Consider the following 57671-nt stretch of genomic DNA (forward strand, 5'->3'; position numbering starts at 1 on the left):
ACTAAAGACATCAAGTAAGCGAGGTGATGGAATGAAAACAGAAGAAAGATTAGGATTATTGTTATGGTTTCGTTTATCACGCTTTTATAACAGAAGCATTCGTGAGACAAATCAACATTTGAAAGAATGGAGTTTATCTGCTGCCCAGTTTGATGTTCTAGCCCAAATTGGTGGGCACGATCGATTAACACAGCAAGAACTCGGGCGAAAGCTATTTGTTACAAAAGGGAACATCACGCAGCTTTTAAATAAAATGGAGCAGCTTGATTGGATTAAGCGAGAACAGGAAGGTACTACGAAATACCTTTCGCTAACTGAAAAGGGCAGAGTTTTGTATGAAGAGGTTGTTCCACCGCAAGAGACGTTTCAAGCAGAACAATTTGATAAGTTAAATCGTAATGAACAAAAACAACTACTAGAATTACTTCGAAAGTTACAATAAAAAATTTTAAATAAATATCTCGAATTCGAGATAATATGAGGTGAAGGATATGTTTAAAAAAGTTGATCATAAAAATATGGGAAGAGCAAATCACGGTTGGTTAAATACACATTTTCATTTTTCATTCGCAGATTATTATAATCCAGATAATATGAGATTTGGGGCGCTTCGCGTTATTAATGATGATTTAGTAGCAGCGCAAACAGGATTTGATATGCATCCGCACCGCGATATGGAGATTATTTCTTACGTTGTAGATGGTGCATTAACACACCAAGATAGCATGGGGAACCGCGGTACAATTGAGCGTGGACATGTACAATATATGAGCGCTGGTACAGGTGTTTTTCATAGTGAACATAATTTAGGGAATGAGACATTACGCCTATTACAAATTTGGATTTTACCAGACCGCGCAGGGCACACACCAAACTACGGTGAGTTCAAGTTTGATTGGAATAAACGTGAAAACAATTGGTTCCATATGGTATCTCCAATTGATGGTGGTGCACCAATTGAAATTCATCAAGACGCAAATTTATATTCACTATCTTTAGAAGCAGGAAAAGAAATCACTTTCCCTGTTAGCGAAGATCGTCAAGTTTATCTTGTGCAAATTGAAGGAAGCGGTGTTGTAAATGGTGAGACACTTGTAATGCGCGATGCAGCAGAAGTAGTTGAAGAAGATATTCGTATTCAAGCAAAAGAGCACTCACATTATTTAGCGATTGAGATGAAAAAGCAATAAGGAATGAAGGAAAAGGGAGTGTCTAACAAGGCGCTCCCTTTTTGGATGAAATTGTAAGAGAAAAGTTTCTCAATATTTTTTGGTAGGAGATATTTTCCTTTTCTCGAAATGTATAAGAGTGTCAAAAATTTTTGGGGAATGGGGAGTGTTAGATTGAAAAAGCAAGTTGTTTCATCAGCATTAGCTTTATCCGTTATCGTTGGGGGTTTTGGGGCATTCGGAGCAACAAAAACACAAGCGGCAGAGCAACAAATTCAGTATCACCAAGAATTTAAAACACCGGCTTACATAGGTGAGGAATGGAAAGCACCGCAAGGATTAGATAAAAAAGAAACAGTATTTCAGTATTTAGAGAGTAAGAAGGATATGTTTAAATTAGCAGGAAATATTGACAAACATTTTAATATTGTAGGGGAAGAAAAGGACGCTGAATCGGGTACAACACATGTGAAGTTAGTTGAGAAACATAATAATGTTCCTGTATATGGATCAGATCAAACAGTTACGATTGATAAAGACAATAACGTAAAGGCGTTCTTCGGGCAAGTTATCCCGAATTTAGAAGATAAAAATATTCCAGCTGCAGCTAGCATTACTGATGAGAAGGCGGTAGAAGTTGCAAAGGCTGATATTGAGAAAGAAATTGGCAAAGTAGATAAATATGATGGTGTGAAAAAAGATTTATATGTGTATGAAAAAGATGGACAATACTATCTTGCATACCTTGTTAAAGCGTCTATTTCAAAACCAGCACCAGGATACTGGCATTACTTTGTTGATGCAACAAATGGAAATATCATTGAGAAATATAATGCAATCGATCATATTACTGGTTTTGGCTATGGCGTTCTAGGAAACAAGCAATCATTTGAAATTGCTCAAGATGAAAAAACAGGAGCATTTAACTTGTTTGATGGAAAACGTGGAAATGGTGTTCACACGTTTGATGCACAAAATATGGATGAGAACTGGTTTAATCTCTTCTCACAATGGCTTGGATATACAGGTGAAGAGGTAGAAAGTAAGTCGAAATTCTTCGAGGACAAAGCTGCTGTCGATGCACACGTAAATGCAGGAAAAGTATATGATTATTATAAAAAGACATTTAACCGTAATTCTTTCGATAATAAAGGTGCGAGGCTGATTTCTACTGTTCACGTAGGTGAAGGTTGGAATAACGCAGCTTGGAACGGTGTACAAATGATGTATGGAGATGGGGATGGAACAACATTCATTCCATTATCTGCAGGTCTAGATGTTATTGGACATGAATTAACGCATGCTGTAACAGAGCATACAGCAAATCTTGTATATAAAGATGAGTCTGGTGCATTGAACGAATCGCTATCGGATATTTTCGGTGCGATGGTAGACCGTGATGATTGGGAGCTTGGGGAAGATATTTATACACCGGGTAAACCAGGAGATGCGCTACGCTCCTTAAGTAACCCTGCTTCTATTAAAAACCCATTAAAACCAACTGAAGGTTATCCAGATCATTACGACAAACGTTATAAAGGAACAGCTGATAATGGCGGTGTTCATATTAACAGTAGCATCAATAATAAAGCAGCATATTTAGTGTCTGAAGGTGGCACGCATTATGGTGTGAAAGTAACTGGCGTAGGCCGTGAAGCAACAGAAAAAATTTACTACCGTGCGCTTTCAAAATATTTAACTGCAAACTCTAACTTTAAAATGATGCGCCAAGCGGCACTTCAAGCTGCGACAGACTTATATGGTCAAAACTCTAAAGAAGTACAAGCTGTAACGAAAGCTTATGACGCAGTTGGTGTGAAATAAGATGAAAAAAGACCTGACTTGGTTGTCAGGTCTTTCTTTGTCAGTTAATCACGAATGCCTAGCGCGATTTTTGCCATACGTGACATACGCTCTTTGGACCAAGGTGGATTCCAAACGACATTGACCTCGATTTCATTTACTTCAGGTACATTTGTTGATAATACTTTTTTGACATCGGATACGATCTGTCCAGCCATTGGACAACCGATAGAAGTCATTGTCATTGTAATAACAGCATTATTATTTTCATCTGCTGTTACGTCATATACTAATCCAAGATTGATAATATCAACGCCTAATTCAGGATCGATAACAGCCTCTAAATTGGCATATAATTTCTCTTCGAATTCTTGCGACATGCACAACACCCCTAATATTAATGATATCCATTCTCATTATAAAGGAAATAAGATAAAGATGCAGTGAAATAGCTCACAGTGTTTTTTTTGAATCTTCCCTATACTGATTATAAGTATGTAGGGAGGAGCGAGATTGAAAATGAATTATGATGAAAATCCTTTTATTGTGATATGGGAAGTTACACGAGCTTGTGAATTAAAATGTTTGCATTGCCGAGCTGAAGCGCAGTATAGGAGAGACCCAAGAGAATTGACTTTTCTTGAAGGGAAGAGATTAATTGATGAAATATATGAAATGGATAAGCCAATGCTAGTTTTTTCTGGTGGGGATCCGCTTATGAGAGCGGATATTTATGAGCTAGCAGATTATGCAGTGCGAAAAGGATTACGAGTTTCGATGACGCCTAGTGCGACTCCAAATGTGACCAAAGAGGCGATTCAAAAAGCAAAAGAGGTTGGACTTGCACGCTGGGCTTTTAGTGTGGATGGTGCTACAGCTGAGACACATGATCGTTTTCGCGGCGTGGCGGGGTCTTTTCAGCTTACGATGGATGCGATTCAATACTTAAATGAGTTACAGATTCCTGTTCAAATTAATACAACCATTTCTAAGTATAATATTCATGAAGTAGAGGAGATGGCAGCGCTTGTTGAACAATTGGGTGGTGTGCTATGGAGCGTATTTTTTCTTGTTCCAACTGGAAGAGGAAATATAGATGATATGATTTCGCCAGTGGAACATGAACTTGTATTTCGAAAGTTATATGAAATAGGTAAAACCGCATCGTTTGATGTAAAAACAACAGCGGCTCAGCATTACCGAAGAGTTGTTATGCAGCAAAAAAATAAGGGAGGAACAAGTAAGCAAAGAATGTGTTATGAAGATGCACTCCAAAATGTTTTAACCGGAAAAATTGATGGTTTAGGACGAGCACCGAAGGGAGTCAATGACGGTAACGGTTTTGTTTTCATTTCGCATATTGGTGATGTATATCCAAGTGGATTATTACCTATTGGAGCTGGGAATGTGAGAGAAACACGTTTACGAGACATTTACCGTCACTCACCAATTTTTCAAGCGTTACGTAATCCAGATGGCTATAAAGGAAAATGCGGGAAGTGTGAATACCGCTATATATGTGGTGGTTCTCGTTCTAGGGCATATGCGATAACCGGTGATTATTTAGAGAGCGAACCATATTGTGTATATGTACCGAAAGTTTTAAGAAGCTAGCTAATAAAAAATGTGAGATTCCTATTGTCTTTTTAGGATACATCATGTATACTTCTAATTAGTTGATAACGATTATCAATATCAACTAAAACATTGCTCTTCGTTATGTTGGTCATACCCCTTTTGACTGCGTAAGTCAGAGACAAAATGTTGAAATACCTTGTGTCCTATTCTACAGAATTATGGTAATCTCCAACCTCAACTTATATGCGTTAAGCATGCAAAAGGATCCTATCCGTGAAGGGATCCTTTTTTGCATGCTGTTGTCGCAATTAACGTGTAAAGTCCTGGGATACGCTCTTCAATTTCTTTTGGAGCAGAAGAAGGAAAGACCCAGCGTTGGTGTGGGCCATGTTCTTCAATCAGCTTTTCAATGTGTAAGTTTGCCCCCGCAATTTCTGTAATAATTTCTCCTAACGTCCAGCGACGAATCATCGTTTTTTGTAGTAGGTCTTGCTGCGTTTTATCCAGTAGAATGCCATAAGCAACGTTATCTTCAATTACTTCTTCAGAGAAATAATCCCCGTTTGCCTTGAATTTTTGATCATCTGTCGCTAATAACTTTGTATAAAGGGGATGATAGTCACGAAGTATAAAAGTACCACCGTCTTTTAGAAGCTCTGAGATTAATTTAAAAAGCGGTTTGAGATCTAAAAAGTAATGAAGTACACCGAGTTCTAACAAAACAACATCAAATGATTGAGAAGGTGTTATTTCTAGTACATCTGAAACGATGTATTCAATAGACACCTCTGCAGCATTCGCTAGCTCATTTGCATATTTGGCATTGCTTTCAGAAATATCTACAACTGTTACGTCAGCACCTAATAATGCGAATGCCACAGCTTTATTTCCTTTCGAACCAAGTAAATTTATGATGCGTTTTTCCTGTATATTCTCTATGTAAGGTAAGTAATAGGATACTTCATGGGCTGGATCTTGTAATAATTTCTTTGCATATTCCTTGGGGGTACCATGCCGATTGGTCCACGCCTCATAGGCAGCAGCGTTCCAACTTTGCTTATTAATTGTGCTTAATTGTTTTTGATTCAATGAGATCGCTCCTTTCTTTAAACATGTATATATTCGGAAGGAATTATTTATTTCCTGTTTTCTTTTATAAAAAGTTTGATTTTTCTGTATTTTAGTCGTAAAATACGTGTTATATATGAAAAGCATTGAAAAGGAAAAGTAGAATGAAACCATTCTTTCCAGAGAGCTTCGGGAGCTGAGAAGAAGCAAGAATGTTCATTTGAACAATGGCCTTTGAGCTGCGTCCTGAACTTATCAGATGATAATAGTAGGCGGCGACGAGAGTTGGTTCTCGTTATCAAAATCACAGTATAAGAGCGTAATATTGCTCCGTACTTGACGAGGTCAGTTGTGTGAATAGCTGACGAAATAAGGTGGTACCGCGACTGTTTATACAGCCCCGCCCTTATCTTTTTAGAAGATAGGGGTGGGGCTTTTTATATTTAAAAGGAGGAATAGATGATGAGTACTTTTATTGGTGGAGCTTGGCCGTATGCGAATGGCTCTTTACATCTTGGGCATGTTGCGGGTTTATTACCTGGGGATATTTTAGCTCGCTATTATAGAACGAAAGGTGAAAATGTTCTTTACGTATCAGGAAGCGATTGTAATGGAACTCCGATTGCTATTCGGGCCAAACAAGAAGGGGTTACTGCAAAAGAAATTGCAGACTATTATCATGAGGAATTTGAGCGATGTTTTAAGGAGCTTGGTTTTACGTATGATTGTTATACACGTACAGATGCACAGCATCATCATGAAACGGTACAGAAGATTTTCTTACGTTTGTTAGAAGAAGGATTTATTTATAAAAAGACAGTTGAGCAAGCATATTGCGAAACGTGTACACAATTTTTACCGGATCGCTATGTGGAGGGTGTCTGTCCACATTGCCATGAACCAGCACGCGGTGATCAATGTGATGCATGCTCAGCTATTTTAGATCCAATCGATTTATTAGAAAAGAAATGTAAGCTGTGTGGAAATACGCCAGCAGTTAAGGAAACAGAGCATTTCTATTTTGCATTGCATAAATTTCAGCAGCAGATTAATGATGCGATAGCGGTTGCAAAACGAGAAGGAGCATGGCGTGATAATGCAATCCAATTAACAGAGCGTTACTTAGAAGAAGGATTACAGGACCGGGCTGTATCACGTGATTTACCAATTGGAGTGCCAATTCCAGTTAAGGGATATGAGGATAAGAAAATTTACGTGTGGATTGAAGCTGTTGCTGGTTATTATTCAGCGAGTAAACGATGGGCTGAAGAAATGGGCGAAGATGATGGGGAGTTCTGGAGTAGCAGCGCGAAGACATACTATGTTCATGGGAAGGATAATATCCCGTTCCATTCTATTATTTGGCCAGCTGTATTACTTGGGATAGGAGAAAAGGCAATTCCGCGGCATATCGTTTCCAATGAATATTTAACTGTTGAGAAACGAAAGTTATCGACAAGCAAAAACTGGGCAGTATGGGTACCAGATATATTAGAGCGGTATGATCCAGATTCGATTCGTTATTTCTTAACGATTAATGCACCAGAAAATCGCGATACCGATTTTTCTTGGCGCGAATTTATCTATAGCCATAACAGTGAGTTGCTAGGCGCATATGGGAATTTTGTAAATCGTACATTAAAGTTTATTGAGAAATATTATGACGGTGCGGTACCAAAGGGGCATATAAATCCAGAGCTAAAAGAAAGAATAGAGGAATTATATCGCAGTGTAGGAAATGCGATTGAGCAGGCTCATTTTAAAGTAGCGTTGGAAATGATTTTTGAAACGGTACGATTTACGAACAAATATTTTGATGAGCAGGCGCCCTGGAAGCAAAGGGAGGAAGAGCCTGTTGCTTGCGAAGAGACGATTTACACCTGTGTATATTTTATTGTGAATTTTGCGCAGTTACTGGAGCCGTTTTTACCGTTTTCAAGTGAAAGGGTGCGGAATATGCTAGCGATTACGAATACGGGCTGGAAATGTGAAAATATATTGCCAGAGCGGATAAGTCATGTACAGCCTTTATTTGAAAGAATTGATATAAAACAAATTGAAAAAGAGGTAGAAAGGTTATATGGAGCATGAAAGTAAAAAGAGCACATGATGTGCTCTTTTTTTAGGCGCTATGTTCTATGCTCTTTTTCTTCTCTTTCCGTGCAGTCAAAATTTGTGGTGTGAAAATACCAAGCAATATGCAAACAATGCCGAGCCATTGCATCGGTGATACGACTTCATGAACAAGAGTGATAGAAGCAATGATTGCTGTTGGTAGTTCTGCAGCACCTAAAATGGTTCCCAATCCTATGCCGACTTTTGGTACACCGATGGAGAAGCAAATTACCGGTATAACAACACCGAAGAATCCAAGGAAGAAAGCGTACTTCCATAATCCAGCTTGCAAGGCACCATCCATTAAAAAGGTTGGTGGAAAGAATAAACACACAATAAGTGTAGCACTTGTTGTCATAAGGAAGCTTTTTGTATAGGGTGATACATTTGTAGCAACGCGGCCACTTGCAAAGACATAAAAGGAAAAAGAGATAGCGGCTAACAGTCCAAAGATAATACCCTTTGTGGAGAAGTTTTGACCAAGCCCTTCAAACACACCGCCTGCAAATAATGTTCCGGCAAATAAAATAATAATAGATATTACTTTTTCGCGGCTTGGTAATGTCTTGTTAGCGACTGCGTCAATGACTACTCCAATCCAGGTAAATTGAAAGAGTAGAACAACAGCGATGGAAGCAGGTAATTCTTCTACAGAAATCGCGTAGAAAATCCCGGTCATGCTCATTGTTGTTCCGACAGCTAATAAGGTCAATGCTTGTTTTTTCGAGACTTTATGACGCGAGAAGAAAAGAACGAGCAATAAAAGTCCCACCCAACCAAATACATATTGTCCACCTAGTAACTCATGTGCAGAAAACCCGTTCATAAAGCCAAGTTTGAAAATTGTAGAAAGTACGCCGTAGCTGCAGGCGCCAAATAAAACTAATAATGAAAACTTAAATTTCTCCATAAAAAATCCTCCTTCGACAAATAAAAAACGCCCGCTGTCCAATTAAGGACAGCGGGCGAACGAAACAGAGTGAAAACTCTACAAAATTCCGCCACTCACAATCGTGTGTGAGTTTGGGTATAAAACATTTGATAATGACTATGACTCTAGTTTATAGCAATCTCTTTTACATTTTCAATATAAAGTAGATGTAATTCTTCTCGCAAGTTTTTGTGTGTTTTTTTAGAAATCACATGTGAGAAGAGTTGCGCGTATCTTCTAAAATAAGGATAAGTGAATTTCTAAAAGTTAACTATGCGAAAATGAGAGAAAAGTGCAATTTTTTTGTATATAATAAAGGAGAAATGAAAAAATTTGAAAATATATAATAGATATTAGGAGAATTTGCATGAATATGGGGTATTTTAGTATTTCCCTTACAAAAATGTAATCTAAATGTAAGCTATTGTGATAGTTATTTCGACAATTTTTTTATACAATAATAGTAACAGTTTGAACGTGATGGATGCTGTAGATAAGAGAGAAAAGGAGAGATCGACATGGAATGGATTCATGAATTATTTCAGCAATACGGTTACTATGTAGTACTTGTAGGATTGCTGTTAGAGTATATTGCGCTTCCGTTTCCGGGAGAGCCAACACTAGCATACGCGGGTTTTTTGGCGCATCAAGGGGATTTACAATTACCCCTTTTAATTATCTTATCATGTATTGGAACGAGTGTTGGGATGACAATTCAGTACTTTTTAGGTAATAAACTTGGTATGCCGTTTGTACAGAAGTATGGGAAGTATGTGTTTTTAACGCAAAGAAAAATTGATTTAACGAGAATGTGGTTTGATAAATATGGATACTTCCTTATTTTTATCGGATTCTTTATTCCAGGTGTACGCCATTTTACTGGATACTTTGCGGGAATCATTAATTTACCATTCCGTCGCTTTGCTATAACGATTTACTCTGGTGCTCTATTCTGGGTATCTTTCTTCTTAATCGGTGGCTATTGGTTAGGTGGAAACTTACATGATATATTTGGAGTACTTGGACAACACACTGGGAAAATTATCTTTGGAGTGATTGTTATTGTAGTAATTACGTTAGGAGTTCGTTTCCGCAAACAATTAAAACGCGTATTTGTACAAAGTGCAAATTAATATGGAATCCATTCTATGTCGGAATTTGGAAAGAGCAGTGCTAATAGGCACTGCTCTTTTTTATTGAAATCCATCCCCCTCACATTCTGAGCGAGCCGCTTACGCTTTTTAGTGTATTTTCCATTTTGCTTTTATTTTACCTGTAAGGTTGTCACCAGTAACTACAATATAATATGTTCCTGTTTTAGTTGCTGAAAGTTTGATGAGAAGATAAGGAAAAATCGATTTTTCCTCCATATTTCACCTCGTATATTATGTATTTTAAATATATTATATAGTACTTCTTAATATGAATACATCATTACTAGGGAAAGAGGAAGCTGCAAAAAAAATGCAGCTTCCTCTTATTTGTTTATAAATTGTTTATTTTTACCTCCTATTCTAGAAGCAAGGAGGCGATTAAGATGAAAAAAGCGGTGCTAGAAGTAAAAAATGTAACGAAACGGGTGAAAGGGAGAAGTTTATTAAATCATCTATCTTTTTCTGTTTATAAAAATGAGATTTGTGGCTTTGTTGGCCCAAATGGTTCAGGGAAAACGACATTGATTCGGACAATTATGGGTTTGATTAAACCAAATGAAGGAGAGGTCCTAATTAACGGTGTTAGTGTACAAAAAAATCGTGAAGAAGCACTTCAGTATGTTGGCGCGATTGTAGAATCTCCAATTTTCTTTCCTTATATGTCTGGGCGGAAAAATTTACGAAACTTGGGTAGAATCACAATGAACTCTGGGGGAGAAAACTTAGAGCGAAAAGTTGAACAAGTGTTAAAAATTGTTGGGTTAGAAAATCGTGCCGATGATAAGGTAGGCACTTATTCATTAGGAATGAAACAACGATTAGGAATTGCACAGGCACTTCTTGGGGATCCAGATTTTATTATTTTGGATGAACCTTCCAACGGATTAGATCCAGTTGGGATTAAACAACTTCGAAAGATTGTGCTCGATTTACAGCGTGATAAAGGAATTACCTTTTTTATTTCAAGCCATCTCATTCGTGAACTTGAGCTTATGTGCGATTCATGGGTGATGATTCGAGAAGGAGCGCTCATTTGGCGGGGGACGACGGAAGAACTAAAAGGGAATAGTAAGGATCTAGAAGATATCTTTGTGGAGATGATGAGCTCATGATGAGGCTAGTGCGCTCTGAATGGGAGCGACTTTGGGCGAAGAAGGTGACGTGGCTTTGTTTTGCGGGAATACCGGTGATGTTATTTGCTTCAGCAAAGTATTATATCGGACATAATCAAGCTATTGCAAAAACAGCTGTAGATTATACGTATTCCAATACATTTCCCGTTATGGGTTTAGCAGAAATGCTAATTAGTGCATTTAATCTTATTTTGCTTGTTACAATGGCTCTTATGATTTCTCATGAATATCATAGCGGGCAAATGAGAATGGTATTGCAGCGTGCCTATACGTATCGGCAAATTTTACTTGGGAAAATGATTACTATGTTTCTTATGATGGCTTTGTTTTTTCTTGTGTATTTCACTTGTAGCTATGTAATTGGTTATTTATGTTTTAATTTTAATCCAAACATTTTTCTTTTTTATTATGAACAGCCAACTAGTAGCGGGATGGAAGTTTTTCTTTATACACTGAAATATTACGGTGTGGCCTATGTAATGATGGTTTGTGTAATTAGTATCTTTATGATGCTTACAGTACTTAGTAAATCTACAACGAGTGCAATTGCATTTGGTATCGGTTTTATTATTCTTTCTTTAGGGGTTCCAGAAATTATGCAGCATTTTGTGCCGACTAGGCAGGTAGTATTTGTACGTTATTCATCAATTGTAAATTTACAGTATGAGGGAATTGCATTATCGCTTATAGGAAAAGGAAATTTTATTTATCTTTGTTTAGGAGTATTAAGCGTTTATATCGCTATTTCTAATTTTATTACGTTTTACGTCGTAGGGAAGAAAGATCATTTTGTGTGAGGTGATTGGAATGAAGCAGTTAATGATAAGTGAATTTGAAAGGTTTTTTTCTCGGAAAAAGACAGTGGTAATATGTGGTGTTTTTTTTGTTTTGTTACTTATAGATTGTCTCTCTATACAACATTGGGGAGTCGCAATTTACAATCCAGATGGTGCCTCGGCACCAATAAGTCAATTGAATTTTCAAGTTGCTTTAGGGAAAGAACTATATATCATTTTATCATTATTAATCTTTCCCATTTTATTTATTGATAGTTTTAATGGAGAGCGGTCATCTGGTTCCTATCGTCTCGTTTGTATAAGACCCATTAAGAGAGGGAAATTGTTAGTGGCTAAATGGCTTACTCAAATTGTTGTTGTATTTTTACTTTTATTTCTTATGTTTGTCGTAAGTTATATATACGGTAAATTATTTGTTTCGTCAGCCGAGTATACAACATTTTTACATCAAGATATCAAATATAATGCAGCAGAAGCTCTTTTATATACATTAAAATTCTACGGGATTTTAGTATTCATTACCGCTACGAGTTTAATGCTAGCGAGTTTCGTAAGTTTATGGATGCCAAATGTAGTACTTTCTTTCTTTATGACAATTGGAATCATGTTTGGGACGCTCTATATTCATGACAGTTTTTCTTATTTTATAGCGGCGGGTCAAGAAGTAATTCGTATTTTAAGTGATAGAGATTCCATATTCTACCTTGTGAATGGTACAATTTTAGTAGTTTGTATGCTTTTAAGTTTTATAACGTGGCGGACAAAAGATTTGTATGAGTAAAGGGGAGAATGACCATGGCAGGTACAATTTTAGTTGTTGATGATGAAGAAGATATTTTAACGTTTATTGCAGATAGTCTTGCTATGGAAGGGTATCACGTGCGAACAGCTTTAGAGGGGAAGGAAGCATTAAGCCAACTAGATGATGAGGTAAGTTTAGTTTTGCTCGATGTCATGCTCCCTGATATGAATGGATTTGAAGTGTGCATGAAGATTCGAGAGCAGCAAACTTGCCCGATTCTATTTGTAAGTGCTGATAGCAGAGAGCAATCCCGTATTGAGGGATTGATGATTGGTGGGGATGATTATATTAGTAAGCCATTTAGTTTAAAGGAACTAAAAGCGCGAATCATTGCTAATTTACGCCGTGCTACAGATTTACAAGAGCCGTCTGAGAAACATGCTCTTCGTTATGGAAACATCTTAATTGATTTGCAGAGTTATGAAGTCTCAGTAGAAAATCAAACGATTCATTTTACAAAGAAGGAATTCGAGGTCGTAAAGATGCTGGCACTTCATTCTGGACAAGTGTTAACGAAGGAGCAGCTCTTTGAGAAAATTTGGGGTTACGATAATGAAAGTGATGTGTCTACTGTTGTTGAGCATATGAAGAAGATACGGACGAAACTTAGTATGTATGACCGGGAGCGTACGTATATTCAGACGGTGTGGGGAATTGGGTATAAGTGGAGTGTAAAGTTATGCTAGAAAAGCTCTCAATAAAAAAACAGTTAATTGTTGGATTCATTACTATAATAGCGGGTAGCATCCTTTTATCCATCGCAACGCTTGGGGCATTTGTATATTGGTGGCAGAAGAGTGGAGAGCAATTGATGCACCCGGCTAATTACTACGAAAAAAAGATCCCAATGATTCAAGAGTATGCAGGCAAAAAAGGAGAGCGTTTATTAGATAAAGAAGAGCAACAAGAATTGGAGAAGTTAATTCCAAGAGAAGGGATTACATATCAAGTAATTGACGTAAAAGGAAATAAGCAGTATGGAACATATACAAGACGGGTAATAAGTCAAAATAATCCACTAGCTAATAATCTAAATATAAGTTTACATGTAGAAGGCATAGATAAAAATACGACTTATTATACGCCACTTCTGAATGCTGATGGAGAGTTGAAAGGTGCATTAGGGCTTAACTATACGTTAGATGTTTCTTATGCGAATGGTTGGATTGCCTTATTTGTTATATTTGTACTTGGGTCTCCTTTTGTATATGTTAGTTTGTTATCTTATATTGTTTCTCATCGAATTGGAAAAAGATTATCCAGACCAATGAAAGAGCTAGTAGACGCTTCAAAAAGAATTGAAGCGCGTGATCTAGATTTCCGCTTGGAATATAGAGCGAAAAACGAGATAGGTGAGTTAGTTATGTCGTTTGAAAATATGCGTGCAGCATTAGCCGATAGCCTATCTCGCCAATGGGAACTAGAAGAAGAACGGAGAGAATATGTAAGAGCAATTTCTCATGATTTGAAAACACCATTAACAATTGTACAAGGGCACACAGAAGGACTGCAGAGTGGCCTATGGAAAAATGAAGAATTACTGGAGCGCTATTTACATACGATTGAGTGGAATACAAATCGGATGGCGAAGCTTCTTGGGGAGTTCAATACAGTAAATCAGCTAGAGAGTTTTTCATTTCAATTGTTATTAAATGAAGTAAACTTACAGAGTTTTTTCAGCAAGAAGATTGAAGAATATGAGTATATTGCTAAGAAGAAAGAAATAGAATGGGACGTTATGTTTGAGAATGATGATGCTATATATTCACTTGTGTTTGATCAAGAGAGAATCAGTCAAGTGATGGATAATATCGTGATGAATGGTGTGCGTTTTACGCCAGAGGAAGGCAAGATACTAGTAAAAGTAAGTGTGCAGCATGACGGATTCCAGTTTCATGTGTACGATTCAGGAACTGGTTTTCAACCTGGAGACGTACAAAAAGTATTCCGGCGCTTTTATCAGGAGGACAAATCACGATCAAGTAGTAAAGAACATTCTGGGCTGGGATTATATATTGCGAAGTCGATTGTAGAGAAGCATGGCGGAAATATATTTGCGGAAAATAGTTCAGTATGTGGGGGAGCACATGTATGGTTTCGGATTCCGAGTGCTTGAGATATTTCGAAGCGCCGATATATTGAAAAAAGAGGATAGAAGATTAATCTTCTATCCTCTTTTCTATTAAGAGTTGCTCTCGACTCCGCGTCCAGTCTCTTCTTCTGGATCTTGTAATAGGTTAAATACATCTGCTAAGCAAAATGCGATAAACCAAGTCCAAAGACCGTGGAAGAAAGCTGAGCTTAATTGTAATGGTAATGTGTAATTCGTCATTGAGAAGGAAATACATCCTCCAACGATTCCGATCATTGTTAATAACATTGTTTTTTGAGCATTTTCTTCTGGATTAAAGAGGAAGAAAATGTATCCGCCTAATATTGAAGCGCTTACAAGTGATTTGATTCCATTAAAAATGATATGTTCTCCAAGCTGAATGTTTGTCCAGAAGCAAATCATGCCACCGATAAGAGCAAACAGGACAGCTACCATGTACCGTATACGTTGATTCATATGTTCATCTCCTTATGTAATAAGAGGATTTGGAAGTCAAAAAGGTAGGTATAGTAATAGAAGTGAATTTTAGTTGTACGCATCTTTTTTAGAGTAATGAAGAATGACTAAGATAATCGGCCTTTTTCAACCGTTTCTTGTGTGATGTGAAAATGATTCGTTATTACGTAAACTTGCCTGAGATATACCCGACTTCTCGTTTCTTTTTGCTTATAAAGTAAGAGAAACTCCCAAGGCTATACATTCTTTTTTGTGAGTCTTATTGTATTATAACATATTTAGCTTAATAATAATAGAATTATCTGATTTTGTAATAAGTGTAAAATAATTTTAAAAAATATATTACATGGATTAATATTCCATTTTATTGTACAATTAATTTAATTGAATTTTTAGTTAATTTAAAAGGAGGACATTAGATGGGGTCACAAAAGCAGCATATCATAGTTACACCTACGAAAAGTATAGGGGTTTCTTTAGTATTAACGTTTTTGTTCGGTTCTTTTGGAATGTTGTATTCAACAATTATTGGTGCAATTATTATGATTATTATTGAGTTAATTGTTGGTATTGTAACATTTGGTATAGGGCTTTTTGTTACCCATTTTATTTGTATGGTTTGGGGAGCAATTGCTGCTCATAATTACAATCAAAGACTATTGAATGGAACGAATACTTATACATCGTAATTTAGCTGGCATAAGTAATTTATCCCGCATTAACGGACAGTAACACTCCCACCTCAGAATTCAGCGAAAGCAAAGAAGTTAGGTGGGAGTGTTACTGTCCGTAAAAGCCCGATTGGTGAGGGCTAATAATCAGTGGGGGATGAAGAAAACCCCCACTGATTAAAGTTTCACTTTATATGAACTAACATTCCTGTCATTGGTAATTAGATAAATAAAGACGCAAGGAATTGTAATTCCTTGCGTCTTCTTATATTCGTTTGAAACGTCCAACGATTTCAACGGTTTCTGTAATATTCATAAACGCATGATTGTCTACATGACGAATGATACGCTTGATTTCTCCTAATTCGTAACGAGTTACGACAGTGTAAATCATTTTTTTCTTATGGTTGGTATAGCCGCCGACAGCGTCTATCATCGTTACACCACGTATGCCGTGATGCAGTAGTGCGCTTTTCATTTCCTCGCCTTTTTCTGTAATTGTCATTATCGTTAATTTAATGTGTTTTGTATGCACAGCATCGATTACCTTACTAACAACAAAACGGCTAATTAACGTGTACAGTGTAATATCCCATCCGAAAATAAAGCCAGCGACAACAAGTAAGAGTAAGTTGAAGCCAAAAATAATAGCACCAATCGAAATGTCTTTATATTTCGCTACAATCAATCCAACAACATCAAAACCACCTGTTGAAGAAGCAAATCGGAATATAATCCCTGAGGCTGCACCACAGATGACTCCACCAAATACAGAAGAAAGTAAAATGTCCTCTGAAACTTGATGTACGGGAATAATGTTCATGGCTACAGATGATACTGCCACGAAGTAAGCTGTTAAGAAAGTAGTTTTCTTTCCTAAGTAAAAATGACTTAGAACAAGTAGTGGGATGTTTAATAAAAAGATAAGTGCACCGATATTATAGTGCATTAAATAACCGATAATCATCCCTACACCAGCGAAACCACCGCTAATCATATTATGCGGGATAAAAAACATATTCATTGAAATAGCATACAAAGTGGAAGCTATAAAAATAACAATCAACTGTATCATAAATTCCAAATGAAATGTTCTAGCTGCTGGGAAGGATAAAAAGGCGGTGTCGGGAACGTAATCGGCGTCTCCTAATTGACCCATAGTATGTTTCATCTCCATATTCATTTTTGATTACAAGAAGAGAATAATGCTTTTTTCAAAAACTGGCAACCGTTTTATTATAATACAAAAATTTTATAAATTTCTAAAAAATTAAACCTATTCAGTTATATGTGTGAATATACTAAAGAAAGCGAATACAATGGTTTTCTGTATCATTTTTGTGAGAAAATATGCAAAACATTTATTTGAAAATAAAAGGAAATAGAGAACGTTTGGAGAATGTGCTAAAATGAGCTTATTAAGGATGTGAAGCGATGGAATTTTTATTGCAAGATGCAATTCTATATATAACTTTTGTAACGACAGCATTCTGTTTATTAGAAGTCTATTTTCTCGCTAATGTTTCTCGCTTTGTACGCCAACAAGCATCAAGCGGTAGACAAAAAGCTTTCGCAATAGTTGATACATGTGAAGCGCGTATAGGGAATATCCTGCTTTTCTCTATCTTCTATAAATATGGAATGGTTCGTTCGGTTCGCAGACAAGAATCGAGTGGAGAGAGTGACGAGGTCGGTCCGTATACACCAATGTTTCGCTAACTAATTACGAAACATTGGAGGAATAAGCATGTTAAAATCATACCGAGCTGTGCTCGTTAGTTTATCATTATTATTTGTTTTTGTTTTATCTGGTTGTAGCAGTACGGCACCAATTGATGCACATAGTACGGGGGTTTGGGATCACTATTTTGTTTATCCAATCTCGCTTATGCTTCAATTTGTTGCTCATCATGTACCTGGCGGAAGCTTCGGTATTGCAATTATTATCATTACGCTTGTGATTCGCTCAGCGATGATTCCATTAGCTGTTGCGCAATATCGTAGTCAAATGAAAATGAAAAAAATGCAGCCACAGATACAGAAGTTGAAAGAAAAGCATGGTAATGTAAGCAAAGATATTGAAAAGCAAAAACAATATCAAAAAGAAATGTCAGAACTAATGAAAACAGGCGGTTGGAATCCACTTGCTGGGTGCTGGCCAATCTTTATACAAATGCCGATTTTCTCAGCATTGTATTATGCGATTAGTCGTACTGAAGAGATTCGTACATCTTCATTTTTATGGGTAAACTTAGGACATGCAGATCCGTATCATATTTTACCGATTATTGCAGCGCTAACCACGTTTATTCAAATGAAAATTATGCAGTCGAATGCACAGGCTGGGGAGCAGGTTCCAATGCTCAAAATGCAGCAATTTATGATGCCGGCGATGATTTTATTTATGGGATTTGCCGCACCATCAGGACTTGTCGTGTATTGGATTACAGGTAACATATTTACAATGCTACAAATGATTGTGCTTAGAAAAGTGATGGAACGCGAAGAAGGACAATTACAAAATGCATAGAAGAAAGCCGCTCAATTGAGCGGCTTTTATTGATTTGTTGAAGTTTGTCCCGCATTAACGGGCAGTAAGATCCCCACCTCAAGATTCAGAGAGAAACGAGGAAGATAGGTGAGGGATCAACTGTCCGTAAAAGCCCGATTGGTGAGGGCTGATAATCAGTGGGGATGAAGAAAACCCCCACTGATTAAAGTTTCACTTTATCTAATGGTTAAGGAAAAATTAAGAAAACCAATTTACTATGTGAATTGTATACGAAGGTGTACAAGTTTTAGAACGTTATTTGATATGAAATGAAGGAGGAATTTTCATATGAAGAAGAAAACAATTGGGTATGTAGTAGCTGCAGGAGCTTTATCACTAGGAATTATGGGAGGGGCAGGTATCCCTGCTTTTGCTGCAACTAGCACAGACAATTCTACACAAGCCACAGAACAAACTAAGAAAGGGACTTCGTATCAAAACTTGGATGAAGCAACGAAACAAAAAGTGCAAACGATCATGCAGGAATCGAAAAAGCAATTAGCAGAACTAGGTGTGAAACTTCCTGAAAAAGGGAAACGAGGAGAAATGTTTGCTAACCTGGATGATCAGGCAAAAGAAAAGGTAAAAGCAATCATGGAGCAGAAAAAGTCTGGTACATTAACACATGAACAAGTAAAAGAGAAATTGGCTGAGCTAGGTGTGAAGCTTCCTAAAAAAGGGAAACGAGAAGAGATGTTTGCTAACTTGGATGATCAGGCGAAAGAAAAAGCGAAAGCGATTATGGAGAAAGAAAAAGCAGGAACATTAACTCATGAACAAGCAAAAGAGCAATTAGCAGAATTAGGTGTAAATCTTCCTGAAAAGGGTAAGCGAGGAGAAATGTTTGCTAACCTTGATCAGGCGACGAAAGAAAAAGCGAAAGCGATTATGAAGCAGAAAAAAGCAGGAACATTAACTCATGAACAAGCAAAAGAGAAATTGGCAGAACTAGGTGTGAAGCTTCCTGAAAAAGGGAAACGAGAAGAAATGTTTGCAAACCTTGATGGTGCGACAAAGGAAAAAGCGAAAGCTATTATGAAAAAGGCAAAAGAGCAATTAGCAGAGCTTAACGTTAAATTTCCAATCAAGGATTAATGGGAGCAAGCGAATAATTGATTAAAATACAGAAGATACGAAGACTTTTAATAGAACGGTCTTTCGGATGGTGAAATGAAAGAGACTGTGTATAGGATTTATTTGAGGCCAAACTTCTCCCACTGGAGAAGTTTGGCCTTTTTCATTATGTAAATGATTTCTATACCAGAAAGAATTTATTCCGCATTGGGCAGTAGGGCACCATACGAGGAATATAGATGGGGATTATTATATTAGGATTAAAAAAGTTTTAAAATAATTATGGGATGAGCGTTTATGAAGCTTGTAGAAAATTTTAAGAAGAAAAATTGTTCATATGATAAAAAACATTCTTGATTTTTTTGAAAAATTCAATATAATGAACATTAACTACAAAATTCGACATCAAGAAGTGATGATGAGGACACGATCGATTTTTTACGATTCTCAGAGAGGGAAGTCTTTGGCTGTGAGCTTCCTAATACGGAAAAATAGATTACCACCTCTGAACTGCAGCAGTGAACGAACAATTAGTAATTGCTTGCCGGCAAACACCGTTATCTAGACTTGAGAAATTGGTGAAGTATGTTATTTTACTGATGAAACAAGGGTGGAACCACGAATACAACACTCGTCCCTTTTTTAGGGAGGAGTGTTTTTTTATTTTATTTTTGCATCACACTAGAATTGGAAGGAGGATACGCAGCATGCATCATGATGAGAAAAACAAAATTGGTTTAACTGTAGCACTATCTATCGTTGTAGGGACTATTATTGGGTCTGGTGTATTTATGAAGCCAGGAAGCGTATTAGATTACTCAGGGAGTTCGAATATGGCAATTCTCGCTTGGGTAGTAGGTGGCTTGTTAACGTTAGCTAGTGGTTTAACTGTAGCTGAAATTGGAGCGCAAATTCCGAAAAATGGTGGATTGTACACGTATTTAGAGGAGATTTATGGGAGCTTTTGGGGGTATTTATCCGGCTGGATGCAAACAATTGTATACGGCCCAGCTATTATTGGAACATTAGGTTTGTATTTTAGCTCTTTAATGATTAACTTTTTCTATTTAGATAAATTATGGAATTTACCAATTGCAATTGGAACAGTTGTGTTCCTTGGTGTTGTTAATAGTATGGGAACGAAGTATGGGGGGATTGTCCAAACAATTACGACATTCGGAAAGATGATTCCAATTATATTAATTGTTGTGTTAGGTTTTTGGAAAGGGAATAGCGATATCTTTAATGTAGTTGTACCATTATCAGAAAACCAAAGTATTGGAATGGCAATTTTAGCAACGTTATTTGCTTACGATGGCTGGATTTTACTTGCTTCTATCGGCGGTGAAATGAAGAATCCAACAAAGTTGTTACCAAAGGCGATGACAGTGGGGATTTTAATTGTAACAGCTGCTTACGTATTAATTAACTTAGCTCTACTGAAAGTATTACCAGCGGCGAAAATCGTAGATCTTGGTGAAAACGCGACAGCGACAGCAGCAAGTATGTTGCTTGGAGAATATGGTGGGAAAATCATTAGTATCGGTATTATCATTTCTATTTTTGGATGCTTAAACGGAAAGATTTTAACATTCCCGCGTATTCCAATGTCGATGGCAGAACGTGGGCAACTTCCATTTTCTAAGTTTATTGCCAAGGCGCATGAGAAATTTAAAACGCCAGCAAATGCAATCACATTTGAAATTATATTAGGGATTATTTTAATGATTATTAGCGATCCAAATAAGCTATCTGAGATTTCCGTATTTATTATTTACATTTTCTATGTGATGACATTTATTGGTGTCTTCATTTTACGGAAACGTAATAGCGGGAAAGAGCGTGCATACAGTGTACCACTGTTTCCAATCGTACCAATCATTGCAATTTTAGGATCACTATTTGTAATTGGAAGTGCGATTATTAATGATTGGAAAAGCTGTTTCTTATCAATCGGAATGGTATTTACAGGACTACCAGTGTACTGGTATTTAAATAAGAAAAAAGAAACACAGTCTTAAAGAATAGGGATAGTGAAAAGAGTGGGCATATGATATGTCTGCTTTTTTTGCTTGTGGAAAATTTCCAGGTGTATGCGGGAGAATTTATACTTGATTGCAAGTGTTATTTTGGTTACTATAGTTGTAGTAACCAAAAGCGGACGAGGGAAAGTGTGGGGAAAACTTGAATTTTCGTGTATATATTTTAGCGATTGCGGCATTCGTAGTCGGGACGGTTGAACTAATTATCGGAGGAACGCTCGATTTAGTGGCCAATGATTTAGGTGTATCTATCAGTGCAGCGGGTCAACTTATTACAATATTCTCAGTTGTATTTGCTCTTTCAGGGCCAATTTTATTAGCGGTAACAGGAAAAGTTGAGCGTAAAACATTATATATTGAGGCATTATCTATTTTCTTAATTGGTAATATCATTTCAGCATTTAGTTTGAATTACGGGATGCTCATGTTCTCAAGGGTCATTTGTGCAGCAAGTGGCTCGCTTATTATTGCATTGTCGGTAACGTTAGCTTCTAGTGTGGTAGAGCCGCATTTTCGTGCGCGTGCAATCGGAATTATTTTTATGGGGATTAGTGGCTCGCTTGTACTAGGTGTACCACTTGGGCTTGTGCTTGGGAATGCATACGGATGGCGTGCACCGTTTGTTTTAATTTCGGTATTAACAGTTATAGCAATTGCTAGTATTTCTTTATTTTTAACAAAAGTTCCACCAGTAGCTGTATTGTCTGTCAGAGAACAAATTGCTACTTTGAAAAATAAAAAGATTGTGAGTGCGCAGTTAACATCATTCTTATTTTTAACAGGACATTTAACACTATACGCATATTTAACACCGTTTTTAAAAGATGTGATGCATGTTGAAGCAAACTGGATTAGCGTATTTTACTTTATTTTCGGAATCGCAGCAGTAATCGGCGGCGGATTTGGTGGTTGGCTTGCAGATAAGTGGGGATCGAAGAAAAGTATTATCTCCATTATTATCGTCTTTGCATGTGCCATCTTTATCTTACCGATGATGACATTCTCATTCCCGTTATTTATTATCATGATGGGACTTTGGAGTATGTTAAGCTGGGCAATTTCACCAGCGCAGCAAAATTATTTAATTGAAATTGCACCGGAATCAGCTGGTATTCAGCAAAGCTTAAATAATTCAGCACTTCATTTAGGTATTGCACTTGGTTCAACGGTAGGCGGAGTTGTTATTGAACAATCGTCGGTTATATATAATGCATGGATAGGCGGGGGCTTTGTGATTTTAGCACTGCTTTGTGCGACTTTCTCGATTACGAGAGGACAATCTACTCATGTGGCAAAGAAGGAATCTATCGTTTGATAGATTCTTTTTTGTTTGAAGTGAATTGAAGGATTTACCATTTTGATATAGAAGGGTACAGGGAGAGGAGTGATGGTATATGGATTTCGAATCGGCGATTGGCTTTTTTGCGATGGTGTTACCAGTTTTTCTGATTGCTTTTGTACTACGATGGATTCGCTTCCTCTACCATAATTCTGAGAAACAGGTTCAGCAAAATGAGAAGATTATTGAGTTATTAACTGAAATAAAAAAGCAAAATTAAAAATAGCAAAGAGAGCGCCTTTGCTATTTTTAATATCGTAACTTCATTAAAATGCTGCGTATTTCCTCATCATTCATAAAGAGATCGTGATGTTTCTGTGTAATTTTAGCAAGTGCAACATCATGATAGAAGAACTCCGTAAAGAATTTTACGAATGGCGGAGACATTGTTTTCATCGCTTGCCACGATTCTTGCTCTACCCCAGCAAATAAAATTTCACGATCATCAATAATAAGAAGTAAGTAACGTTCTAATGCGTTAGGTTCTTCAGTTGGAATGAGAAAATGAACATTTGACAGTTCTGTTTTCACATCTCCAACTACAAGTGCTTCAATATCAATGCCTTGTTTTGCTTTTTTCTCAAGTAAGGGAAGATATTCTAAAAAGGTATCATTCCAAGCGGAAATACGGATAGATTGTTTCGCTTCTTCTACTAACTGCTTACTTTGTACTTGAATAGAAGACTGTATTTTTAAGCTCCAAACACGGTCATCTGTAAAGGATCGTTTTGAAATATTTGTTTGAAGTTCTTTAATATTCGATTGAAATTCTGTCGTTAATTTTTGAATGGCAAGATCCAGTGGCAGGGCGGTATATAGCTTTTTCTTTTCTGAGACGGAATCCATAACCATTCCTTTATCGATGAGGCGTGCTAATACTTCATATATTTTTGCTTTTGGAACACCCGAATGTTTTACAATCGTTGTTGCATCTAGTGGTTCATCGCTTGAGACTACGACTTCATATGCCTGGCTTTCGTATTGTGAGAAACCGAATTTTTGTAACATAGTACCTCCCGGACAAGTTAGATTCTATACTAAGAATAAAGAAGTATGTACATTTATACAAGTGCCTCATGTTTAAAGAGGTAAATAGAAAGAATAGAGCCAGCATCGACCCTATTCTTTTTTGTATGTTTAATTATGAACCGCCTTGAACATAAGTGCGCCATTGTTTTCAGTAACAGTTAATGTACCATTAATTGCTCGAGTTGAGAATTGCTTTGTTTGAAAATAATCTTTCGAACCGAGTTGTTCTAGAATAGTGTTCATGTCTTGCTCACTTAGAACTGAGTCAATAGAACGAATGACAGTCTTTATTGTGGAATAAAAGGCGTCAATTTGTTCTTTAGATGTACCGGATCCAGCGATAGCAACAGCAGCGATACCGCCAGTTGCTTTATAAATGGAAACGCCTAATCCAAATTTAGTATTAAAGATTCCGTTATATGTTGCGATTTGTGCTGTTTCAGTAAAGAGTTTAATGCTGCTTACGTTAATGCCATTTGAGTTTCCAACTGAGTTAATTGAATTTACCAGTTTTTGCATGACTTGAGCCGTATCTACTGAAGCTGGTGGAGGAGTTGGATTAGGTGTTGGAGGCGGAGTTGGATTAGGTGTTGGAGGCGGAGTTGGAGTTGGAGTCGGAGTCGGTGCTGGATCGGGTTTCGGCTTTGGATCAGGCTTTTCTACTGGTTTTGGATCCTTCTGCCATAAGTCACAAGCTGTTGTTCCAAATAAGAGGGGAATGGCTAATAAAGTGAGAAGTAACTTTTTCAATTGTCCACTTCCTTTCAAAAGGATAACACCAATATATGCACAACCAGTAGAAAAGGATTACAGAGGATAAGTATATTATGAAAAATAAATTAAAAGTATAGTTATGGTTAGTAAAGTAGGGGAGAGTTTTGTACAATAGAAATGAAACAAACATAGGAGGGAACTACCATGGCAATTGTTGATGTATCGATTATTCCAGTTGGAACAGGTAATCCAAGCGTAAGTGAATATGTAGCAGAAGTACAAAAAGTGTTAGAGAAAAACGCGGATCGCGTGAAGTACCAATTAACACCGATGAATACAGTAATTGAAGGAGATCTCCCTGTATTACTTGAAGTAATTCAACAAATGCATGAAGTGCCATATACAAAAGGTGCAAAGCGTGTAGCGACAACAATTCGTATTGATGATCGCCGAGATAAAGAAAGCACAATGGAGAAAAAATTAAATTCTGTTCGTTCGAAATTATAGGAGAAAGCAGCGATTTTCGCTGCTTTTTTGTATGGGTAAATTAGGTAAGATAAGTGTATCCATGGTACACTTTTTTATTATTGTGGTACCTAGGGAAGGAGGAAAGGGAAATGAGTGACAAATTTAATGAGCAGTTTGATGGCTTACTTGAAAAGTATACAGAATTGTTACTAGGGGAAGGCAGTGAAGAGAGAAAAGAACAAGTGCAAAAGTGGGCACTGTACTCTTACATTGCTAAAACAATGCCAGCTTTAGTCAAGCATTGGAATGAGACATATCCAGAGGCAAAAGAAGAGATGGTAAAGTTAATCTCTGATATTAAAAGGTTAAATGAGGAACATCGTAATCAGAAATAAGAATGAGAAACCATTTTGTGATTTTTTACAAAAAAAGCTTGGGGATCAATAGACCTCAAGCTTTTAATTCATATAGAGGAATTGTTTGATGGTTTCGTAGTTATCTCTAAACACCAATTATTGCATCGCATGACACTCCCTGGCGGATATTCGAAGTCACACTCACTAATAAATAAGAAGTCGAGCTTTTGGCAAATAGCGTTTGAAGCAGGATTATTGATGGCGGGAAAAGCATGAATGAATCTGTACTTTTGTTCCATTTTAGCATGAGCGATAGCTTTTTCGACGGCTTTTGTTGCTATTCCTCTCCCTTGAAATGGTGGTAGGACGCTCCAGCCAATTTCGTATACGTTCTCTTCTTTCCAGTAGCTGTCCCAATATCCTACACTACCAATAATTTCGAGTTGCGGAAGAAGGACGATGCTAAACATATGTCCAGTTCCCAGCTCACTAATCTTAAGGTACCGCTCGTGACGAGCAAGGAGTTGTTCTTCAGTCTCAGGCCCTCCTAAGTATTCTAGCATCTCAGGTACATTCATAAGACGAAGTAAAGTAAGATTAGCATTGTTCCAAGGCTCAATTCGAATTTGTTGTACATTCATTCTTTCTGGCATTTTTCACACTCCAATACGTGTTTTCCATCCGGGTGAAATTTTATATACTATGCAGGGATAGTACCTTTCAATGAAACCGGGATTCTATGTTTTTACACTTTCTATACTTATTTCAACAGAAATCTCCCCTACCTTTTGCACTTGATTTTCTATGGGAGAGAACTAAGTACCTCAGGATTTTATATTTGTATTCATTTTTAGTCGTATTAATATCTTTGTATAACTTATAAAAAGAAGTAAGAGGTATGACGAGTATTGTCGAATTTTTATTTTAGGCTAGTTGTTCACCTGTTTTTCTAGTTTTATTTTAAATGTCGAAAAATTTTTATGGATATTTAAAAGCGAGAATATGGGCTTTTGAATATTTTTATAGTATTTTATAAATTATCTAAATAATTATTTGTATCAAATAATTTTAAAGAATGATATAATTTTGAAGAGGGGAAAAAAACAGACAAAGTACAGTCATAGGGGTGAATTACATGGAACAATTAATGCGAAATTCGTTTCTTTTCTTGTCAAAAAATAAAGCGCTAACAAAACTGGCTAAGAAGTACGGTTTACGCTTTGGTGCAGGGCGCTTTGTCGCAGGGGAGACAATTGATTTAGCTGCTGCAGCTATTAAACAATTAAATCAACAAGGACTTTGTGTGACAATCGATTATTTAGGTGAGTTCGTTGATAATGAAGCAGAAGCAAATGAAATGGCAAGCCAATCGATTGAAGCAATCCGTGCAATTGGACGCGAAAAACTTGATTCACAGCTTTCTTTAAAAATGACTTCTATGGGGTTAGACATCTCAGATGAAATCGTAATGAATAATATGCGCCGCATTTTAGAGGCTGCAAAAGAAAACGGTGTGTTTGTTACGATTGATATGGAAGACTATACACGCTGTGGAAAAACAATTGAGATCTTTAAGCAATTAAAATCTGAATACGATAATATCGGTACTGTTATTCAAGCTTACCTATATCGTACAGAAAAAGACATCGAAGATTTAAATGCATATAGTCCTAATTTACGTCTTGTAAAAGGGGCTTATAAAGAACCAGAAGAAGTGGCGTTCCCGGACAAAAAAGATGTAGATGAAAATTATAAAAAAATTATTAAAATGCACTTATTAAATGGAAATTATACTGCTATTGCTTCACACGATGAGGCAATTATTGAATATACGAAGAAACTTGCCGAAGAATATAATATTTCACGTGATCAATTTGAATTCCAAATGTTATATGGTATTCGTACGGAACGTCAACTTGAACTTGTTAAAGAAGGCTACAAAATGCGTGTTTATGTACCATATGGAAATGACTGGTATGGTTATTTCATGCGCCGCTTAGCTGAACGTCCAGCAAACGTTGCGTTCGTTTTAAAAGGAATGGTAAAAAAATAACCAAGGAGAAAAATACTCCTTGGTTATTTTAATTGCTGAAACGCGTAATTTGCCATCTTTTTCGCATCAGGATATAGCTGAGTACGACTAGAAGAAAACACAACGTTAATAACGCGTTTACCATCCTTTTCATCAACAGTTACAACTGTGTATTGTCCTAAAGCAGATAAACCGCTTTTGCTTCCAATTGCATAGGGATCAGCGTAAAGTTCTTCGCGGCCATAGTTTGCGATTTTTGGAGCGCGCTGCGAAGTATGTAGTGTTGTACGTATTGTGTTCATATATTCTAGTACAATCGGATATTTTAATGCTTCTTTTGTAATGATTGCGATGTCATAAGGGGAAACCCTATTGCCGAGTGCGTCAGCCCCGCTCGCATTTTTGAAAGTTGCATGTTTTGTTCCGAGTTCTTTCGCTCTTGCATTCATCATTTTTACAAACTTCTCTTTTGATCCTGCAATATGTTCTGCGATAGACTCAGCAATTGGATCGGCACTGATGATAAGCATCAGTTTTAATGCCTCGTCTCTTTTTAATTTTTCACCAGCACGAAGCTTAATTTTCGCACTCTGACTTTCCGTTTTTATCGCATTTTCTGTGATAGTAATTTCCTCATCTTCTTTTACATTCTCTAGTAACAGAATGGTTGTCATCATTTTGGCTACACTTGCTGGATAAGAACGTTCTTCTTCCCGTTTTCCGTACAAAACTTCCCCCGTATTTGCATCGATTGTAACACCATATTTTCCTGTGATATCAGGCTGATTACTTCTTACGTCTTTTTGCCTTTTTGTGTAAGAAAAGAAAATCATACTTGTAAATAGTGTAGCAATCATCACAATCATGATTATTGTTCGTTTCATTATGCAGTCCCTCTTTTGTCTTTCCTTATGTACAAATAAATTGGGCAGAAAAGCAGCCCAATCCTCATTATGCCACGTTTTCTGCCCAAAAATATAGAGGAAGTTCAAAAAGTCCAGTAAAGATAGCTGTCGCATTTCTTCGTTACGTCGCCAGTCCGATACTCATGTAGTTCCACCTACACTCCGTATCCTCCCGGCTTCCGCGCCTCGAACTGCTCGGCTCTCTTTATCCTCCTTTTTGAACAAGCACATATAGTGTTATTTTTCACCCATGTTGTGCTTTTTGTATTGTTGGTTATTACCTTGGCGTCCTTTTTCAATCCCGCGATCTATTGGACCTGCATTTCCTGTTACACTTGCTGCACTTACGCCTGCTTTTGAAGGGTCTTTCTTAAGTCTAGCCATATATATTCCTCCATTTTTGTCAAATTCTAAAAAGGGAAAAGCGTATTTTATCAAGAAAATACACAATTATAGAGTACCCAAATAAAAGAAAAGTATTTATTTCAGAAAATTTTATCAATAAATATATTGCGAAAATTTAAACAGTATCATATATTTATTAGTAGAGGCTCACTCATTGATTGCGACGTATGTCGAAAAATTGAATGAGCATTCATTCAAGAATAGGGGGAGAAATGAATGTTCCAAATTAAAAAGGCTGCTGTTCTCGGTTCTGGCGTAATGGGCTCAGGGATTGCTGCACATTTAGCCAATATCGGTATACCAACATTATTGCTTGATATTGTACCACAGGCGCTTACGAAAGAAGAGGAAGCGAAGGGGCTTACATTAGAACATAAAAGTGTGAGAAATCGTTTTAGTAACGGGGCACTGCAAAAATTAGTAAAGCAAAAGCCAGCTCCTCTTACGGTGAAAGGTAATCTGGCATTGATTGAGGCAGGCAACTTAGAGGATGACATTGAGCGCCTTGCTGATGTAGATTGGATTATCGAAGTTGTTGTTGAAAACTTAGATGTTAAAAAGAAACTATTTGAAAAAGTAGATGCTGTTCGTAAAGTTGGCTCTATTGTGAGCTCAAATACATCAGGTATTTCCGTTGAGAAAATGGCAGAAGGGCGTTCAGATGACTTTCAAAAACATTTCCTAGGAACACATTTCTTTAACCCACCACGATATTTAAAACTTCTAGAGATTATACCGACAAAAGAAACAGATCCACAAGTGTTAAACTTCATGAAATTATTTGGCGAAGACGTTCTTGGAAAAGGCGTTGTTATTGCGAAAGATACACCAAACTTTATCGGGAACCGCATCGGTACGTACGGTTTACTTGTAACGCTGCAAGAAATGATCAAGCGCGGCTATAGCGTTGGGGAAGTTGATTCTGTAACAGGCCCATTAATCGGTCGTCCAAAGAGTGCAACGTTCCGTACGTTAGATGTTGTTGGGTTAGATACATTTGTTCATGTTGCGAACAATGTATATGAAAATGTACAAGAAGAAGAACGCGATGTATTTAAAGTACCAGCTTTTATGCATGACATGCTAGATAAAAAATGGCTTGGAAGTAAAACAGGTCAAGGTTTCTTCTTAAAACAAGGAAAAGAAATTTTAGAGTTAAATCCTGAAACGATGGAATATGAAGCGCGTAAGAAATTAAAAGCTGCATCCGTAGAGTTAAGTAAACAAGAAAAAGGATTAGCGAACAAATTGAAAGCGCTTGTATATGCGAAGGATCGTGCAGGAGAGCTATTATGGAATATTATCACGCCAACTCTTTTATATTCTGCGAAGCTTCATAAAGAAATCGCAGATGATATTGTCGCAATTGACCAAGCGATGAAATGGGGATTTGGCTGGGAGCAAGGACCATTTGAGATTTGGGATGCAATTGGCGTAGAAAAATCCGTTCAGAAAATGGAAGAGAACGGCCAAGTAGTTCCAGCATGGGTGAAAGACATGTTAGGGAAAGGATTTAGCTCTTTCTATAAACATGATAATGGTGAAAGCTATTACTACGATAACGGTGAATACAAGCTTATCGAACGCAATAAAAAAGCAATTTCTCTTAAACAATTAAAAGAGAAAAATGGCGTGTTAAAGAAAAATAGCGGAGCGAGCTTAATCGATTTAGGTGATGGCATCCTTTGTTTAGAATTCCATTCGAAGAGCAATGCAATCGGTATGGATATTACGCAAATGATTAATTACGCTGTTGATGAAGTTGAGAAGAGCTATAAAGGTCTTGTTATTGGGAATCAATCGAAGAACTTCTGCGTTGGGGCGAACTTAGCAATGATCTTAATGGAAGCACAAGATGACAACTACTTTGAAATTGAGTGGGTTGTGAAGAGCTTCCAAGATGCAATGATGAAAATTAAGTATTGTTCGAAACCAGTCGTTGCAGCGCCATATGGCATGACGCTTGGCGGCGGTACAGAAGTTTGTTTACCAGCAGCTAGCATTCAAGCTTCTAGCGAAACGTACATGGGATTAGTAGAAGTCGGCGTGGGTTTAATCCCTGGCGGTGGCGGTAACAAAGAACTATATATTAAACATTTAAACAAAATGGCAAACGGTGTAGAGTTTGACCTGCAAAAGGTTGCGAATAAAGTGTTCGAATCAGTTGCGATGGCAAAAGTATCTACATCAGCGCAAGAGGCTGTTTCTCGTAACTTCTTAGGCGATAAAGATGGTATTAGTGTGAATGGTGATCACTTACTATATGATGCAAAGCAAAAGGCACTGGCTTTATATGAAGCGGGTTACAAAGCACCGATTCGTAAAAAGATACCGGTTGTTGGTGAGACAGGATATGCAACGCTTTTACTTGGAGCTGAAGCAATGCACTTATCTGGTTATATTTCCGAGTATGATTTACACATTGCGAAAAAGCTCGCATATGTCATTGCCGGCGGGAAAGTACCATACGGAACAGAAGTTGATGAGCAGTATTTATTAGATGTGGAACGTGAAGCATTTATCAGTTTAGTAAGTGAGATGAAATCACAAGCAAGAATGCAGCACATGCTTGTAAAAGGAAAGCCATTACGTAACTAATAACGAGGGGAGATATCGTTCATGAGAGAAGCTGTCATTGTTGCGGGAGCAAGAACACCAATTGGTAAGGCAAAGAGAGGTTCATTAAAAACAGTTCGACCTGATGATTTAGGGGCATTAGTAGTAAAAGAAACGTTAAAACGTGCGAATAATTATGAAGGGCCAATTGATGATTTAATTTTCGGTTGTGCGATGCCAGAAGCAGAGCAAGGCTTAAATATGGCTCGTAATATCGGCGGATTAGCAGGGCTTTCTTATGATGTTCCAGCTATTACAATTAACCGTTACTGTTCTTCAGGATTACAAAGTATCGCTTACGGTGCAGAGCGTATTATGCTTGGTCACTCTGAAGCAGTATTATCTGGCGGAGCAGAGTCTATGAGTTTAGTTCCAATGATGGGGCACGTCGTTCGTCCGAATAGCCGCCTTGTAGAAGCGGCTCCAGAATATTATATGGGCATGGGACACACAGCGGAGCAAGTTGCTGTGAAATATGGAATTTCCCGCGAAGAGCAAGATGCATTTGCGGTAAGAAGCCATCAGCGTGCAGCAAAAGCATTAGCTGATGGGAACTTTGCTGATGAAACAGTAGCTGTAGATGTAATGCTACGTACTGTTGGAGCGAATAACAAAATTCAAGAAGAAAAAATTATCTTCTCACAAGATGAAGGAGTAAGAGCAGAAACAACATTAGATATCCTTGGGAAATTACGTCCAGCATTTAATGTTCGCGGTTCTGTAACGGCTGGTAATTCTTCACAAATGAGTGATGGAGCGGCATCAGTCCTTCTGATGGATCGTGAAAAAGCAGTGAGCGATGGTATGAAGCCGCTTGCGAAATTCCGTTCCTTTGCAGTAGCTGGTGTACCACCAGAAGTAATGGGAATTGGACCAATTGCAGCGATTCCGAAAGCGTTAAAATTAGCAGGATTAGAACTATCTGATATCGGCTTATTTGAACTAAATGAAGCATTTGCTTCTCAATCAATTCAAGTTATTCGTGAGCTTGGTTTAGACGAAGAAAAAGTCAATGTAAACGGCGGTGCAATTGCACTTGGTCATCCACTTGGCTGTACAGGAGCAAAATTAACATTATCTCTTATTCATGAAATGAAACGCCGCAACGAGCAATTCGGTATTGTAACAATGTGTATCGGCGGCGGTATGGGAGCTGCTGGGGTGTTTGAATTACTATAAAAAAAGTGCAGGCGGCTCGCTCAGAACAAGAGGACGTTGGAGGCCCTGACGAAGAGGCGTTTTTTGCCTCACAGGAAGGGGCGAAATGGCCGATTGTTCTAGCCGCTGGAACTGGATTATATAACGAAAAGTGGAAGCAACAAAGGAATATAAAAAAATAAAGGAAGAGCCAGCTTCTCTCAAAATGAGAGAAGCGGCTTATGAAAATATGAAGGAGGAAATTTTCATGGAAAAAACAGTAGGAAGCGCAGTAAAAGGTGGTAGCTTTTTAGTTGATGATATTACAATTGATCAAGTATTTACACCGGAAGATTATAGCGATGAGCATAAAATGATAGCGAAAACGACAGAGGACTTTATCGTAAATGAAGTTCTACCAGAGCTTGAATATTTAGAGCAACATGAGTTTGATCGCTCTGTTCGTTTATTAAAAGAAGCTGGCGAGCTTGGATTATTAGGTGCTGATGTGCCAGAAGAGTACGGCGGTATTGGCCTTGATAAAGTTAGCTCTGCATTAATCGCAGAGAAATTTTCTCGCGCTGGTGGCTTTGCAATTACACACGGTGCTCACGTTGGTATCGGATCATTACCGATCGTTTTATTCGGTAATGAAGAGCAAAAGAAACAATATTTACCGCTACTTGCAACAGGTGAAAAATTAGCTGCATACGCATTAACTGAGCCAGGATCTGGATCTGATGCGTTAGGTGCGAAAACAACAGCACGCTTAAATGCAGAAGGAACGCATTACGTGTTAAATGGTGAAAAACAATGGATTACAAACTCTGCTTTCGCTGATGTATTCGTTGTATACGCAAAAGTTGATGGTGAGCACTTCACAGCGTTTATCGTAGAGAAAGAATATCCAGGCGTATCTACAAGCCCTGAAGAAAAGAAAATGGGTATCAAATGTTCTTCTACTCGTACATTAATTTTAGAAGATGCATTGGTACCAAAAGAAAATGTACTTGGTGAAATTGGTAAAGGTCATATTATCGCTTTCAACATTTTAAATATTGGCCGCTATAAATTAGGTGTTGGTACAGTTGGTTCTTCAAAACGTGCGTTAGAAATTTCAGCACAATATGCAAATCAGCGTCAACAGTTCAAACAACCAATCGCTCGCTTCCCATTAATTCAAGAAAAACTTGCAAATATGGCAGCGAAAATTTATGCAGCAGAAAGCTCTGTATATCGTACAGTTGGTTTATTCGAAAGCCATATGAGCACATTAACAGAAGAGCAAGTAAAAGACGGTAAAGCTGTAGCAGCTTCTATTGCTGAATATGCAATTGAGTGCTCTTTAAATAAAGTATTCGGTTCTGAAGTACTAGATTACGTAGTAGATGAAGGTGTTCAAATCCACGGTGGTTACGGATTTATGGCAGAGTACGAGATTGAAAGAATGTACCGTGATTCTCGTATTAACCGTATTTTCGAAGGAACGAACGAAATTAACCGTTTAATCGTACCAGGTACGTTCTTACGTAAAGCAATGAAAGGCGAATTACCACTTCTTCAAAAAGCACAAAAATTACAAGAAGAGTTAATGATGATGATGCCAGAAGAAGTAGGCGATGAGCCATTAGCACTTCAAAAATATTTAGTAGGTAACGCGAAGAAAATCGGCTTAATGGTAGCTGGATTAGCTGCTCAAAAATACGGTAAAGCATTAGATAAAGAACAAGAAGTTCTTGTGAACATTGCGGATATCGTAAATAACTTATACGCAATGGAATCAGCTCTTCTTCGTACAGAAAAAGCAATTAAAGCAACTGGTCTTGAAAAGAATAAACAAAAAGTGTTATACACTGAAGTATTCTGCCAAGAAGCGTTCAATCAAATTGAAGCAGATGCGAAAGAAACACTTATCGCAGTTGAAAATGGCGACATGCTGCGCATGATGTTATCATCACTTCGCAAACTAACTCGCCACACACCGCTTAACGTAATTCCGAAGAAACGTGAAATTGCTGCGAAAATTTTAGAAGATGAGCGTTATACAGTTTAATGAGTAAGGAAAAACAGTAGTCACATTTGTGGCTACTGTTTTTCTTAGTTTTGTTAAACTAATCTCCATTAATTACTCCGTATCGCATTTTATCCCCCATCCACGAGCTAACATCTCTCCACTTTACACTTTTCGCAGCAATCCAACTTACTTCATATGGTGTAACCTCGTTAGGCTTCCAGCCAATATCATCTGCCCAATAAAATAAATTGTTTTGTAATAGAAGAGATGCACCGAAAAATGTAAAAAATGGAGGTGGCTATGAATCAAAGAGGAAGTTTAGTAAATAATCTGATTGTACTTCGAGCGGAGAAACGTTGGTCACAAACGGAATTAGCAAATCGAGTGGGCGTTAGTAGACAAACAATAGCTTCTATTGAAGCAAATCGATACAATCCATCTCTTATTTTAGCTTTTGAAATTGCTCATGTTCTTGGTAAGGAGTTTCATGAAGTCTTTCAATATACGATAGAGGGGGAAGTGGAATGATAGTTGTAATTGGCATGATCATATCAATTGCAGGGTTAATCGGGGTGTTTTATTCTACACGTTTTGAAAGAAAAGAAGGAGAAGATGAGAGAGGGGAGCAAATTACGGGGAATGCCGCAAAAGTTTCATTGTTTGTATTTTTATTTTTGTATTTAGTCATTTTTCTAATCGGGAACCTATATTCATTGACGAGTGAACAGTATAAATTAGCAAATGCATGTTTATTGGCAGGAGTATTATGCTCCTATTCACTATCTATTTTAGTTTTGAGAAAAAGATATTAGATGAGAAAGAGCTGTTTTACATATTAATTTGTAAACAGCTCTTTTTGTTATGTTTGATTAGAAAGGGTGAATGAGATGCGAATGGTACATAAAAGTACAATTTATCAATTAACATTTTTTCCAAATCTATTTCCAATCAATTGCTATTTTGTTGAAGAAGAGGAAGGGTTAACTTTAATTGATGCCGCTTTGCCCTTTAGTGCAAAGAAGATTTTAGAATCAGCTCGAACAATCGGAAAACCAATTACGAACATTGTTATAACACATGCACATGATGATCATGTAGGTGCAATTGATGCGTTGAAGCAGGTACTTCCTAATATTCCTGTTTATATTTCGAAAAGAGATGCCCGCTTGCTTGAAGGAGACATGTCATTGCAGCAAGGGGAAGCGAACGTGCCAATAAAAGTTGGAGTATCTAAAAAAATACAGACGATCCCAGATGTGCTTCTGCAGGAAGGAGATCAAGTTGGATCTCTTTTCGCAATTGCAGCTCCAGGTCATACACCAGGTTCGATGGCGTTTTTAGATACGAGAAATGATGCACTCATTGTTGGAGACGCATTTCAAACAAGAGGAGGGATTGCAGTTGCAGGGCAGATTAAGTGGCTCTTTCCGTTTCCTGTGTTTGGAACTTGGGATGCAGAAACAGCATTAAAGAGTGCTCAGAAACTGTTACGATATAAATCGTCTGTATTGGCGACAGGGCATGGAAAGATGATTGAAGAGCCGATGTTATGCATGCAACGAACGATTGAAGAAGCGGAGCGAAATTTAGCGAGAAAGGTGTAAAGAAATGGGAAGATGAAGTGATGTGGGGGGGAGTTTTAATTGAAAAGGTCCCTCAATAATGTAGAGGATTCTTTGCTAAGAATGGACCTTTTATTTTTTAGTGAATCATCATCTTATACTCTCACTTTACATGTATACAATCCAAAAACAAATAAATACTAAATGATGAATGAACAAAGAAAGGAAGGTCTTTATTATGCCAAATTTAACAGAGCTTGAGCTTGAAAATTTACGTCATATTATCGGAGGACATGCGACAGTTGCGAATAAATTAGATCAGTATGCGCAGCAGTGTACAGATCCTCAATTGAAACAAATGTTACAGCAAGATGCACAAGCAGCAAGAAATACAAGACAACAACTAATGTCCTTTTTAGGTTAGGAGTGTATAGGTTATGAATGAAAAAGATATGGTTAACGATTATTTAGCGGAATTAAATGCTAGTTTGACTGGTTATGCGAATTACATAGCGCAATCGGATAACGCACAGTTACATCAAACGTTGATTCAAATTCGAAATCAAGATGAATTAAGGCAACGTAAGGTATATGAATATGCGAAGCAAAAAAATTATTATCAACCAGCTGCTCCTGCAAATCCGATGGTTGTTCAGCAAATGAAAAGTCAGTTAAGCGCACAGTAATGCATAAAAAAGCGAGTGAATCTTGGATGATGATTCACTCGCTTTTTTTATGCATTTATATATGTCAATAAACACGTATGAAATATTTTTCCAGTTGTAACAAATATGACGAAAAGTTTGCAGGGGATGTCACAAAAAGTACAAAATGTTTGTTCAATGTTTCACAAAGTATCTATAGTTTCTACAGTGAGAATCTCTATAATAAAAAGTGTAAAGAACAAATAAAACATTACATAATTACTTAGGAGAGGTTCTTATGAATAGAAACACAAGAAAAATCGCAATTATTGGGACTGGATTAGTTGGATCAAGCTGTGCATATTCAATTGTGAATCAAGGCATCTGTGAAGAATTAGTATTAATTGATATAAATCATGAACGTGCAGTTGGCGAAGCGATGGATTTATCACACTGCGTTAACTTTACAAATACAAGAACAAAAGTATATGCAGGTACTTATGAAGACTGCAAAGATATGGACATTGTGATTATTACAGCAGGTCCAGCTCCAAAACCAGGACAAAGTCGTTTGGATACTTTAGGAGAAAGCGCGAAGATTATGGAAAGTGTTGTAGCAGGTGTAATGGAAAGTGGATTTGACGGTATCTTCTTAATTGCATCGAATCCAGTTGATATTATTACTTATCAAGTTTGGAAATTATCTGGTTTACCAAGAAATCGTGTGCTTGGTACAGGTACATCATTAGACTCTTCACGCTTAAGAACAATTTTATCTGAAATGCTTGAAGTAGACCCTCGTAGCATTCATGGTTACTCATTAGGTGAGCATGGTGATTCACAAATGGTTGCTTGGTCTCACGTAACAGTTGGCGGAAAACCAATCTTGCAAATTTTAGAAGAGCAAAAAGAACGTTTCGGTGAAATCGATTTAGATGAAATTGTGGAGAAAACTGCTAAAGCTGGTTGGGAAATTTATAAACGTAAGGGTACTACTTATTATGGAATTGGTAACTCACTCGCTTATATTGCAAGTTCTATCTTTAATGATGACCACCGCGTGATTGCTGTTTCAGCAATTTTAGATGGTGAATATGGCGAATATAATATTTGCACAGGTGTACCAGCAATTATTACAAGAGATGGTGTAAAAGAAGTTGTAGAACTAAACTTAACAGAAGCTGAAGAAGGCCGACTTGCACAATCAAATGATGTTTTACGTGACTATATGAAAACAATCGGTTACTAAACTAGGAGAAGGTGAAACAGATGAAGGAATATATAATGTCTCGTGTATTTAAAGGTTCCGCCGGAATTGCACAAGGTATTTTCGTATCCCTTGGAATTGGTTTACTTATCGAAAATATAGGGAGAATTGTTGATATTCCGATGTTAATTACAATTGGGGTTGTTGCGAAATCACTGATGGCACCAGCAATTGGAGCAGGGATTGCTTTCATGCTTGGGGCAAACGGACTTGTCATTTTCTCAGCGATGGTTGCCGGAGCGATTGGAGCAGGGTCGATTTCGATGACTGAAGCCGGCTTAATTATTAAAACTGGGGAACCAATTGGTGCGTTATTAACAGCAACTCTAGCGGTTTATATCGGTAAAAGATTAAGCGGAAAAACTGCTTTAGATATGATGCTCGTTCCATTTGCAGCAATATTAGGGTCTGGTATAGTTGGTATTTGGTTATCTCAAAATATTAGTCCTGTATTAAATACAGTTGGCGCATTTATTAAAGACAGCTCAGCTGGTAGCCCATTTATTGCTTCAATCGTGCTTGCGGTTGTTTGGGGGCTACTACTTATCTCTCCAGCTTCATCAGCAGCTCTAGCAATTGCACTTAGCCTAGACGGTGTTGCAGGCGGCGCAGCACTTGCAGGATGTGTCGCTCAATTTATCGGATTCTCTGTTATCTCTGCAAAAGAAAACAACTTAGGCGGTATTTTAGCACAAGCACTTTGTACTCCGAAAGTACAGTTGCCGAACATTACTAAAAATCCAATGATTCTCGTCCCAACTGTCGTTGCCAGCGCCATTGTGGGCCCTGTATCTGCACTGATTTTTCACTTGGAAGCAGGTAAAGAAATTGCAGGTCTTGGATTAAGTTCTCTTATTGCACCAATTAATTTAATTTCTAGCCAAGGATTTGGTGTTGTACCAGCAATGGTCATCACTTATATCATAATCCCAGTAGCTGTTTCTTATATACTTTACATCGCGTTACGAAAAGCAGGTCGCATTCATTCTGGCGACATGACTGTGCCACAATCTTAAGTTACAATTGAAAATCTTCTTTATATAGTAAAAGCAGACTGAAGAAGCCACAGTCTGCTTTTTTGTTTACATTTTAGAGGTTTGTCTCGCAGGAATTGTAATCGTGTCTTTTCGGTTTACTAGTAAAAGCTGCACACCGAAGTATAGCGTACTTGCAACTGCCATACCGGAAACGGCATCTAAGAAGGCATGTTGCTTTGTAAATAACGTCGATAAAATAATAAGTGAGCCAAAGAAAGTAAGAATGTAATATTCCCATCTGTGCTGTTCTCTTCGCTTATAAGCCGCTAACATAATCACAAATGTTGTGAGAACGTGGATGCTAGGAAAACAGTTTACAGGTTGATCAATACTATAAATATAGCGAACTAAGTCAGAAAATATATCTGTCCCTACTACTGTTGGACGTGGTACGGTTGTTTGCCAAAAGTAGTAAATCGAAAAGCACGTAAGCTTTCCTAGGATAACGCTGCTTAATGTTACATAATATTGTTTTCGATCTTTAAAGCAATAATAAATGAGTGCGCCGTATAAGTATGGGAACCAAATTAAATACGGAATAATAAATGCCTTCACAAATGGAATCCAATCATCAACTACTGTTGTAACATCAACAGCATGAACGCCAGATTTATTCAGTACATCGTAAAGGGGACTTACGAGTACGAGTAGAAGTATATAACTTAATGGAAGAAAAGATGAAAGTTTATATTTTTTCATGACTATCTCCTAGTGTTTAGTAATGTAAGTAAATCCAGTTGATTATAATATAGAAAATCAAAATGGGCTATCAATTTTACTTACATTTTTTTGCATTAACCTTACATTTTTGTCACTTGACTTTTAATGGGAGGATGAGATATGAAACGTTTGCTTATTTTGTTGGTTCTTATATTGTTATGTCTCGTGGGAGCTGGATGTGCAAAGAATAAGGATGTGCCATCTGCTTTAGAGTATAGCGGAAGAGCGCTTGTAATTGGAGTTATCGGTGAGGCGCCAAAGGATACGTTTAGAAACATAAAGTTTGTGAAGGTGAATTTAGATCAGATAAAAGAGAAATCAGAGAAAGTCGACGGATTTCTCGTTATGAAAGAATATTTTCAAGAAGCATCAGAAGAAAAATATACAGAGCTATTTTTAGGGTTAAAAAAGCCAGTGTTTTTTATCGGTTTAAAGGATAAGCCATATTTGATTTTTATAGAAAAAGATTTGGATTATAACAATGCACCAACAGATAAAGCGATGATGTATACACAAGGATTTGTAAATCTAGGAAGTGGTGAAGGGCAGTATTGGGGCACTGGTTTATACAATGAGACGATTTCGGAGCAAAGTATTCATAATATGTATATATACGTATTTCAAACGATTGCAGATTATTTGAGCAGGCATTGAGAAGCTCCGGACTAGGGGCTTTTTATTTTTTAGTTATTTAAATAAACGTTTGTTTAAGATGTATGTTCGGTCTAAATGATACATAATGAATGAAGAGGGGGAAATTTTTATATTTATTTTTTTATATATTATTTTTCTTTAAATGGCGGAAAATAGGGAAAATTTGCAGGATAAAAGAAAATTGTCGCGAAATAAGTTAAAGTTTGGAGAAGAATCGTTTGAAATAATAAAACGTTTTCTATATGATAAAGGTAAAGGTTAGTAAAAAGTAGGTGAATTTATGGCAGTAACATTTTATTCATATCCAAAGTGTGGCACATGTCAAAAAGCAAAAAAATGGTTTGAGGCAAACGATGTAGCATATGAAATGATTCATATTGTTGAAAATCCACCGTCAAAAGAAGATTTGCGTAATTTACATGCGAAAAGTGAATTGCCATTAAAAAAATTCTTTAATACAAGTGGAATGCGTTACCGTGAACTTGGCTTAAAAGATAAGTTAAAAGATGCAAGTGAGGACGAAATGTTTGAGCTATTAGCATCTGATGGCATGTTGATTAAACGTCCAATCGTAACAGATGGCACGAATGTAACACTTGGTTTTAACGAAGAGCAGTTTGAAAGTGTGTGGAAAAAGTACCAATAAGGTATTTTTACATAATTAATACATTCACTGGAGGTACAGTCATGAGCATTCCAAATCATTTACGTTACTCTGAAGAACACGAATGGGTAAAAACTGAAGGCAACGAAGTTGTTATCGGTATTACTCATTTTGCACAAAGTGAGTTAGGCGATATCGTATTCGTTGAACTTCCTGAAGTAGGTGCAACAATTGAAGCTGACGAGCCATTCGGAAGCGTAGAATCTGTTAAAACAGTTTCTGAATTATACGCACCTGTAAGTGGTAAAGTTGTGGCAGTAAACGAAGAATTAAGCGACCAACCAGAACTTGTTAACGAATCTCCGTACGAAGGTGCATGGATGGTTAAGATTGAACTTTCTGATGCAAGTGAAGTAGAGAAGTTATTATCTGCAGAACAATACGCAGAAATGACAAACCAAGACTAATTTTAGTCGAGATAAAAAGGACAGCCTATGTGCTGTCCTTTTTATTTTGCATTGTGTGAACGAGCCGCCTGCGCTTTTCTTTGTCTAGCTCCAGCGGCTAGAACAGTCGGTCGTTTCACTCCTTCCTGCGAGGCAAAAAAGCGCCTTTACGTCAGGAATTCCAACGTCCTTCTGTTCTGAGTGAGCCGCTTCCACTTTTCTTTGTCCAGCTCCGCCTCCTAGCCCTTCATGTCTAAGAACCTTCCGCACAAGAAGACAAAAAGCGTCTTCTGTGCGAAAGAACCTTAGCCAACGGGGCTAAACAGTCGACTCCGCTTTTCTTTGCAAAAATAAACAGGAAACAACATGAAAAGAACGAATATACTATATACTAAAGTAAGGTTGTTTTATAGTATATGGTGATCGGGTGATGACATATGGTCTATGTAGAGAAAGTCATTATTGTCGAAGGAAAATCAGATAGAAGAAAGATTGAATCTATTATTCGCGAACCAGTGGAAATTGTTTGTACAAATGGTACAATTGGTTTGTCGAAAATGGATGAACTCATTGATCAGTTTTTTGATAAAGAAGTATATGTGCTAGTGGATGCTGATGCGGCGGGTGAAAAGCTCAGAAAACAATTTCGTAAAGAATTCCCGCAAGCTGAGCATATTTACATTGATCGTTCGTATCGTGAAGTGGCAACTGCTCCTTCTAATCATTTAGCGAACGTATTATGGGGAGCTGACATTGACGTTTATACAGAATATTTACGGTAAGGAATGATAGAAGTGATTGACTGGACAGGTGCTGAAGCTACAGCTTTAATAGCAGACCAAGAAAAAACAGTGTTATATGTATATACACCGATGTGTGGAACATGCCAATTAGCAAAGAAGATGTTAACAGTTGTAGAAGCTACTATATCTGATTTGGAAATAGGAATGCTAGATTTAAATTACGCTCCGCATTTAGCGCGAGAATATGAGGTGGAAAGTGTACCTTGTTTACTCGTATTTGAGCGGGGAACACTTATGAAGAAAATATATGCATTTCATTCAGTTGAATATTTATATACAGAATTACAGTAGGCGGCAATCTTTTTGCCGCCTCGACATATTTCTTGGGAAATGTGCCTGAAAGATAGAAGTGATACGTTATTTGTCGAGAGAAAGTAACAGGATTGCTCTTTAAGAAGATGGAATGGTATTTAGTAGAAAGTGATATGAAGGATGTGATTAGAGTGGGATTATATTCGTTGCTTCAATCATTTGTAACGTATGCCAATAGCCAATATCATTTAGAGCCACTTCTACGGCAAGGAGAAAAAATAATTAATATCCGTTTGGGAGCTGAGTGTTATTCACTTCAAATCTCAAGAGAGTATATACAAATTTTGAAAGGAACCAAGGGAACAGAACAAATTGTTTGTTTTTGGGAGGAAGACCTACAGCGATTAGTTACTGGGAATATTCGGTTACAAACCTTAATTAATAATGGGCGTGTACACTATTCTGGAACGTATCGCACGATGCTATTATTTGAATCAGTGTTTCATATATGTAAACCAATGCCAGTAGGTGCTTAATATTCTGAAGTTTCGTTTTTTGTGAAAATTTCTGTTGACATAGTGGGTGTATATTGATAAAATTCAATTCATAAAATATAGACAATTTCATAAATTTCAAATCAGACGAAAATTGAATCTGATTTCTCTTATCAAGAGAGGTGGAGGGACTGAGCCCTATGAAACCCGGCAACCGTCAACTTTTATGTTGAAATGGTGCCAATTCCTGCAAAGCAAATGCTTTGAGAGATGAGAGGAAGGGATAATGTTGATATACGCATATAAACCTTTCTGCTCATTCTAGAGGCAGAAAGGTTTTTTTGTTGTTTGAATGAGGAGGACGTTCGAATAACAAAATTTTAAGTGAGCAAGCCGCTTACGTTTTTTAAGAAATCCAGCTCCAGCGGCTAGAACAGTCGGTCGTTTCACCCCTTCCTGCGAGGCAAAAATCGCCTCTGCGTCAGGGGTTCCAACGCCCTCTTGTTCTGAGCAAGCCGCTTGCGCTTTTTAAATCAAAAAGGGGTGATACACCATGATTCTATTAGAGAATGTAAAGAAGATATATAAGTCAAAAAGCGGTGATGTCACTGCTGTGGATAACGCCAATTTAAAAATAGAGAAAGGTGAGATATTTGGTGTTATCGGATATAGTGGTGCTGGAAAAAGTTCTTTAATTCGATTGTTTAATCAATTAGAGAAACCAACTTCCGGACAGATTACGATAGCTAATCGTGTTATTTCAGCAATTACTGGAAATGAACTGCGCAAGGCAAGACAAGAAATTGGGATGATTTTTCAGCATTTTAACTTACTTTGGTCACGAACTGTACGTGAAAATATCGCTTTTCCACTTGAGATTGCAGGGGTGGATAAAGTGCAGCGAAGAAAGCGCGTGGATGAGTTAATTCGCCTTGTTGGATTAGAAGGAAGGGGCGATGCATATCCATCTCAATTAAGCGGAGGACAAAAGCAGCGCGTTGGGATTGCAAGAGCATTAGCGAATAATCCGAAAGTACTCTTGTGTGACGAAGCAACATCGGCACTTGATCCGGAAACGACAGATCAAATTTTAGATTTACTATTAGATATTAATAAGCGCCTTGGCTTAACAATTGTATTGATTACACATGAAATGCATGTGATTCGTAAAATTTGTAATCGCGTTGCGGTAATGGAAAAAGGAAAAATTGTAGAAAGTGGTCCTGTACTAGATGTATTCCGTAATCCACAGCAAGAGATTACAAAGCGATTTGTACAACAGATAACAGATTCTGAAGATACAAATGAAACAATTGAGAGCTTATTAGAAAAATATCCAGATGGAAAAGTGATTCGTTTGCAGTTTATTGGTGATTCCGTAGAGCGTCCAGTACTCCAGAGATTAATGAGGCGGGATGATATAGAAGTAAGTGTACTGCAAGGGAATATTGCTCAAACAAACAATGGATCGTATGGAAGCTTAGTGGTTCACTTAAATGGTGAGGAAGTAGCAATCCAGCAAGCGATAGAAGGAATCAATCAAGAGCAAGTAGAGCTGGAGGTGATTGCACATGGATAAGTTACTCGCAAACGTCGATTGGAATCAAATGCTAGAAGCAACAGGTGAAACATTATATATGACGGCAATCGCAGCACTTGCGACATTTGCTCTAGGTCTCATTTTAGGATTATTACTTTTCATGACGGCAAAGGATAATTTGTGGGAAAACAAAGCGATCCACACAGTGATTGGAGCATTTGTAAATATCTTTCGTTCCATTCCATTTATCATTTTAATTATTTTATTAATTCCATTTACGAAGATTCTTCTTGGAACAATTCTTGGGGCAAGCGCAGCACTACCAGCTTTAATTATTGGAGCAGCACCATTTTATGCAAGGATGGTTGAAATTGCACTTCGTGAGATTGATAAAGGAGTAATTGAAGCTTCAAAAGCAATGGGGGCAAAAACGAGCACGATTATTTGGAAGGTATTAATACCAGAATCACTGCCAGCACTTGTTTCTGGCATTACAGTAACAACAATTGCGCTTGTTGGTTACACAGCAATGGCTGGTATTGTCGGAGCTGGTGGTCTTGGTACCCTTGCTTATTTAGAAGGATTTCAGCGCGGAAATAACGATGTGACGATCGTTGCAACAATTTGTGTACTATTAGTTGTTTTCTTACTTCAATGGATTGGTGATTTTGTTACAACTCGAATTGATAAACGATAGATATAAAAAGGAAGGGTGTTTACAGCATGAAAAAATTATTACTTTCAGCACTTATTACAACTTCAATTTTTGGGTTAGCTGCTTGTGGCGGGAAAAGTGAAGATAAGCTTGTTGTTGGTGCTTCTAACGTACCGCACGCTGAAATTTTAGAGAAGGCAAAACCGTTACTTGAGAAAAAAGGTATAAAATTAGAAATTAAACCATTCCAAGATTACGTACTGCCAAATAAATCATTAGCGGATAAAGAGTTAGATGCAAACTACTTCCAACATATTCCGTACTTAGAAAAAGAGATTAAAGACAAAGGATATAAATTTGAAATAGCAGGAAAAATACATCTAGAACCAATCGGTGTGTATTCTCAAAAGTATAAAAATTTAAAAGACCTTCCAGATGGAGCAACAATTATTATGAGTAACTCTATTACTGACCATGGACGTGGTTTGGCAATTTTACAAAAAGAAGGTATTTTGAAAATTAAAGATGGTATAGAACCTGTAAAAGCAACTGTAAAAGATATTGTGGAAAATCCGAAAAACTTGAAGTTCAAAACAGATATTGAGCCTGGTTTATTACCACAAGTGTATAACAATAAAGAAGGCGATGCAGTTTTAATCAATTCAAACTATGCAATTGATGCAAAATTAAATCCGGAAAAAGATGCGATTGCGATTGAAGGCAATGATTCTCCATATGCAAACGTAGTTGTTGTTCGTAAAGGTGATAAAGATAAAAAAGAAATTACAGCACTTGTAGAAGTGTTACATTCGAAAGAAATTGAAGACTTTATTAATAAGGAATATAAAGGTGCGGTTATTCCTATTAAAGAATAATTTGAAAAAAATAAGAGCTGACGTTTGCCAGCTCTTATTTTTTACTGGGGTAAGAATAACTATGAATGAAGAATCTGTATGCAAAAAGTTCTAGAAATTACAAAAAAGGCGTCATCATATGAAGAAAATCACACTATCAATTTTTATAGAAGTCTTTGTATTTGCATTAGCTGGTTGCGGCGGAAAAGATAAAAATACGCTTGTTGTTGGTGCTCGAATGTGCCGCATTATTCATTAACTCAAACTATGCAATTGATGCAAAATTAAACCCAACAAAAGATGCAATTGCAATTGAAGGATCAGATTCTCCGTACACAAATATTATTGCGATTCGCAAAGGTGACGAAAATAGAAAAGAAATTAAAGAGCTTGTAGAAGTATTACATTCAAAAGAAATTCAAGATTTTATTAAGAAAGAATATAAGGGCGCTGTACTTCCAGTAAGTGAATAGGCGTAGGAAAGGGCTAGGGAATTTCTAGCCCTTTTTTCTTTATATATATAAGAAGAAAAGTGTATCATAATAGGATGTGAGGGAAGTACTTATATACATTTGTGAAAAAATTGTTACATTTTCTCAGTGTTTGCGATAACATTTTATTTGATATAAAATGAGAATGAGAATAAAATGAGAATGTGAATGTTTTAGGAATTTTTAAAATGTATATAGAGGATTAATGGAGGTATTGAGATGGCTGGTTCTACATTAACGGTTAAAGACTTACATGTATCAATCGATGGTAAAGAAATCTTAAAAGGTGTAAACCTTGAAGTAAAAGGTGGAGAAATCCACGCAATTATGGGACCTAACGGAACAGGTAAATCAACTTTATCTTCTGCAATTATGGGTCACCCAAAATATGAAGTAACAGAAGGTAGCATCATCATCGACGGTGAAGATGTATTAGAAATGGAAGTAGATGAGCGCGCACAAGCAGGTCTATTCCTAGCAATGCAATATCCAAGTGAAATTAGCGGAGTAACAAACGCTGACTTCTTACGTTCTGCAATTAATGCACGTCGTGAGGAAGGCGAAGAAATTTCTCTTATGAAATTTATCCGTACATTAGATAAAAACATGGAATTCCTAGAAATGGATCCAGAAATGGCACAACGTTACTTAAACGAAGGTTTCTCTGGCGGTGAGAAAAAACGTAACGAAATTCTTCAATTAATGATGATTGAGCCAAAAATTGCAATCTTAGATGAAATCGACTCTGGTCTTGATATCGATGCATTAAAAGTTGTATCTAAAGGTATTAACCAAATGCGTGGCGAAGAGTTCGGTTGCCTAATGATTACGCATTACCAACGTTTATTAAACTACATTACTCCAGACTTCGTTCACGTTATGATGAACGGTCGCATCGTTAAATCTGGTGGCCCTGAGCTTGCACAACGTCTAGAAGCTGAAGGTTACGACTGGATCAAAAAAGAATTAGGTATTGAAGACGAAACAGCAGAGCAAGAAGCGTAAGAGAGGAGCATAAATATGACAATCGGTACATTACCTTTCGATCAAGAAACAATCCGTCAGCGCGCAAGCGAAGTAAACGAAGCTGCTTGGTTGACTGAGTTCCGCTTACAAGCTCTTGCACAAGCAACTGAACTTTCAATGCCAACGCCTGATAAAACAAAAATCGATAAATGGGACTTTATCGGAAAAGGCCACACTGCTAAGCAAGAGCCTGTAAGTTCTTTAGAGGAACTTCCAGAAGCAGTGCAAAAGTTAATTGATACAAATAATAGCGTACTTGTAGGACGAAGTGGTACAACAGCATTCGTTTCTTTAGCAGACGAAGCAAAAGAGAAAGGCGTTATTTTCACAGATATCGTTACAGCTGCAACTGAGCATGCTGAACTCTTACAAAAGTATTTAATGAAAGATGGCGTGAAAGTAGATGAGCATCGCTTAACAGCACTTCATGCTGCATTAATCAACGGCGGTGCATTTGTATATGTTCCGAAAAACGTTGTTCTTGAAACACCACTTCAAGCTGTATTCTTGGTAGACGGCGAAGAAGCAAACGTATATAACCACGTATTATTCGTAGCTGATGCCAACAGTTCTGCAACATACGTAGAAAATTACGTAGCAAACGAAACTGTTACAGGTATTGCAAACATCGTGGCAGAAGTAATCGTAGAACAAGGTGCACAAGTGAAATTTGGTGCGGTTGATCTATTAGCAAAAGATGTAACATCTTACGTGAACCGCCGCGGCGTTGTAGGACGGGATGGACGTCTTGAGTGGGCATTAGGCCTTATGAATGACGGAAATACAATTTCAGAGAACGTAACGAACTTAATGGGAGACGGATCATTTGCTGATACAAAAACAGTAACAATTGGCCGTGGTAACCAAACACAAAACTTTACAACAAAAGTTGTTCACTTCGGTAAACACTCTGAAGGATTCATTTTAAAACACGGTGTACAAAAAGATAGCGCAACATCTATCTTTAACGGAATTGGTAAGATTGAACACGGTGCATCTAAATCAAATGCACAACAATCTTCTCGCGTTCTTATGTTAAATGAAAAAGCACGCGGTGATGCAAACCCAATTCTTTTAATTGACGAAGACGATGTAATGGCAGGGCACGCAGCTTCTGTAGGCCGCGTAGATCCACTGCAACTATACTACTTAATGAGCCGTGGTATTCCGAAGCAAGAAGCAGAACGTTTAGTCATCCATGGATTCTTAGCACCTGTAGTAAATGAGCTTCCAATTGAAGGAGTAAAAGCGCAGCTTGTTGAGGTAATTGAAAGGAAAGTTCGCTAATGAATATTCATGAAATACGCAAACAGTTTCCAATTCTTGATCAAAAGGTGAACGGCAAACAACTTGTATATTTCGATAGTGCAGCAACTTCTCAAAAACCAATTCAAGTCATTGAAACGTTAGAACGTTACTATAAAGAATACAATTCTAACGTGCATCGCGGTGTTCATACGCTCGGTACGAAAGCTACCGATGCGTATGAAGGTGCACGTGAGAAGGTTCGCAAGTTTATTAACGCGAAATCAATGGAAGAAATTATTTTCACGCGCGGAACAACAACTGCATTAAATACAGTAGCTGCAAGCTATGGCCTGGAAAATGTAAAAGAAGGCGATGAAATCGTCATCTCATACATGGAGCATCATAGTAATATTATTCCGTGGCAACAAGTTGCGAAGAAAACGGGCGCAACTTTAAAATACCTTCCGCTTCAGCAAGACGGAACAATCTCATTAGAGGATGCTCGTCAAACAATTACACCGAATACAAAAATCGTTTCTATTATGTATGTGTCTAACGTACTTGGAACGATTAATCCTGTAAAAGAGATTGCAGAAATCGCTCATCAAAATGGTGCAATCATGGTCGTTGACGGTGCACAAAGTACACCTCATATGAAAGTGGATGTACAAAATTTAAACTGTGATTTCTACGCATTATCCGCTCATAAAATGTGCGGGCCTACAGGTGTCGGCGTATTATATGGTAAGAAAGAATTGCTAGACAATATGGAGCCAATTGAATTTGGCGGCGAAATGATTGATTTCGTAGACTTACAAGATTCTACGTGGAAAGAGCTTCCGTGGAAGTTTGAAGCAGGTACACCGATTATCGGTAATGCGATTGGACTTGGAGCGGCAATTGATTTCCTAGAAGAAATCGGTCTTGATAATATTGAAAAGCATGAACATGAATTAGCGCAGTACGCTTTAGAAAGACTATCAGAAGTAGATGGCGTTACAATTTATGGACCAAAGCATCGTGCTGGTCTTGTTACATTTAATATTGATGAAGTACATCCGCATGATGTGGCAACAGTATTAGATGTAGAAGGCATTGCGGTTCGCGCAGGACACCACTGTGCACAGCCGCTTATGAAGTGGTTAAAAGCTTCTTCTACAGCACGTGCAAGCTTCTATTTATATAATACAAAAGAAGAAATTGATACATTTGTTGAAGCGCTAACGAAAACAAAGGAGTATTTCACAAATGTCTTTTAATAATTTAGATACGTTATATCGTCAAGTTATTATGGATCATTATAAGAATCCTCGTAACCATGGCGTGTTAGAAGATAGTGTTACAGTTAACTTAAACAATCCAACTTGCGGCGATCGTATTCAACTTACGATGAAAGTAGAAGAGGGAATTGTGAAAGAGGCGAAGTTTGAAGGAGAAGGTTGTTCCATCTCCATGTCTTCAGCTTCGATGATGACGCAAGCAGTAAAAGGAAAGAAAATTGAAGAGGCAATTAAGCTTTCTAAAATTTTCTCTGACATGATGCTAGGAAAAGAGTATGATGACAGCGTAGATTTAGGAGATATTGAAGCATTACAAGGCGTATGCAAGTTTCCAGCACGTATTAAATGTGCAACATTAGCTTGGAAAGCGTTAGAAAAAGGCTTAAACGAAGATAAGTAATGTTACAGGTTCCTAAACACGAGGTTATCTAAGGAGGGACATACCAACATGGCGAAGAAACTGCCAGATATCGGCGATTATAAATATGGTTTCAAGGATAAAGATGTTTCGATTTTCCGTGCTGGACGCGGTTTAACAAAAGAAATCGTTGAAGAGATTTCACGTATGAAAGAAGAACCACAGTGGATGTTAGACTTCCGTTTAAAATCACTGGATAAGTTCTATGAAATGCCAATGCCACAATGGGGCGGCGATTTAAATGACCTAGATTTCGATGAAATTACGTACTACGTAAAACCATCTGAGAAATCTGAGAAGTCTTGGGATGAAGTACCTGACGAAATTAAAGCGACATTTGATAAATTAGGTATTCCAGAAGCTGAGCAAAAATATTTAGCTGGTGTATCTGCACAGTACGAATCTGAAGTTGTATACCACAACATGAAAGAGGACCTAGAAGATCTAGGAATCGTCTTCAAAGATACAGATAGCGCATTAAAAGAGAACGAAGATATTTTCCGTGAGCATTTCGGAAAAGTAATCCCACCAACTGACAACAAATTCGCAGCATTAAACTCTGCAGTTTGGTCTGGTGGATCATTCATCTACGTTCCAAAAGGTATCAAAGTTGATACACCACTTCAAGCGTATTTCCGTATTAACTCTGAGAATATGGGACAATTCGAGCGTACGCTTATTATTGTAGACGAAGGCGCACACGTACACTACGTAGAAGGTTGTACAGCTCCTGTTTACACAACAAACTCACTGCATAGTGCAGTAGTAGAAATCATCATTAAGAAAGATGCATATTGCCGTTATACAACAATCCAAAACTGGGCGAACAACGTATACAACCTAGTTACAAAACGTGCTGTTTGTGAAGCGAACGCAACGATGGAATGGATTGACGGTAACATCGGATCTAAATTAACGATGAAATACCCAGCAGTTATCTTAAAAGGCGAAGGCGCTCGTGGTTTAACATTATCTATCGCGATTGCTGGTAAAGGCCAACACCAAGATGCTGGTGCGAAAATGATTCACTTAGCACCAAACACATCTTCAACAATCGTTTCTAAATCGATTGCGAAACATGGTGGTAAAGTAACGTACCGTGGTATCGTACAATTCGGACCAAAAGCGACAAACTCTCGCTCTAACATCGAATGTGATACGTTAATCATGGATAACCAATCTACATCTGATACAATTCCTTACAACGAGATCAAAAACGATCACGTTTCACTTGAGCACGAAGCGAAAGTATCAAAAGTATCAGAAGAACAATTATTCTACCTAATGAGCCGCGGTATCTCTGAGCAAGAAGCTACAGAAATGATCGTAATGGGCTTCATTGAGCCATTCACTCGCGAACTTCCAATGGAATACGCAGTTGAAATGAACCGTCTAATCAAGTTTGAGATGGAAGGTAGTATCGGTTAATTTAAAAGTAGAAGCGCCCTGTTTACAGGGCGCTTTTTTAATTGGATGCAAATATATCAATCGTTGCTCCCGATATATCGGTGTTATTTTTGAAATACCGGTGCTTCGACACGATATAAAGACCTTGCGACGATGTTGGACATGTGAAAAGCCGCTGAAAAACTATCTAGTTTGAGTAAGGGGAAAAATTTTATCAATATACAAAAATTGAGATTACATGATATAATTTTTAAAAAAAGGAGGTGAGTATTTTAAAAGTTCTAAACCATGTTGAAGGAATAAAATTACTAGTATGTTTATTAGTTGGTTTATGTACTATTAATTATTCGTTTATTTCCTTCGCTGAAACATAAACAAGTAATTTAGCTGATGCAACAAAATTATTCTAAAAAAGGAGTTGAGTTTTTTGAAAATTACAAAAAATATTAAAGGAATAAAATTACTAGCATGTTTATCAATTGGCTTATGCACTTTTAATTATTCTTCTATTTCTTTCGCTGAAACACCTAAAAGTAATTCAGCTGATGCAACAAAAAAAGCTATTAACATTGATACTGGTATAGCAAATCTTAAGTATAATAATCAAGAGGTTTTAGCAGTAAATGGTGATAAAGTAGAGAGTTTTGTTCCGAAAGAAAGTACAAATTCAAATGGTAAATTTGTAGTAGTTGAACGTGAGAAAAAATCACTTACAACTTCACCAGTGGATATTTCGATTATTGATTCTGTGGCTAATCGTACTTATCCAGGAGCAGTACAACTTGCAAATAAATCTTTTGCGGATAATCAACCTAGTTTATTAGTGGCTAAGAGAAAACCTTTGAATATTAGTATAGACTTACCTGGCATGAGAAAAGACAATACAATTACTGTCCAAAATCCTACATATGGTAATGTGTCTGGAGCAGTAGATGAATTAGTATCTACTTGGAATGAAAAGTATTCAAAAACACATACGTTACCTGCAAGAATGCAGTATACAGAATCTATGGTGTATAGTAAATCTCAAATAGCAAGTGCTCTTAATGTTAACGCTAAATACCTTGACAATTCACTGAATATTGACTTTAATGCTGTTGCAAATGGAGAGAAAAAAGTAATGGTTGCGGCATATAAGCAAATCTTTTATACCGTAAGTGCAGAACTACCTAACAATCCATCAGATCTTTTTGATAATAGTGTTACTTTTGATGAGTTAACTCGTAAAGGGGTAAGTAATGCGGCTCCGCCTGTTATGGTGTCAAATGTAGCTTATGGTAGAACAGTTTATGTGAAATTAGAAACATCATCTAAGAGCAAAGATGTACAAACTGCTTTTAAAGCCTTAATTAAGGGTCAAGGCGTTGAAGCGAGTGGACAGTACAAAGATATTTTTGAAGACAGTACCTTTACCGCTGTAGTATTAGGCGGAGATGCAAAAGAGCATAACAAGGTTGTTACAAAAGATTTTAATGAAATCCGAAATATCATTAAAGATAATGCAGAATTAAGTTCTAAAAATCCAGCATACCCAATTTCATATACAAGCACTTTCTTAAAAGATAACGCAACTGCTGCTGTTCATAACAATACAGATTATATTGAGACTACAACTACAGAATATTCTAGTGCTAAAATGACGCTTGATCATACTGGTGGATATGTTGCTCAATTTGATGTATCTTGGGATGAATTCTCTTATGATCAAAATGGAAAAGAAGTACTAACCCATAAAACTTGGGAAGGAAACGGCAGAGACAGAACTGCTCATTTCAATACAGTCATACCACTTCCACCGAATTCAAAAAATGTAAAAGTCGTAGCAAGAGAATGTACAGGTCTTGCATGGGAATGGTGGAGAACAATTATTAATGAACAAAATGTTCCATTAACAAATGAAATGAAAGTTTCAATTGGAGGAACGACATTATATCCAAGTGCCAATATTAGTCATTAGGTAAAAGTGAAGCGCCCTGTTTGCAGGGCGCTTTTTTACTTGGTCGCAAATATATCGGTGCTTTTACGGTTCTCTAAATCCAAATGCTCCAATAAGAACAGGGATGAGTAATATGAAAATAACAGCTAGAAGTGGAACAAAAATACCGACAAACTTCCATTTGCTTGGTTCGTTCTTGTTTATAGCTATCATGCTGAATATGAGACCGAGGATGATGCAAGCGGTGCTAATAAAAAAGAAAATGATTGGTAAAAAACTTAAATTTGCTGCAAGGGCATAACTGAGTGAAAATGAAACAACTCCAGCTAATGTAACCCACAGAGAGAGAAAGCTATATTTGTTAAACAAAGGAATCACCCCCATACATCCATTTTAGTGTGAAAATTTTCTAATTAAAAGGTATCTTTTTGCTTTTTCCTCCAATGAGAGTACAATGTAAAATAGCAAGAAAAGGCGAAAAGTATTTACAGGATTATTGCAAGTAGATAGCGTAAAAGGCAGTAAGGAATTGAGAGGAGGTTTTTTCTCTGGATATAAATAAAGAAACAATCATTCACCTTTATCATACAAACGATATACATAGTCATTTTGAAAACTGGCCGCAAATTTCTCGGTTTGTACAAGAAGAGAAAAAGCGCAGACAGAAAGCAGGAGAATCTGTTTTCACATTAGATATTGGCGATCATGTGGATCGTTTTCATCGTATAACGGAAGCAACGAATGGCAAGGGCAATACGAAATTATTAAACGAAGCGCTATATGATTATGTAACGATTGGAAATAACGAAGGAATTACATTAGCGAAGGAGCATCTTGAACATTTATACGATGAAGCGAATTTTGAGGTGCTTGTAGCTAATTTATTTGAAAGAGATGGAACGCGTCCTAATTGGGCAAAACCGTACAAGCTGCATACAACTGCAGATGGAGTTACGATCGCTTTTATAGGCTTAACGGTAGCTTATCCAGAGTTCTATGAAATGCTGGATTGGCATATTGAAGATCCAATTGCACATTTGGAAGTAATTTTAGAAGAAGTGAAAGAAAAAGCTGATGTTACTGTCGTTCTTTCTCATCTTGGAAAGAATGCAGATGAGTATATGGCAGAGCATTATGATATTGATGTTATTTTAGGGGCACATACGCATCATTTGTTTGAGCGTGGTGTTCTTGTGAAGGGGACCTTGCTTTGCTGCGGAGAAAAGTGGGGGCATTATGTCGGACATGTTCAGCTAACGGTGGATCTAGAGACAAAAAGAGTGACAGAAAAGGATGGGAGAGCGATTCGTACAAATCGTCTGTCAGCTTACGGAGAGTCATTGCCGACGATTGAAGCGTTAGAGAAAGAAAGCGAACTTATTATGGCAGATCCGATTGTTGAGTTAAAAGAACCATTGCCGATTGATTGGTTCCAGGAGACACAAATTTCCCGTATGTTAGCAGGTGCATTAAAAAAATGGTGTAATGCGGGAATTGGGATGGTCAATGCGGGTGTGTTATTAGAAGGATTAGAAGAAGGAATTGTAACGCGCGGAGATATCCACCGCATTTGTCCACATCCTATTAATCCATGTGCACTAAAAGTAAAAGGAAAAACATTACGAGATGTTATTTTAAAAGCACGTCGTCCAAATATGGAACAACTTGAGGTAAAAGGCCTTGGTTTTCGCGGGAAAGTTATGGGGAAAATGATTTATGATGGTCTGGAAGTTACATTAGATACGATTCCTGGAAATAAAATTTTACTCGAAGATGTATTGATTAATGGAGAATCATTAGAGTTAGAACGTATATACACTGTCGGAACGATTGATATGTTTACATTCGGGTACTTATACCCAGAACTATCCACACTTTCTGAAAAACAATATTATATGCCAGAGTTATTGCGAGATGTGTTAACAGAGATGTTGATAACTTATACATCTTCCATCAAACTATAGGCTAGTTAACCTGTAACACTCATTTTTCTCTTTTCATAAAGATAAGAAAGAGAGGAGTGTATGAACTATGGTTAATGTGGAACCAATTATCATTGATAACTATACGTTTATAGCGGTTAGCGTAAAGCTTCCGAAAACAAATTTGTTGGCTGTTATGAGCGATAAGGGATATATTATGTGTGGAGCTTTAGATGTCGGCCTATTAAACGAGAAGTTAGGGGACCGAGGTATTATTGCTGGCCGCGCAGTTGGTGTGAGAACGATTGAGCAGCTTCTTGAAGCGCCGCTTGAATCGGTAACGACTGAAGCCGAGGCTCTAGGCATTCCAGCAGGAACAATTGGAAAAGATGCTTTATTAAAAATGATATAAGTATATATCGTCCCTCTTTCTTGCATAGAAATGATATAAGAAGGAGGGTTTTTTTATGCGTACATTTCGTCCAAAAGCTTCGCGTTTCCGAAAAGGACCGCTCCCCTTTCGGCATGTACTACTCATTTCGTTTATCATTTTTTTATTGTTAACTTTACAAGGATTCTGGATTGTGAATAAAAGTATTCAACCTACATTAATAAAATATGGAGAAACGCAGACACATAAAATGGCAACGGTTGTGATGACGAAAGCGGTAAAGGATCGAATTAAGGAAGGATTTGATGTGGATTCATTAATGAAAGTACAAAACGATAAGAATGGAAGAGTATCCACAATCGATTTAAATACAAAGCAAGTAAATGAGATTTTGACATCGACTACTGCATACATAGAGAAATATTTGCATCAAGTGGAGAAGGGGAATATGAAGGCACTCGGTCTTCCAGAAGAGAGCGGAGTGTCAATGTCTGTTCCTCTTGGACGCATAACGGATAATGCACTCCTTGGTAATTTAGGGCCGGATATTCCGATTGATTTTACAACAATTGGTCATGTGAATACGGATATTAAGCAAAATGTAAAACCGCATGGAATTAACAATACAGCGATTGAAGTTGTTATGGAAGTGCAGGTTACGCTACAGGTAATTATTCCATTTCGTACAAAAGAAATTACAGTAAAACAAAATATCCCAATTGCAACACGAATTGTACAAGGAGAGGTACCATCTTATTATGGAAGCGGCGGAGTTGTTATGCCAGATAGTAAGGGGAAGAAAGCGGATGATTAGTCATTCGCTTTTTTGTGTTTTATTGGTTTTTTAAGTTAATACTAAAAACATGGAAATTTTTATCAAATGAAGCAAGGAATTAACAAAATATGTATTATAACGGATGAGTAAGTTTGAAAAGACATTATAGTACTTAAAAGGAAACAACCGTAGCAATTAGCTACGGTTGTTTTTTAAATTCGCACGTTCTTTCCGCTCCCACAAACTTAAATGCATATACGGATCAAAGGCCCATTCTGTATACCCGTTGTCTTTATATAATCCAAAGTGCAAGTGTGGTGGAAACTTTCCAGCTGTACCAGGAGGTCCATAACCTGTGTTACCAACGAAGCCAAGAACGGTTCCTGGTTCTACAATTTGTCCTAGCTGTATTTCTTTAGAAAAGCCACCTAAATGTGCGTAATAATGATAATTGTTATATAAATCGCGAATGCCGATGCGCCAACCACCAAGGCGATTCCAACCCTTTGTTTCAATAACGCCGTAGCAGGTAGATCTTACTGGTACACCGTGCCTTGCGAAAATATCGGTGCCTTCATGAATACGTCTTCCTCCAAAACTCCGCCCAGCGCCAAATGTACTACGGTAGCTATTGTCGCTATGGACAGGAAGAGGGAAGGCATTCCCTTCTAAGTTAATACGACCATAGTGCTTATAGATTCGAGCATATTCGGTAATTAATTCAACTGTTTTTGCACGTCTATAATATTCCCAGAGCATAATTTTAATACGGT

At 37.3% G+C, this 57671-nt stretch carries 62 protein-coding genes, 1 pseudogene, 1 riboswitch and 2 other annotated features (1 of these 66 running past the window's edge); of the genes and pseudogenes, 50 read left to right on the plus strand and 13 right to left on the minus strand.

Annotated features, from left to right (window positions below):
* The first annotated feature begins 31 nt into the window (after window positions 1-31).
* The 3 genes from MHH45_RS18660 (at window position 32) to MHH45_RS18670 (ending at window position 2993) form a co-directional block, all read left to right on the plus strand.
* Entirely contained in the window at window positions 32-442 is a 411-nt protein-coding gene (locus tag MHH45_RS18660; RefSeq protein ID WP_016112444.1) for a MarR family winged helix-turn-helix transcriptional regulator, read from the plus strand.
* Window positions 443-491: 49 nt separating this feature from the next.
* On the plus strand, window positions 492-1190 hold the full coding sequence (locus tag MHH45_RS18665) for a pirin family protein (protein WP_016131087.1): 699 nt from the start codon (window positions 492-494) through the stop codon (window positions 1188-1190).
* 153 nt (window positions 1191-1343) lie between these two features.
* The gene (locus MHH45_RS18670) at window positions 1344-2993 is read left to right on the plus strand and encodes a M4 family metallopeptidase (RefSeq protein WP_016112442.1); all 1650 of its coding nucleotides are present in this window, start codon (window positions 1344-1346) and stop codon (window positions 2991-2993) included.
* A 44-nt stretch (window positions 2994-3037) separates the two neighbouring features.
* On the opposite strand, the gene MHH45_RS18675 is transcribed toward MHH45_RS18670, so the two are convergent.
* Entirely contained in the window at window positions 3038-3352 is a 315-nt protein-coding gene (locus tag MHH45_RS18675) for a metal-sulfur cluster assembly factor (RefSeq protein ID WP_000076465.1), read from the minus strand.
* A 139-nt stretch (window positions 3353-3491) separates the two neighbouring features.
* Between MHH45_RS18675 and MHH45_RS18680 the strand changes: the two genes are divergently transcribed.
* Entirely contained in the window at window positions 3492-4586 is a 1095-nt protein-coding gene (locus MHH45_RS18680; RefSeq protein WP_016131086.1) for a TIGR04053 family radical SAM/SPASM domain-containing protein, read from the plus strand.
* Between the two features lie 231 nt (window positions 4587-4817).
* Here the strand turns inward: MHH45_RS18680 and MHH45_RS18685 are convergent, their stop codons facing one another.
* Window positions 4818-5639, minus strand: a complete 822-nt coding sequence (locus MHH45_RS18685; protein ID WP_016131085.1) for a class I SAM-dependent methyltransferase — start codon at window positions 5637-5639, stop codon at window positions 4818-4820.
* Window positions 5640-5755: 116 nt separating this feature from the next.
* Window positions 5756-6029, plus strand: a binding site (T-box leader).
* 51 nt (window positions 6030-6080) lie between these two features.
* On the opposite strand from MHH45_RS18685, the gene metG reads away from it, so the two are divergent.
* The gene (gene metG / locus MHH45_RS18690) at window positions 6081-7709 is read left to right on the plus strand and encodes a methionine--tRNA ligase (RefSeq protein WP_016131084.1); all 1629 of its coding nucleotides are present in this window, start codon (window positions 6081-6083) and stop codon (window positions 7707-7709) included.
* Window positions 7710-7740: 31 nt separating this feature from the next.
* On the opposite strand, the gene MHH45_RS18695 is transcribed toward metG, so the two are convergent.
* Window positions 7741-8643 carry an EamA family transporter gene (locus MHH45_RS18695; RefSeq protein ID WP_016131083.1) on the minus strand — a complete coding sequence of 301 codons (903 nt, stop codon included), beginning with the start codon at window positions 8641-8643 and terminating at the stop codon, window positions 7741-7743.
* Between the two features lie 539 nt (window positions 8644-9182).
* Here MHH45_RS18695 and MHH45_RS18700 point away from each other — a divergent pair.
* From MHH45_RS18700 to MHH45_RS18725, 6 genes are all read left to right on the plus strand, one after another.
* Entirely contained in the window at window positions 9183-9797 is a 615-nt protein-coding gene (locus MHH45_RS18700; RefSeq protein WP_088094072.1) for a DedA family protein, read from the plus strand.
* A 404-nt stretch (window positions 9798-10201) separates the two neighbouring features.
* Window positions 10202-10930, plus strand: coding sequence for an ABC transporter ATP-binding protein (locus MHH45_RS18705; RefSeq protein ID WP_016112435.1), 729 nt, complete (start codon window positions 10202-10204; stop codon window positions 10928-10930).
* Window positions 10927-11748 (plus strand): ABC transporter permease, encoded by an 822-nt coding sequence (locus MHH45_RS18710; RefSeq protein ID WP_016112434.1) that lies wholly within the window; start codon window positions 10927-10929, stop codon window positions 11746-11748. Before MHH45_RS18705 ends, MHH45_RS18710 begins: the two co-directional genes overlap by 4 nt.
* A 10-nt stretch (window positions 11749-11758) precedes the next feature.
* Window positions 11759-12529: an ABC transporter permease gene (locus MHH45_RS18715; RefSeq protein WP_077294554.1), complete on the plus strand. Its 771-nt coding sequence runs from the start codon at window positions 11759-11761 to the stop codon at window positions 12527-12529.
* A 14-nt stretch (window positions 12530-12543) separates the two neighbouring features.
* On the plus strand, window positions 12544-13236 hold the full coding sequence (locus tag MHH45_RS18720) for a response regulator transcription factor (protein ID WP_016112432.1): 693 nt from the start codon (window positions 12544-12546) through the stop codon (window positions 13234-13236).
* Complete coding sequence (locus tag MHH45_RS18725) at window positions 13230-14666, plus strand: sensor histidine kinase (protein ID WP_088094073.1); 1437 nt, start codon at window positions 13230-13232, stop codon at window positions 14664-14666. Before MHH45_RS18720 ends, MHH45_RS18725 begins: the two co-directional genes overlap by 7 nt.
* Window positions 14667-14732: 66 nt before the next feature.
* Here MHH45_RS18725 and MHH45_RS18730 read toward each other — a convergent pair whose 3' ends face one another.
* Window positions 14733-15119, minus strand: a complete 387-nt coding sequence (locus MHH45_RS18730) for a DUF3938 domain-containing protein (RefSeq protein WP_088094074.1) — start codon at window positions 15117-15119, stop codon at window positions 14733-14735.
* A 419-nt stretch (window positions 15120-15538) separates the two neighbouring features.
* Here MHH45_RS18730 and MHH45_RS18735 point away from each other — a divergent pair, with 419 nt between their 5' ends.
* On the plus strand, window positions 15539-15808 hold the full coding sequence (locus MHH45_RS18735; RefSeq protein WP_016112429.1) for a hypothetical protein: 270 nt from the start codon (window positions 15539-15541) through the stop codon (window positions 15806-15808).
* Window positions 15809-16055: 247 nt separating this feature from the next.
* On the opposite strand, the gene MHH45_RS18740 is transcribed toward MHH45_RS18735, so the two are convergent.
* Window positions 16056-16949: a YitT family protein gene (locus MHH45_RS18740; RefSeq protein ID WP_016112428.1), complete on the minus strand. Its 894-nt coding sequence runs from the start codon at window positions 16947-16949 to the stop codon at window positions 16056-16058.
* A 275-nt stretch (window positions 16950-17224) separates the two neighbouring features.
* Between MHH45_RS18740 and MHH45_RS18745 the strand changes: the two genes are divergently transcribed.
* From MHH45_RS18745 to MHH45_RS18770, 6 genes are all read left to right on the plus strand, one after another.
* On the plus strand, window positions 17225-17509 hold the full coding sequence (locus MHH45_RS18745; RefSeq protein ID WP_016112427.1) for a hypothetical protein: 285 nt from the start codon (window positions 17225-17227) through the stop codon (window positions 17507-17509).
* 28 nt (window positions 17510-17537) lie between these two features.
* Window positions 17538-18320 (plus strand): membrane protein insertase YidC, encoded by a 783-nt coding sequence (locus tag MHH45_RS18750; RefSeq protein ID WP_016112426.1) that lies wholly within the window; start codon window positions 17538-17540, stop codon window positions 18318-18320.
* 309 nt (window positions 18321-18629) lie between these two features.
* Complete coding sequence (locus tag MHH45_RS18755; RefSeq protein WP_016112425.1) at window positions 18630-19436, plus strand: hypothetical protein; 807 nt, start codon at window positions 18630-18632, stop codon at window positions 19434-19436.
* Between the two features lie 385 nt (window positions 19437-19821).
* Window positions 19822-20057: a binding site (T-box leader), on the plus strand.
* Window positions 20058-20122: 65 nt separating this feature from the next.
* Window positions 20123-21436, plus strand: a complete 1314-nt coding sequence (locus tag MHH45_RS18760; protein ID WP_016112424.1) for an APC family permease — start codon at window positions 20123-20125, stop codon at window positions 21434-21436.
* A gap of 163 nt (window positions 21437-21599) precedes the next feature.
* On the plus strand, window positions 21600-22772 hold the full coding sequence (locus MHH45_RS18765) for an MFS transporter (protein WP_033670897.1): 1173 nt from the start codon (window positions 21600-21602) through the stop codon (window positions 22770-22772).
* 79 nt (window positions 22773-22851) lie between these two features.
* Window positions 22852-23016, plus strand: coding sequence for a hypothetical protein (locus MHH45_RS18770; RefSeq protein ID WP_016112422.1), 165 nt, complete (start codon window positions 22852-22854; stop codon window positions 23014-23016).
* 29 nt (window positions 23017-23045) lie between these two features.
* On the opposite strand, the gene MHH45_RS18775 is transcribed toward MHH45_RS18770, so the two are convergent.
* Window positions 23046-23804 carry a TrmB family transcriptional regulator gene (locus MHH45_RS18775; RefSeq protein WP_016112421.1) on the minus strand — a complete coding sequence of 253 codons (759 nt, stop codon included), beginning with the start codon at window positions 23802-23804 and terminating at the stop codon, window positions 23046-23048.
* Window positions 23805-23933: 129 nt separating this feature from the next.
* The gene (locus MHH45_RS18780; RefSeq protein WP_088094075.1) at window positions 23934-24575 is read right to left on the minus strand and encodes an adhesin; all 642 of its coding nucleotides are present in this window, start codon (window positions 24573-24575) and stop codon (window positions 23934-23936) included.
* A gap of 168 nt (window positions 24576-24743) precedes the next feature.
* Between MHH45_RS18780 and MHH45_RS18785 the strand changes: the two genes are divergently transcribed.
* Window positions 24744-25046: an MTH1187 family thiamine-binding protein gene (locus MHH45_RS18785; RefSeq protein WP_001018864.1), complete on the plus strand. Its 303-nt coding sequence runs from the start codon at window positions 24744-24746 to the stop codon at window positions 25044-25046.
* 110 nt (window positions 25047-25156) lie between these two features.
* Entirely contained in the window at window positions 25157-25402 is a 246-nt protein-coding gene (locus tag MHH45_RS18790; protein WP_006096491.1) for a YusU family protein, read from the plus strand.
* 68 nt (window positions 25403-25470) lie between these two features.
* Here the strand turns inward: MHH45_RS18790 and MHH45_RS18795 are convergent, their stop codons facing one another.
* Window positions 25471-26016, minus strand: a complete 546-nt coding sequence (locus MHH45_RS18795; RefSeq protein WP_016112419.1) for a GNAT family N-acetyltransferase — start codon at window positions 26014-26016, stop codon at window positions 25471-25473.
* A gap of 482 nt (window positions 26017-26498) precedes the next feature.
* Here MHH45_RS18795 and MHH45_RS18800 point away from each other — a divergent pair, with 482 nt between their 5' ends.
* Complete coding sequence (locus MHH45_RS18800) at window positions 26499-27416, plus strand: proline dehydrogenase family protein (RefSeq protein WP_003201679.1); 918 nt, start codon at window positions 26499-26501, stop codon at window positions 27414-27416.
* Between the two features lie 23 nt (window positions 27417-27439).
* On the opposite strand, the gene MHH45_RS18805 is transcribed toward MHH45_RS18800, so the two are convergent.
* A complete protein-coding gene (locus tag MHH45_RS18805) occupies window positions 27440-28279 on the minus strand; it encodes a D-alanyl-D-alanine carboxypeptidase family protein (protein WP_016131080.1) in 840 nt (279 codons plus the stop codon).
* A gap of 258 nt (window positions 28280-28537) precedes the next feature.
* The gene (locus MHH45_RS18810) at window positions 28538-28684 is read right to left on the minus strand and encodes a YuzL family protein (RefSeq protein ID WP_016112417.1); all 147 of its coding nucleotides are present in this window, start codon (window positions 28682-28684) and stop codon (window positions 28538-28540) included.
* Window positions 28685-28921: 237 nt separating this feature from the next.
* On the opposite strand from MHH45_RS18810, the gene MHH45_RS18815 reads away from it, so the two are divergent.
* The 10 genes from MHH45_RS18815 to MHH45_RS18860 all read left to right on the plus strand — a co-directional run bounded on the left by MHH45_RS18815 (window position 28922) and on the right by MHH45_RS18860 (window position 38961).
* Window positions 28922-31303 (plus strand): 3-hydroxyacyl-CoA dehydrogenase/enoyl-CoA hydratase family protein, encoded by a 2382-nt coding sequence (locus MHH45_RS18815; RefSeq protein ID WP_077294548.1) that lies wholly within the window; start codon window positions 28922-28924, stop codon window positions 31301-31303.
* Window positions 31304-31324: 21 nt separating this feature from the next.
* Complete coding sequence (locus MHH45_RS18820) at window positions 31325-32500, plus strand: acetyl-CoA C-acetyltransferase (protein ID WP_016131078.1); 1176 nt, start codon at window positions 31325-31327, stop codon at window positions 32498-32500.
* Between the two features lie 226 nt (window positions 32501-32726).
* Window positions 32727-34511, plus strand: a complete 1785-nt coding sequence (locus tag MHH45_RS18825) for an acyl-CoA dehydrogenase family protein (protein WP_016131077.1) — start codon at window positions 32727-32729, stop codon at window positions 34509-34511.
* A 261-nt stretch (window positions 34512-34772) separates the two neighbouring features.
* On the plus strand, window positions 34773-35000 hold the full coding sequence (locus MHH45_RS18830) for a helix-turn-helix transcriptional regulator (RefSeq protein ID WP_016112413.1): 228 nt from the start codon (window positions 34773-34775) through the stop codon (window positions 34998-35000).
* Window positions 34997-35284 carry a DUF2178 domain-containing protein gene (locus MHH45_RS18835; RefSeq protein ID WP_016131075.1) on the plus strand — a complete coding sequence of 96 codons (288 nt, stop codon included), beginning with the start codon at window positions 34997-34999 and terminating at the stop codon, window positions 35282-35284. Before MHH45_RS18830 ends, MHH45_RS18835 begins: the two co-directional genes overlap by 4 nt.
* Before the next feature lie 75 nt (window positions 35285-35359).
* Window positions 35360-36076, plus strand: a complete 717-nt coding sequence (locus MHH45_RS18840) for an MBL fold metallo-hydrolase (RefSeq protein WP_088094076.1) — start codon at window positions 35360-35362, stop codon at window positions 36074-36076.
* Between the two features lie 196 nt (window positions 36077-36272).
* On the plus strand, window positions 36273-36458 hold the full coding sequence (locus tag MHH45_RS18845) for a hypothetical protein (RefSeq protein ID WP_016112410.1): 186 nt from the start codon (window positions 36273-36275) through the stop codon (window positions 36456-36458).
* Window positions 36459-36471: 13 nt separating this feature from the next.
* Window positions 36472-36720: a spore coat protein gene (locus MHH45_RS18850; protein ID WP_016112409.1), complete on the plus strand. Its 249-nt coding sequence runs from the start codon at window positions 36472-36474 to the stop codon at window positions 36718-36720.
* 256 nt (window positions 36721-36976) lie between these two features.
* Window positions 36977-37927, plus strand: coding sequence for an L-lactate dehydrogenase (locus MHH45_RS18855; RefSeq protein WP_088094077.1), 951 nt, complete (start codon window positions 36977-36979; stop codon window positions 37925-37927).
* A gap of 20 nt (window positions 37928-37947) precedes the next feature.
* A complete protein-coding gene (locus MHH45_RS18860; RefSeq protein WP_088094078.1) occupies window positions 37948-38961 on the plus strand; it encodes a PTS transporter subunit IIC in 1014 nt (337 codons plus the stop codon).
* A 66-nt stretch (window positions 38962-39027) separates the two neighbouring features.
* Here MHH45_RS18860 and MHH45_RS18865 read toward each other — a convergent pair whose 3' ends face one another.
* Window positions 39028-39681: a phosphatase PAP2 family protein gene (locus MHH45_RS18865; RefSeq protein ID WP_016112406.1), complete on the minus strand. Its 654-nt coding sequence runs from the start codon at window positions 39679-39681 to the stop codon at window positions 39028-39030.
* Window positions 39682-39822: 141 nt separating this feature from the next.
* Between MHH45_RS18865 and MHH45_RS18870 the strand changes: the two genes are divergently transcribed.
* The 16 genes and pseudogenes from MHH45_RS18870 to MHH45_RS18945 all read left to right on the plus strand — a co-directional run bounded on the left by MHH45_RS18870 (window position 39823) and on the right by MHH45_RS18945 (window position 53831).
* Complete coding sequence (locus MHH45_RS18870) at window positions 39823-40356, plus strand: hypothetical protein (protein ID WP_016112405.1); 534 nt, start codon at window positions 39823-39825, stop codon at window positions 40354-40356.
* 280 nt (window positions 40357-40636) lie between these two features.
* Window positions 40637-41002, plus strand: a complete 366-nt coding sequence (locus MHH45_RS18875) for an arsenate reductase family protein (protein ID WP_003201715.1) — start codon at window positions 40637-40639, stop codon at window positions 41000-41002.
* 41 nt (window positions 41003-41043) lie between these two features.
* Window positions 41044-41427, plus strand: coding sequence for a glycine cleavage system protein GcvH (gcvH, locus tag MHH45_RS18880; protein ID WP_006096504.1), 384 nt, complete (start codon window positions 41044-41046; stop codon window positions 41425-41427).
* A gap of 416 nt (window positions 41428-41843) precedes the next feature.
* The gene (locus tag MHH45_RS18885; RefSeq protein WP_000263236.1) at window positions 41844-42188 is read left to right on the plus strand and encodes a toprim domain-containing protein; all 345 of its coding nucleotides are present in this window, start codon (window positions 41844-41846) and stop codon (window positions 42186-42188) included.
* Between the two features lie 3 nt (window positions 42189-42191).
* Window positions 42192-42500 carry a thioredoxin family protein gene (locus tag MHH45_RS18890; protein WP_077294545.1) on the plus strand — a complete coding sequence of 103 codons (309 nt, stop codon included), beginning with the start codon at window positions 42192-42194 and terminating at the stop codon, window positions 42498-42500.
* Window positions 42501-42652: 152 nt separating this feature from the next.
* Window positions 42653-42997: a hypothetical protein gene (locus MHH45_RS18895; protein ID WP_088094080.1), complete on the plus strand. Its 345-nt coding sequence runs from the start codon at window positions 42653-42655 to the stop codon at window positions 42995-42997.
* Window positions 42998-43122: 125 nt separating this feature from the next.
* Window positions 43123-43232, plus strand: a riboswitch (SAM riboswitch).
* A gap of 276 nt (window positions 43233-43508) precedes the next feature.
* Window positions 43509-44534 (plus strand): methionine ABC transporter ATP-binding protein, encoded by a 1026-nt coding sequence (locus MHH45_RS18900; protein ID WP_016112401.1) that lies wholly within the window; start codon window positions 43509-43511, stop codon window positions 44532-44534.
* Complete coding sequence (locus MHH45_RS18905) at window positions 44527-45192, plus strand: methionine ABC transporter permease (protein WP_088094079.1); 666 nt, start codon at window positions 44527-44529, stop codon at window positions 45190-45192. The genes MHH45_RS18900 and MHH45_RS18905 overlap by 8 nt, the downstream gene beginning before the upstream one ends.
* Before the next feature lie 26 nt (window positions 45193-45218).
* On the plus strand, window positions 45219-46025 hold the full coding sequence (gene metQ, locus MHH45_RS18910) for a methionine ABC transporter substrate-binding lipoprotein MetQ (RefSeq protein ID WP_016112399.1): 807 nt from the start codon (window positions 45219-45221) through the stop codon (window positions 46023-46025).
* Window positions 46026-46249: 224 nt separating this feature from the next.
* Window positions 46250-46477, plus strand: a pseudogene (gene metQ / locus MHH45_RS18915) (methionine ABC transporter substrate-binding lipoprotein MetQ); the annotation flags it as partial.
* A 237-nt stretch (window positions 46478-46714) separates the two neighbouring features.
* A complete protein-coding gene (gene sufC, locus MHH45_RS18920; protein WP_016112396.1) occupies window positions 46715-47500 on the plus strand; it encodes a Fe-S cluster assembly ATPase SufC in 786 nt (261 codons plus the stop codon).
* Window positions 47501-47515: 15 nt separating this feature from the next.
* Window positions 47516-48808 carry a Fe-S cluster assembly protein SufD gene (gene sufD / locus MHH45_RS18925; RefSeq protein ID WP_016112395.1) on the plus strand — a complete coding sequence of 431 codons (1293 nt, stop codon included), beginning with the start codon at window positions 47516-47518 and terminating at the stop codon, window positions 48806-48808.
* Entirely contained in the window at window positions 48808-50028 is a 1221-nt protein-coding gene (gene sufS / locus MHH45_RS18930) for a cysteine desulfurase SufS (protein ID WP_016112394.1), read from the plus strand. The genes sufD and sufS overlap by 1 nt, the downstream gene beginning before the upstream one ends.
* Window positions 50018-50449 carry a Fe-S cluster assembly sulfur transfer protein SufU gene (gene sufU, locus MHH45_RS18935; protein WP_016112393.1) on the plus strand — a complete coding sequence of 144 codons (432 nt, stop codon included), beginning with the start codon at window positions 50018-50020 and terminating at the stop codon, window positions 50447-50449. The genes sufS and sufU overlap by 11 nt, the downstream gene beginning before the upstream one ends.
* Window positions 50450-50497: 48 nt before the next feature.
* Entirely contained in the window at window positions 50498-51895 is a 1398-nt protein-coding gene (gene sufB, locus MHH45_RS18940) for a Fe-S cluster assembly protein SufB (protein ID WP_016112392.1), read from the plus strand.
* 397 nt (window positions 51896-52292) lie between these two features.
* A complete protein-coding gene (locus MHH45_RS18945) occupies window positions 52293-53831 on the plus strand; it encodes a thiol-activated cytolysin family protein (protein ID WP_033670853.1) in 1539 nt (512 codons plus the stop codon).
* Window positions 53832-53894: 63 nt separating this feature from the next.
* Here the strand turns inward: MHH45_RS18945 and MHH45_RS18950 are convergent, their stop codons facing one another.
* Entirely contained in the window at window positions 53895-54188 is a 294-nt protein-coding gene (locus MHH45_RS18950; RefSeq protein WP_141522328.1) for a hypothetical protein, read from the minus strand.
* A gap of 194 nt (window positions 54189-54382) precedes the next feature.
* On the opposite strand from MHH45_RS18950, the gene MHH45_RS18955 reads away from it, so the two are divergent.
* The 3 genes from MHH45_RS18955 (at window position 54383) to yunB (ending at window position 56937) form a co-directional block, all read left to right on the plus strand.
* Complete coding sequence (locus MHH45_RS18955; RefSeq protein ID WP_077295358.1) at window positions 54383-55774, plus strand: bifunctional metallophosphatase/5'-nucleotidase; 1392 nt, start codon at window positions 54383-54385, stop codon at window positions 55772-55774.
* A 67-nt stretch (window positions 55775-55841) separates the two neighbouring features.
* Window positions 55842-56144 carry a YunC family protein gene (locus tag MHH45_RS18960; RefSeq protein WP_003201652.1) on the plus strand — a complete coding sequence of 101 codons (303 nt, stop codon included), beginning with the start codon at window positions 55842-55844 and terminating at the stop codon, window positions 56142-56144.
* A gap of 55 nt (window positions 56145-56199) precedes the next feature.
* Window positions 56200-56937 (plus strand): sporulation protein YunB, encoded by a 738-nt coding sequence (gene yunB, locus MHH45_RS18965; protein ID WP_016132180.1) that lies wholly within the window; start codon window positions 56200-56202, stop codon window positions 56935-56937.
* Window positions 56938-57093: 156 nt separating this feature from the next.
* Here yunB and MHH45_RS18970 read toward each other — a convergent pair whose 3' ends face one another.
* Window positions 57094-57671, minus strand: partial view of a M23 family metallopeptidase gene (locus MHH45_RS18970; protein WP_003208964.1) — the 3' portion only. It continues 421 nt past the right edge of the window; only the last 578 of its 999 coding nucleotides appear in the window; the start codon falls outside the window, past its right edge; its stop codon occupies window positions 57094-57096.

It is taken from the genome of Bacillus sp. FSL K6-0042 (assembly GCF_038006685.1).
GTDB lineage: Bacteria > Bacillota > Bacilli > Bacillales > Bacillaceae_G > Bacillus_A > Bacillus_A pseudomycoides.

Excerpts from the sequence above, each read along its gene's own strand:
- MHH45_RS18885 (WP_000263236.1), top strand. The coding sequence starts at position 41,844 with ATGGTCTATGTAGAGAAAGTCATTATTGTCGAAGGAAAATCAGATAGA.
- MHH45_RS18660 (WP_016112444.1), top strand. The coding sequence starts at position 32 with ATGAAAACAGAAGAAAGATTAGGATTATTGTTATGGTTTCGTTTATCA.
- MHH45_RS18745 (WP_016112427.1), top strand. The coding sequence starts at position 17,225 with ATGGAATTTTTATTGCAAGATGCAATTCTATATATAACTTTTGTAACG.
- MHH45_RS18840 (WP_088094076.1), top strand. The coding sequence starts at position 35,360 with ATGCGAATGGTACATAAAAGTACAATTTATCAATTAACATTTTTTCCA.
- MHH45_RS18695 (WP_016131083.1), bottom strand. The coding sequence starts at position 8,643 with ATGGAGAAATTTAAGTTTTCATTATTAGTTTTATTTGGCGCCTGCAGC.
- MHH45_RS18725 (WP_088094073.1), top strand. The coding sequence starts at position 13,230 with ATGCTAGAAAAGCTCTCAATAAAAAAACAGTTAATTGTTGGATTCATT.
- MHH45_RS18960 (WP_003201652.1), top strand. The coding sequence starts at position 55,842 with ATGGTTAATGTGGAACCAATTATCATTGATAACTATACGTTTATAGCG.
- MHH45_RS18850 (WP_016112409.1), top strand. The coding sequence starts at position 36,472 with ATGAATGAAAAAGATATGGTTAACGATTATTTAGCGGAATTAAATGCT.
- MHH45_RS18785 (WP_001018864.1), top strand. The coding sequence starts at position 24,744 with ATGGCAATTGTTGATGTATCGATTATTCCAGTTGGAACAGGTAATCCA.
- MHH45_RS18835 (WP_016131075.1), top strand. The coding sequence starts at position 34,997 with ATGATAGTTGTAATTGGCATGATCATATCAATTGCAGGGTTAATCGGG.
- MHH45_RS18870 (WP_016112405.1), top strand. The coding sequence starts at position 39,823 with ATGAAACGTTTGCTTATTTTGTTGGTTCTTATATTGTTATGTCTCGTG.
- MHH45_RS18740 (WP_016112428.1), bottom strand. The coding sequence starts at position 16,949 with ATGGGTCAATTAGGAGACGCCGATTACGTTCCCGACACCGCCTTTTTA.
- gcvH (WP_006096504.1), top strand. The coding sequence starts at position 41,044 with ATGAGCATTCCAAATCATTTACGTTACTCTGAAGAACACGAATGGGTA.
- MHH45_RS18710 (WP_016112434.1), top strand. The coding sequence starts at position 10,927 with ATGATGAGGCTAGTGCGCTCTGAATGGGAGCGACTTTGGGCGAAGAAG.
- sufD (WP_016112395.1), top strand. The coding sequence starts at position 47,516 with ATGACAATCGGTACATTACCTTTCGATCAAGAAACAATCCGTCAGCGC.
- MHH45_RS18810 (WP_016112417.1), bottom strand. The coding sequence starts at position 28,684 with ATGGCTAGACTTAAGAAAGACCCTTCAAAAGCAGGCGTAAGTGCAGCA.
- MHH45_RS18830 (WP_016112413.1), top strand. The coding sequence starts at position 34,773 with ATGAATCAAAGAGGAAGTTTAGTAAATAATCTGATTGTACTTCGAGCG.
- MHH45_RS18735 (WP_016112429.1), top strand. The coding sequence starts at position 15,539 with ATGGGGTCACAAAAGCAGCATATCATAGTTACACCTACGAAAAGTATA.
- MHH45_RS18775 (WP_016112421.1), bottom strand. The coding sequence starts at position 23,804 with ATGTTACAAAAATTCGGTTTCTCACAATACGAAAGCCAGGCATATGAA.
- metG (WP_016131084.1), top strand. The coding sequence starts at position 6,081 with ATGAGTACTTTTATTGGTGGAGCTTGGCCGTATGCGAATGGCTCTTTA.
- MHH45_RS18820 (WP_016131078.1), top strand. The coding sequence starts at position 31,325 with ATGAGAGAAGCTGTCATTGTTGCGGGAGCAAGAACACCAATTGGTAAG.
- metQ (WP_016112399.1), top strand. The coding sequence starts at position 45,219 with ATGAAAAAATTATTACTTTCAGCACTTATTACAACTTCAATTTTTGGG.
- MHH45_RS18845 (WP_016112410.1), top strand. The coding sequence starts at position 36,273 with ATGCCAAATTTAACAGAGCTTGAGCTTGAAAATTTACGTCATATTATC.
- MHH45_RS18805 (WP_016131080.1), bottom strand. The coding sequence starts at position 28,279 with ATGAAACGAACAATAATCATGATTGTGATGATTGCTACACTATTTACA.
- MHH45_RS18760 (WP_016112424.1), top strand. The coding sequence starts at position 20,123 with ATGCATCATGATGAGAAAAACAAAATTGGTTTAACTGTAGCACTATCT.
- yunB (WP_016132180.1), top strand. The coding sequence starts at position 56,200 with ATGCGTACATTTCGTCCAAAAGCTTCGCGTTTCCGAAAAGGACCGCTC.
- MHH45_RS18905 (WP_088094079.1), top strand. The coding sequence starts at position 44,527 with ATGGATAAGTTACTCGCAAACGTCGATTGGAATCAAATGCTAGAAGCA.
- MHH45_RS18675 (WP_000076465.1), bottom strand. The coding sequence starts at position 3,352 with ATGTCGCAAGAATTCGAAGAGAAATTATATGCCAATTTAGAGGCTGTT.
- MHH45_RS18860 (WP_088094078.1), top strand. The coding sequence starts at position 37,948 with ATGAAGGAATATATAATGTCTCGTGTATTTAAAGGTTCCGCCGGAATT.
- MHH45_RS18795 (WP_016112419.1), bottom strand. The coding sequence starts at position 26,016 with ATGCCAGAAAGAATGAATGTACAACAAATTCGAATTGAGCCTTGGAAC.
- sufU (WP_016112393.1), top strand. The coding sequence starts at position 50,018 with ATGTCTTTTAATAATTTAGATACGTTATATCGTCAAGTTATTATGGAT.
- MHH45_RS18705 (WP_016112435.1), top strand. The coding sequence starts at position 10,202 with ATGAAAAAAGCGGTGCTAGAAGTAAAAAATGTAACGAAACGGGTGAAA.
- MHH45_RS18750 (WP_016112426.1), top strand. The coding sequence starts at position 17,538 with ATGTTAAAATCATACCGAGCTGTGCTCGTTAGTTTATCATTATTATTT.
- MHH45_RS18680 (WP_016131086.1), top strand. The coding sequence starts at position 3,492 with ATGAATTATGATGAAAATCCTTTTATTGTGATATGGGAAGTTACACGA.
- MHH45_RS18875 (WP_003201715.1), top strand. The coding sequence starts at position 40,637 with ATGGCAGTAACATTTTATTCATATCCAAAGTGTGGCACATGTCAAAAA.
- MHH45_RS18770 (WP_016112422.1), top strand. The coding sequence starts at position 22,852 with ATGGATTTCGAATCGGCGATTGGCTTTTTTGCGATGGTGTTACCAGTT.
- MHH45_RS18815 (WP_077294548.1), top strand. The coding sequence starts at position 28,922 with ATGTTCCAAATTAAAAAGGCTGCTGTTCTCGGTTCTGGCGTAATGGGC.
- sufB (WP_016112392.1), top strand. The coding sequence starts at position 50,498 with ATGGCGAAGAAACTGCCAGATATCGGCGATTATAAATATGGTTTCAAG.
- MHH45_RS18730 (WP_088094074.1), bottom strand. The coding sequence starts at position 15,119 with ATGAATCAACGTATACGGTACATGGTAGCTGTCCTGTTTGCTCTTATC.
- MHH45_RS18790 (WP_006096491.1), top strand. The coding sequence starts at position 25,157 with ATGAGTGACAAATTTAATGAGCAGTTTGATGGCTTACTTGAAAAGTAT.
- MHH45_RS18900 (WP_016112401.1), top strand. The coding sequence starts at position 43,509 with ATGATTCTATTAGAGAATGTAAAGAAGATATATAAGTCAAAAAGCGGT.
- sufC (WP_016112396.1), top strand. The coding sequence starts at position 46,715 with ATGGCTGGTTCTACATTAACGGTTAAAGACTTACATGTATCAATCGAT.
- MHH45_RS18715 (WP_077294554.1), top strand. The coding sequence starts at position 11,759 with ATGAAGCAGTTAATGATAAGTGAATTTGAAAGGTTTTTTTCTCGGAAA.
- MHH45_RS18755 (WP_016112425.1), top strand. The coding sequence starts at position 18,630 with ATGAAGAAGAAAACAATTGGGTATGTAGTAGCTGCAGGAGCTTTATCA.
- MHH45_RS18665 (WP_016131087.1), top strand. The coding sequence starts at position 492 with ATGTTTAAAAAAGTTGATCATAAAAATATGGGAAGAGCAAATCACGGT.
- MHH45_RS18720 (WP_016112432.1), top strand. The coding sequence starts at position 12,544 with ATGGCAGGTACAATTTTAGTTGTTGATGATGAAGAAGATATTTTAACG.
- MHH45_RS18865 (WP_016112406.1), bottom strand. The coding sequence starts at position 39,681 with ATGAAAAAATATAAACTTTCATCTTTTCTTCCATTAAGTTATATACTT.
- MHH45_RS18825 (WP_016131077.1), top strand. The coding sequence starts at position 32,727 with ATGGAAAAAACAGTAGGAAGCGCAGTAAAAGGTGGTAGCTTTTTAGTT.
- MHH45_RS18855 (WP_088094077.1), top strand. The coding sequence starts at position 36,977 with ATGAATAGAAACACAAGAAAAATCGCAATTATTGGGACTGGATTAGTT.
- MHH45_RS18800 (WP_003201679.1), top strand. The coding sequence starts at position 26,499 with ATGGAACAATTAATGCGAAATTCGTTTCTTTTCTTGTCAAAAAATAAA.
- MHH45_RS18700 (WP_088094072.1), top strand. The coding sequence starts at position 9,183 with ATGGAATGGATTCATGAATTATTTCAGCAATACGGTTACTATGTAGTA.
- sufS (WP_016112394.1), top strand. The coding sequence starts at position 48,808 with ATGAATATTCATGAAATACGCAAACAGTTTCCAATTCTTGATCAAAAG.
- MHH45_RS18890 (WP_077294545.1), top strand. The coding sequence starts at position 42,192 with ATGATAGAAGTGATTGACTGGACAGGTGCTGAAGCTACAGCTTTAATA.